This is a genomic window from Mucilaginibacter frigoritolerans (assembly GCF_007830615.1).
Lineage (GTDB): Bacteria > Bacteroidota > Bacteroidia > Sphingobacteriales > Sphingobacteriaceae > Mucilaginibacter > Mucilaginibacter frigoritolerans.
Map to the genome: position 1 here is coordinate 288,358 of NZ_VLLI01000006.1, position 57,671 is coordinate 346,028.

At 38.1% G+C, this 57,671-nt stretch carries 47 protein-coding genes and 1 pseudogene (2 of these 48 only partly in view); 18 read left to right on the top strand and 30 right to left on the bottom strand.

Annotated features, from left to right (window positions below):
- Window positions 1-7 carry the start of a glycoside hydrolase family 2 protein gene (locus JN11_RS12075; RefSeq protein ID WP_144912872.1) on the bottom strand. It extends 3,350 nt beyond the left edge of the window, so the window shows 7 of its 3,357 coding nt (coding positions 1-7); its start codon is at window positions 5-7; its stop codon lies beyond the left edge, outside the window.
- Between the two features lie 65 nt (window positions 8-72).
- Window positions 73-3,696, bottom strand: coding sequence for a glycoside hydrolase family 2 protein (locus tag JN11_RS12080; RefSeq protein WP_144912873.1), 3,624 nt, complete (start codon window positions 3,694-3,696; stop codon window positions 73-75).
- A gap of 334 nt (window positions 3,697-4,030) precedes the next feature.
- On the opposite strand from JN11_RS12080, the gene hemW reads away from it, so the two are divergent.
- The 5 genes and pseudogenes from hemW to JN11_RS12105 all read left to right on the top strand — a co-directional run bounded on the left by hemW (window position 4,031) and on the right by JN11_RS12105 (window position 8,541).
- Window positions 4,031-5,152 (top strand): radical SAM family heme chaperone HemW, encoded by a 1,122-nt coding sequence (gene hemW / locus JN11_RS12085; protein ID WP_144912875.1) that lies wholly within the window; start codon window positions 4,031-4,033, stop codon window positions 5,150-5,152.
- Window positions 5,153-5,275: 123 nt separating this feature from the next.
- A complete protein-coding gene (locus tag JN11_RS12090; protein ID WP_144912876.1) occupies window positions 5,276-5,824 on the top strand; it encodes a fasciclin domain-containing protein in 549 nt (182 codons plus the stop codon).
- A gap of 222 nt (window positions 5,825-6,046) precedes the next feature.
- Window positions 6,047-6,931 (top strand): annotated as a pseudogene (locus tag JN11_RS12095) (cupin-like domain-containing protein).
- Between the two features lie 62 nt (window positions 6,932-6,993).
- Window positions 6,994-7,536, top strand: coding sequence for a hypothetical protein (locus tag JN11_RS12100; protein WP_144912878.1), 543 nt, complete (start codon window positions 6,994-6,996; stop codon window positions 7,534-7,536).
- Window positions 7,537-7,659: 123 nt separating this feature from the next.
- Complete coding sequence (locus tag JN11_RS12105; RefSeq protein WP_144912879.1) at window positions 7,660-8,541, top strand: cupin-like domain-containing protein; 882 nt, start codon at window positions 7,660-7,662, stop codon at window positions 8,539-8,541.
- Between the two features lie 85 nt (window positions 8,542-8,626).
- On the opposite strand, the gene JN11_RS12110 is transcribed toward JN11_RS12105, so the two are convergent.
- Window positions 8,627-9,049 (bottom strand): YybH family protein, encoded by a 423-nt coding sequence (locus tag JN11_RS12110; protein ID WP_144912881.1) that lies wholly within the window; start codon window positions 9,047-9,049, stop codon window positions 8,627-8,629.
- A gap of 59 nt (window positions 9,050-9,108) precedes the next feature.
- On the opposite strand from JN11_RS12110, the gene JN11_RS12115 reads away from it, so the two are divergent.
- The 5 genes from JN11_RS12115 (at window position 9,109) to JN11_RS12135 (ending at window position 15,127) form a co-directional block, all read left to right on the top strand.
- Complete coding sequence (locus JN11_RS12115) at window positions 9,109-9,984, top strand: carbohydrate kinase family protein (RefSeq protein WP_144912883.1); 876 nt, start codon at window positions 9,109-9,111, stop codon at window positions 9,982-9,984.
- A gap of 199 nt (window positions 9,985-10,183) precedes the next feature.
- The gene (locus tag JN11_RS12120; RefSeq protein WP_144912884.1) at window positions 10,184-11,281 is read left to right on the top strand and encodes a vWA domain-containing protein; all 1,098 of its coding nucleotides are present in this window, start codon (window positions 10,184-10,186) and stop codon (window positions 11,279-11,281) included.
- Between the two features lie 111 nt (window positions 11,282-11,392).
- The gene (locus JN11_RS12125; protein WP_144912886.1) at window positions 11,393-12,901 is read left to right on the top strand and encodes a sigma 54-interacting transcriptional regulator; all 1,509 of its coding nucleotides are present in this window, start codon (window positions 11,393-11,395) and stop codon (window positions 12,899-12,901) included.
- Window positions 12,902-12,922: 21 nt separating this feature from the next.
- The gene (locus JN11_RS12130; protein ID WP_144912888.1) at window positions 12,923-14,206 is read left to right on the top strand and encodes a metallophosphoesterase; all 1,284 of its coding nucleotides are present in this window, start codon (window positions 12,923-12,925) and stop codon (window positions 14,204-14,206) included.
- Window positions 14,207-14,239: 33 nt separating this feature from the next.
- Window positions 14,240-15,127: a UbiA family prenyltransferase gene (locus JN11_RS12135; protein WP_246138999.1), complete on the top strand. Its 888-nt coding sequence runs from the start codon at window positions 14,240-14,242 to the stop codon at window positions 15,125-15,127.
- Window positions 15,128-15,169: 42 nt separating this feature from the next.
- On the opposite strand, the gene JN11_RS12140 is transcribed toward JN11_RS12135, so the two are convergent.
- A complete protein-coding gene (locus JN11_RS12140) occupies window positions 15,170-17,014 on the bottom strand; it encodes a CocE/NonD family hydrolase (protein WP_211360740.1) in 1,845 nt (614 codons plus the stop codon).
- Between the two features lie 112 nt (window positions 17,015-17,126).
- Here JN11_RS12140 and JN11_RS12145 point away from each other — a divergent pair, with 112 nt between their 5' ends.
- Window positions 17,127-17,774, top strand: a complete 648-nt coding sequence (locus tag JN11_RS12145) for a class I SAM-dependent methyltransferase (protein ID WP_144912889.1) — start codon at window positions 17,127-17,129, stop codon at window positions 17,772-17,774.
- A gap of 7 nt (window positions 17,775-17,781) precedes the next feature.
- On the opposite strand, the gene JN11_RS12150 is transcribed toward JN11_RS12145, so the two are convergent.
- From JN11_RS12150 to JN11_RS12160, 3 genes are read right to left on the bottom strand one after another with little or no spacing between them, the layout of a single operon-like run.
- Window positions 17,782-18,474 (bottom strand): response regulator transcription factor, encoded by a 693-nt coding sequence (locus tag JN11_RS12150; protein WP_144912891.1) that lies wholly within the window; start codon window positions 18,472-18,474, stop codon window positions 17,782-17,784.
- Between the two features lie 4 nt (window positions 18,475-18,478).
- The gene (locus JN11_RS12155) at window positions 18,479-20,119 is read right to left on the bottom strand and encodes a sensor histidine kinase (protein WP_144912893.1); all 1,641 of its coding nucleotides are present in this window, start codon (window positions 20,117-20,119) and stop codon (window positions 18,479-18,481) included.
- A 6-nt stretch (window positions 20,120-20,125) separates the two neighbouring features.
- On the bottom strand, window positions 20,126-22,027 hold the full coding sequence (locus JN11_RS12160; protein WP_144912895.1) for an alpha/beta hydrolase family protein: 1,902 nt from the start codon (window positions 22,025-22,027) through the stop codon (window positions 20,126-20,128).
- Window positions 22,028-22,174: 147 nt separating this feature from the next.
- Between JN11_RS12160 and JN11_RS12165 the strand changes: the two genes are divergently transcribed.
- The 3 genes from JN11_RS12165 to rfbC all read left to right on the top strand — a co-directional run bounded on the left by JN11_RS12165 (window position 22,175) and on the right by rfbC (window position 24,991).
- The gene (locus tag JN11_RS12165; protein WP_144912896.1) at window positions 22,175-23,986 is read left to right on the top strand and encodes a tetratricopeptide repeat protein; all 1,812 of its coding nucleotides are present in this window, start codon (window positions 22,175-22,177) and stop codon (window positions 23,984-23,986) included.
- Window positions 23,987-24,137: 151 nt separating this feature from the next.
- A complete protein-coding gene (locus JN11_RS12170; protein ID WP_144912898.1) occupies window positions 24,138-24,440 on the top strand; it encodes a DUF4286 family protein in 303 nt (100 codons plus the stop codon).
- Between the two features lie 2 nt (window positions 24,441-24,442).
- Window positions 24,443-24,991, top strand: coding sequence for a dTDP-4-dehydrorhamnose 3,5-epimerase (gene rfbC, locus JN11_RS12175; protein ID WP_144912900.1), 549 nt, complete (start codon window positions 24,443-24,445; stop codon window positions 24,989-24,991).
- A 59-nt stretch (window positions 24,992-25,050) separates the two neighbouring features.
- Here rfbC and JN11_RS12180 read toward each other — a convergent pair whose 3' ends face one another.
- The 19 genes from JN11_RS12180 to JN11_RS12270 form a co-directional block, all read right to left on the bottom strand.
- Complete coding sequence (locus tag JN11_RS12180) at window positions 25,051-25,899, bottom strand: OmpA family protein (RefSeq protein ID WP_144912901.1); 849 nt, start codon at window positions 25,897-25,899, stop codon at window positions 25,051-25,053.
- Between the two features lie 22 nt (window positions 25,900-25,921).
- Entirely contained in the window at window positions 25,922-26,584 is a 663-nt protein-coding gene (locus JN11_RS12185) for a DUF2461 domain-containing protein (protein WP_144912903.1), read from the bottom strand.
- The gene (locus JN11_RS12190) at window positions 26,562-26,969 is read right to left on the bottom strand and encodes a DUF983 domain-containing protein (protein ID WP_144912904.1); all 408 of its coding nucleotides are present in this window, start codon (window positions 26,967-26,969) and stop codon (window positions 26,562-26,564) included. Before JN11_RS12190 ends, JN11_RS12185 begins: the two co-directional genes overlap by 23 nt.
- 36 nt (window positions 26,970-27,005) lie before the next feature.
- Window positions 27,006-27,284, bottom strand: a complete 279-nt coding sequence (locus JN11_RS12195) for a hypothetical protein (protein WP_144912906.1) — start codon at window positions 27,282-27,284, stop codon at window positions 27,006-27,008.
- Window positions 27,285-27,360: 76 nt separating this feature from the next.
- Window positions 27,361-27,936, bottom strand: a complete 576-nt coding sequence (locus JN11_RS12200) for a DUF420 domain-containing protein (protein ID WP_144912908.1) — start codon at window positions 27,934-27,936, stop codon at window positions 27,361-27,363.
- A gap of 34 nt (window positions 27,937-27,970) precedes the next feature.
- Window positions 27,971-28,672, bottom strand: a complete 702-nt coding sequence (locus tag JN11_RS12205) for an SCO family protein (protein WP_144912909.1) — start codon at window positions 28,670-28,672, stop codon at window positions 27,971-27,973.
- Complete coding sequence (locus JN11_RS12210; RefSeq protein ID WP_144912911.1) at window positions 28,672-29,025, bottom strand: cytochrome C oxidase subunit IV family protein; 354 nt, start codon at window positions 29,023-29,025, stop codon at window positions 28,672-28,674. The genes JN11_RS12205 and JN11_RS12210 overlap by 1 nt, the downstream gene beginning before the upstream one ends.
- Window positions 29,026-29,045: 20 nt before the next feature.
- Window positions 29,046-29,771, bottom strand: a complete 726-nt coding sequence (locus tag JN11_RS12215) for a cytochrome c oxidase subunit 3 (protein ID WP_144912912.1) — start codon at window positions 29,769-29,771, stop codon at window positions 29,046-29,048.
- A 19-nt stretch (window positions 29,772-29,790) separates the two neighbouring features.
- The gene (locus JN11_RS12220; protein ID WP_317131271.1) at window positions 29,791-30,372 is read right to left on the bottom strand and encodes a cytochrome c oxidase subunit 3; all 582 of its coding nucleotides are present in this window, start codon (window positions 30,370-30,372) and stop codon (window positions 29,791-29,793) included.
- Window positions 30,369-31,232 carry a heme o synthase gene (cyoE, locus tag JN11_RS12225; RefSeq protein WP_144912914.1) on the bottom strand — a complete coding sequence of 288 codons (864 nt, stop codon included), beginning with the start codon at window positions 31,230-31,232 and terminating at the stop codon, window positions 30,369-30,371. The genes JN11_RS12220 and cyoE overlap by 4 nt, the downstream gene beginning before the upstream one ends.
- Window positions 31,229-32,290 carry a COX15/CtaA family protein gene (locus JN11_RS12230; RefSeq protein WP_144912916.1) on the bottom strand — a complete coding sequence of 354 codons (1,062 nt, stop codon included), beginning with the start codon at window positions 32,288-32,290 and terminating at the stop codon, window positions 31,229-31,231. Before JN11_RS12230 ends, cyoE begins: the two co-directional genes overlap by 4 nt.
- Before the next feature lie 170 nt (window positions 32,291-32,460).
- Complete coding sequence (locus JN11_RS12235) at window positions 32,461-34,236, bottom strand: cytochrome c oxidase subunit I (RefSeq protein WP_394348826.1); 1,776 nt, start codon at window positions 34,234-34,236, stop codon at window positions 32,461-32,463.
- Window positions 34,237-34,363: 127 nt separating this feature from the next.
- On the bottom strand, window positions 34,364-35,572 hold the full coding sequence (locus JN11_RS12240) for a cytochrome c oxidase subunit II (protein ID WP_144912919.1): 1,209 nt from the start codon (window positions 35,570-35,572) through the stop codon (window positions 34,364-34,366).
- Between the two features lie 47 nt (window positions 35,573-35,619).
- Entirely contained in the window at window positions 35,620-36,888 is a 1,269-nt protein-coding gene (locus JN11_RS12245) for a quinol:cytochrome C oxidoreductase (RefSeq protein ID WP_144912921.1), read from the bottom strand.
- A 12-nt stretch (window positions 36,889-36,900) separates the two neighbouring features.
- The gene (locus tag JN11_RS12250) at window positions 36,901-37,485 is read right to left on the bottom strand and encodes a c-type cytochrome (RefSeq protein WP_144912923.1); all 585 of its coding nucleotides are present in this window, start codon (window positions 37,483-37,485) and stop codon (window positions 36,901-36,903) included.
- Window positions 37,469-38,005, bottom strand: coding sequence for a DUF3341 domain-containing protein (locus tag JN11_RS12255; protein ID WP_144912924.1), 537 nt, complete (start codon window positions 38,003-38,005; stop codon window positions 37,469-37,471). Before JN11_RS12255 ends, JN11_RS12250 begins: the two co-directional genes overlap by 17 nt.
- 2 nt (window positions 38,006-38,007) lie before the next feature.
- Entirely contained in the window at window positions 38,008-39,480 is a 1,473-nt protein-coding gene (gene nrfD, locus JN11_RS12260; protein ID WP_144912926.1) for an NrfD/PsrC family molybdoenzyme membrane anchor subunit, read from the bottom strand.
- Window positions 39,481-39,505: 25 nt separating this feature from the next.
- Complete coding sequence (locus JN11_RS12265; protein ID WP_144912927.1) at window positions 39,506-42,565, bottom strand: TAT-variant-translocated molybdopterin oxidoreductase; 3,060 nt, start codon at window positions 42,563-42,565, stop codon at window positions 39,506-39,508.
- Between the two features lie 40 nt (window positions 42,566-42,605).
- Window positions 42,606-43,868 carry a cytochrome c3 family protein gene (locus tag JN11_RS12270; RefSeq protein WP_144912929.1) on the bottom strand — a complete coding sequence of 421 codons (1,263 nt, stop codon included), beginning with the start codon at window positions 43,866-43,868 and terminating at the stop codon, window positions 42,606-42,608.
- 481 nt (window positions 43,869-44,349) lie between these two features.
- Between JN11_RS12270 and JN11_RS12275 the strand changes: the two genes are divergently transcribed.
- Window positions 44,350-45,243, top strand: coding sequence for a DUF4349 domain-containing protein (locus JN11_RS12275; protein WP_144912931.1), 894 nt, complete (start codon window positions 44,350-44,352; stop codon window positions 45,241-45,243).
- 153 nt (window positions 45,244-45,396) lie between these two features.
- On the top strand, window positions 45,397-45,582 hold the full coding sequence (locus JN11_RS12280; RefSeq protein WP_144912932.1) for a hypothetical protein: 186 nt from the start codon (window positions 45,397-45,399) through the stop codon (window positions 45,580-45,582).
- 80 nt (window positions 45,583-45,662) lie between these two features.
- Here JN11_RS12280 and gldB read toward each other — a convergent pair whose 3' ends face one another.
- The gene (gene gldB, locus JN11_RS12285; protein ID WP_144912934.1) at window positions 45,663-46,703 is read right to left on the bottom strand and encodes a gliding motility lipoprotein GldB; all 1,041 of its coding nucleotides are present in this window, start codon (window positions 46,701-46,703) and stop codon (window positions 45,663-45,665) included.
- Window positions 46,704-46,808: 105 nt separating this feature from the next.
- On the opposite strand from gldB, the gene JN11_RS12290 reads away from it, so the two are divergent.
- Together JN11_RS12290 and JN11_RS12295 are read left to right on the top strand one after the other, a co-directional pair.
- Entirely contained in the window at window positions 46,809-48,458 is a 1,650-nt protein-coding gene (locus JN11_RS12290; RefSeq protein ID WP_144912935.1) for an NAD+ synthase, read from the top strand.
- A gap of 113 nt (window positions 48,459-48,571) precedes the next feature.
- Window positions 48,572-49,237: a DUF4136 domain-containing protein gene (locus tag JN11_RS12295; protein ID WP_144912937.1), complete on the top strand. Its 666-nt coding sequence runs from the start codon at window positions 48,572-48,574 to the stop codon at window positions 49,235-49,237.
- Window positions 49,238-49,844: 607 nt separating this feature from the next.
- On the opposite strand, the gene JN11_RS12300 is transcribed toward JN11_RS12295, so the two are convergent.
- The 3 genes from JN11_RS12300 to lpdA form a co-directional block, all read right to left on the bottom strand.
- Entirely contained in the window at window positions 49,845-53,285 is a 3,441-nt protein-coding gene (locus JN11_RS12300) for a T9SS type A sorting domain-containing protein (RefSeq protein ID WP_144912938.1), read from the bottom strand.
- A 258-nt stretch (window positions 53,286-53,543) separates the two neighbouring features.
- A complete protein-coding gene (locus JN11_RS12305) occupies window positions 53,544-56,993 on the bottom strand; it encodes a T9SS type A sorting domain-containing protein (RefSeq protein WP_144912940.1) in 3,450 nt (1,149 codons plus the stop codon).
- A gap of 476 nt (window positions 56,994-57,469) precedes the next feature.
- Window positions 57,470-57,671, bottom strand: the 3' end of a protein-coding gene (gene lpdA / locus JN11_RS12310) for a dihydrolipoyl dehydrogenase (protein WP_144912942.1). It continues 1,202 nt past the right edge of the window; 202 of the gene's 1,404 nt are visible here — the last part of the coding sequence; its start codon lies beyond the right edge, outside the window; its stop codon occupies window positions 57,470-57,472.

Here is a 57,671-nt window from a genome sequence, read left to right on the forward strand (position 1 = left end):
TATTCATATCTCTTAATAATATTTGGAAGGATATTATGTTTAAGTTGACCTTTTTAGCTTATAAGAAGAACCTTATTGAGCAAGGTCGGTTAGCATGTTAATTAGTAACTTTCCGGCAACAGGGTCCGTGAGGGTTTTATCTAATCTCATCTGCGACAGGATAACCTTTCCCCCATTCGTGATCTTTACAATTGGGAAACCTTTGATTTTATCCAGACGGTTCATCCTCTCGTTAACATCGCCGGGCAGGTAACCGTGCACTTTAGTAAAAGATGCCAGCTGTACCAAATTGCTATTACGATTAATACGGAAAGCTCCTTCCATTACCGAAGGCATTTCGCGCTGGTTGTTATTAAAGTTGCGGATATCCAGCGGTTCGAGACCATTAAAAAGTGGAGATTCCGGGACTTCCATATTGGCCACCTCCCCATCTTCCTTTACAATGCCACGTATATATTCGGGGTAAAGCGTATGCACAAAGTTACCGCAGTCAGAGATCAACACATTATAACCAGCGGCAAGTAGGGTTTTAATCTGCTGCGTTTCGGCAGCATTGGTATTCACAGAATCTAAGCCGGACAGGATGTAAACATCAGCCTTTTGATGGATGAGATCAGCTACCGACGCAGCCGAAGTATAATGTACACTCAAAAAACTGAGCGCAGCGTTTAGGCCCTTGTTTCGATCCAATACGACAATTTTTTTGTTGCTTAATACATCAGAAGTTATGCCTTCTTTTTTCATCATTAGTAAATCGTAACTGTTTTCCGAAACTGTTTTGCCGTTCTCTGTCAGTTTAAGCAACAACTTGCCATCAACACGACTTGTAGGTAAATTAAGCGGAACTGTAATCTGAGGATCAATCCATTTGCGGCCGTAATGTTCAACCGCAGGTATTTCCAATTCGCCTTCGGAAATCTTGTGGTTATCATTGCCCACCAATTGCCATTCCAGAATGGATGGCGCCAGTGCAGAACCGTCTTCCTTGTCATTCACAATACAGATCTGTGTCGGAAGTTTAGCGCCTGCATAAAAATGCCTTCCCCACAGTTCGGCGGTAACCAGTACCGGTTGCAGGGCCTTCTTCATTTCGTAATAAACTGGCCATGGCTTAATTTCATTAACCATATCTACATTGGCAAACCAGGTTAAGGTAGAGAAATGCAGTATCCCTGCCGAACGGTCGTCGCTTCGGCGAAGCGCTTCACCCAACTCTTTTGTAATAAAGGCCTGTGTAGTTAAAAAGTAATAGGGATCGTTGTATTCATAGGCAAATTTCCCCACCAACGAAGCCGGGTTCTGATGCACATAAGTATAGTAACGTGTAGGATGACCTGTTTCGTCAGTGTACCCTGTCGACATCTCTTGGGATATTAGCGGACGTCCGTCATTCTTATTATTTTTTTGCCATTCACCCCTAAAGAAATTGAAGATCGAGTAATCGTACCAATTATAATAGGCATGTGGGTCATCAATATCACCATCATCAATATCCTTATAAAAATCAGCTCCAAAACGTTTAGTGTTCCGGCGGTAATTAGAATCGAACACTATGGGCCGGGTTGGGTCAATTATCCTCATGGCTTTAACTACATCAGATATAGTTTTCATTTTGATCATCGCCCGTTCTGTATCGGGGTCATTATCATAAAATTTCATCTCGTTGTTCATGGTCCAAAGCAAAAGCGATGGGTGGTTGCGGTATTTTTTCAGCAGATCATAAAACTCATTCTTCCACAGATTCACCAATTCGGAAGAAGGCATGCTACTTTCCAGGAATAGCCATGGCCAGGTCCCTTCATAGCTTACACCTATCCCATTCTCGTCAGATGCATTCATCCATGTTTCATCATACGGTACCGTATGTGTACGCGTAACCATTATGTTGCCCTCCTTCATCAACTGGCAGAATTTATTGGCCATAGCTGTATCATTGGGTGCCAGGGGCATAGCGGTTTGATTCCCGCCGCGCAGCCAGTAACGTTTACCGTTCAGGTAGAAGTAATCGCCAATGGCCTTAAATGTGCGGAAACCCGATCTAATCACTTTTTCATCGATCTGTTTACCGTCAGCAGATAAATCGAACTTAAAGTTGTACAGGTTCGGATGATCTGGCGACCATAGTTGTGGCTTTAATCCATCAATGCTGTAAGTAAACATTTTGGTTTCGCCCGGTTTTAGTACCAGTTGTTTTAACGATACTACGTTATAGAGTGCATCTTTAAACTTTACGCCATCAATAGCAGTTGAAATTGAGAACAAGGTTGAGGTTTGATCATTGTTTTTAACAGTAACATTAAATTCGGCACCGGTAAGGCTGGGTTTAATAAATACATCTTCTATTCTTACAGGATTGCTAATGGTTAGAGTGACCGGTTGCCATATCCCGGCCGGGTCATCGTCAAAAAAGCCATGCGCAAGGTCTTTCATCATCTTTTGGGTAACTTCAACAGTTACAGCTACACCGGCTATTTTATCAGCATCCTTAATATCTTTCACATAATCGCGTATTACCTTTACTGCTATCAGGTTTTTACCAGGCTTTAGCAGGCTGCTCACATCCAACTTAAAATCGCCGAACATACCTACATGGTTGCCGGCCTTTTTACCATTAACCCATACTTCCGCCACTTTAGATACTGCATCGAAAGTGAGTTGCATATTTTTGCCCTCGATATCGGCAGGTAAAACAAGCCATTGCCGGTACCAGCCCACACTTGTTTTCTTATAATCGAAAGTATAACTCTCGCACCTATCAATTTCTTTCTGGTAAAAGTTGTCGGCTACACCCTTGCTGGCCGTATTGTAACGTTCACCATGCTGCCATACCCGCAGCGGGTTCCAGAAATTGGGCACCGTCATTACGTGCCAATCGTTGTCGCTATGTGAGGGCGATACGGCATCATTCTCGTTACCGATTTCATAACTAGGCGAAAACAGCCAGCGTCCGTTAAGTGAAATATCTGTACGACCTTCGCCGCTTTGCTTAATTTCAATAGGCTTATACCCTGCGCGCTGTTTTTTACGCAAGGCAACTTTATCAACGGGTGGCAAAGCATATTCTTTTATCGGCAGGCCCTGTAATTCATTTTTATTGATCGATGTAATTGTAAGCTCCTTAAACTCATTGGCTATCCAGCTACCGCCTAAAGTAACTTTACCAGCCGGGGCCAGCGCAGTTAGCTTATCTATTACATCTATACGGGGCAGAGATTCGTTGTTCAAATAAACACGGATGCGGTTTCCCGCAATCTGGAGCTTAAAATCATACCATTTACCGGGTTCGGGTTGAAAATCGAGTTCGCGCAGCGCCAGAAAATCATCAGACCCCATATAGCCCAATCGCGCCAGGTATAAAAACTTTTCATTACCCCCTTTGAGCATCAGGATATAGCGGTCGTCGCGGTTAGCTGCCCTGAAGCCTGCACAAAGCTGAACCTGCTTCGCAGTATCGGGCACACGGCCTTTAAATTTAATTTCATAGTCGGCCCAATTATTTTCGCCAAAACATAAGTAAGCATCATGGGTGGTTAATACCGAGTCTTTAATTTCGCAGATCCCCCGACCAATTTTTTCATATTTTACAACTTGCGAATTGAAATTTTCGTCCAGGCGAATATCACCCTGGGCAAAAAGATTGGATGTTATTGGTATAAAAAACAGGATGATTAGTAACGTATAGAAGTCTTTTCTCATTTGTAACTGTAGGTAGTTAAACTGCTGCAATTACTTTTAATGCATTAATAAAAGATTAACAAAGCCTTAACCCCAATTAGTATATCAGGTTTATTACAATTACTCTTGCGTAAATTATGCCGAAGGTTATAATTTATTTTGACACGTTGCTTATAACTATGTTCCGAAAGGTTTAATTCTTCCTCTCTTTTATTGCGAAGCGCCTTTATTATTGAGGCTTATCCTTGTCGGCCTCACTAATCTGGCTCTCAAAATCAGAATAGTCCTTATCAACAAAAATCTTAAAGAACCATAATTGCGTTTACCTTTGCCATTATCAGAATTAATAAAATTGATGGCCGGAATTTATATCCATATCCCTTTTTGCAAACAGGCATGTTATTATTGCGATTTTCATTTCAGCACCTCCTTAAAATACAAGGACGAACTTTTGCAAGCCCTTGTAAAGGAAATACAGCTACAAAAAGGTTATCTGGATGGTGAAACCATTGAAACTATTTACTTTGGTGGCGGCACCCCATCTGTACTAAGCAGTGATGAAATTAATCTGTTGCTGGGTACTATAACCAATCTGCATACGGTATCATCAAATGCGGAAATTACTTTAGAAGCCAACCCCGATGATTTGGACAGGGAGAAATTAAGCTTGCTTAGTAAAACGGATATTAACCGTTTAAGCATAGGCATTCAATCGTTTTTTGATGACGACTTAAAATGGATGAACCGGGTACATAAAGCGAACGAAGCAGAATCATCGGTAAAAAGGGCGCAGGATACCGGCATTGAAAATATTACAGTCGACCTGATTTATGGTTACCCGCTGTTAAATGATCAGAAGTGGAAGCAAAACCTCGAAAAAGTTTTTGAGCTGAACGTTCCGCATGTATCCTCTTATTCCATGACGGTTGAACCTCGTACGGCCCTGGCCACATTCATCAAAAATAAAAAACAGCCTGCAATGGACGACCAGCAAAGTGCGGCCCAGTTTTTAATATTGATGGATGCCATGCAGCAACAAGGCTTTGAACATTACGAAATATCAAACTTTTGCAAACCGGGGCATTATTCCAAACATAATTCCAATTACTGGAAAGGCGTAAAATACCTGGGCATAGGTCCATCGGCACACTCCTTTAATGGCGAAACCCGGCAGTGGAACATTCCCAATAATACCAAATACATACAGGCGCTTCAACAAGCGTCCATTCCATCAGAAACCGAGATATTAACCGAAACCGACCGTCTAAACGAATATATCATGACCTCACTGCGTACCATTTGGGGACTTGACTTAAATAAGCTAAATACCATTGCTGAAGCTGCCTCGTCGCAATTAAACATTGCCGCACAACGCTATTTTGAAAACGGTTGGATTGAACAGAAGGACCAGATCATCAACCTAACCCAAACTGGTAAGCTATACGCCGACCATATTGCCTCAGAACTATTTTTTTGATGAATACAGGTTCAAATACCTGTACCTACAACCGTTGGGAGTGCGATAGTACCTGTTAAAAAAATCCGTACCAATTATCTGCCCGTATCTCCCCTTAAATAACAAAACATCAAAATATTACTTATGAGAAAATTAATTATCGCGGCGTTTGCATTAGCAGCTATTGCAATTGCGCCTCAAGCAAATGCTCAAACAAAAATGGTGGGTGGTGCAGCGATGTATCCAACCAAAAACATTGTTGAAAATGCTGTAAATTCAAAAGATCACACCACCCTGGTTGCAGCAGTAAAAGCAGCCGGTTTAGTTGAAACATTAGAGTCCGCAGGGCCATTCACTGTATTTGCTCCAACTAACGAAGCATTTGACAAACTACCGGCAGGTACTGTTGATAATCTGGTAAAACCCGAAAACAAAGCCACTTTAACTAAAATATTAACCTACCACGTTGTAGCAGGTCGTATAAGCGCTGCTGATTTAAAAGCACAGGTTGCTGCAGGTGGTGGCAAAGCCGAATTAAAAACAGTTGAAGGTGGTACTTTAACCGTTATGGCAAAGGGAAGCAAATTATACCTTGTTGATGAAAAGGGCGGAAAAGCATGGATAACCATTGCAGATGTATTTCAAAGTAATGGCGTAATACATGTAATAAATGCAGTATTAATACCGAACTAATAGTTGGCAGCGTTCAATTAGCAGTTAATACCGTCTCGCAGTTAATGCGGGGCGGTTTCTTTTTTTAGGGGATAAGTAATAACAATCAAAAAAACTGCAAACCGATAACAGCAAACCGCCTACTGAGAGCCTGAATAATTTGTCAGTAAAATATCAAAAACAATAGGAAAGTTTTTGCGTTTTTATCATTTATTTAATTTTGCCTGTTAAATAATTGTGAACATGAGCATGAAATTATCTCCTATCGACCACGTTGATGATATAAGTAAAGAAGATTTTATTAACAATTATTTAATCCCCCGCAAGCCACTAATTATCCGTAAGGCTACTCAAAGCTGGCCTGCATTACAAAAATGGACCTTTGATTACCTGAAAGAAACCGTTGGCGATAAAATTGTTCCTTTGTACGATAGTTCAAAGGCTGATCCATCAAAACCCATCAACGCATCAGCCGCCGAGATGAAGTTTGGTGACTATATTGACCTGATACAAAAAGAACCTACTGATTTAAGGATTTTTTTATTTGATCCCATTAAGTATGCACCAGCATTATTGGATGATTACCGCTCCCCTACTAACCTGATGGGCGGTTTTTTAGATAAATACCCCAATATGTTTTTTGGCGGAGCCGGGTCGGTTACATTTCTGCATTATGATATTGATTTGGCTCACATATTCCACACTCACTTTAATGGTCGTAAACACGTAATACTATTTGATCAGAAATGGAGCGATCGCCTGTATTGCATTCCTTTTGCTACTTACGCGTTGGAAGATTACGATATTGAAAATCCCGATTTTAAAAAATTCCCCGCGCTGGATGGTATCGAAGGGCGGGAAGCTATCTTAGAGCATGGCGATACCCTCTTTATGCCTACAGGTTACTGACACTGGATGAAATACCTCGACGGATCTTTCTCCATTTCCTTACGCGCCTGGGATAAATCATGGGCTATAAAAGCCAAAAGCCTATACAATTTAACCATACAACGCAAGTTTGACGACTTAATGAAGAAAAACTTCAGATTAAAATATATGGACTGGAAGGAAAATCTTGCTATTAAACGCGCAAACAAGGCCTTAGCCAATAACGCCGACTCCCAATAAATTATCGATAAAACAGGCAGTTTTTTGAATTTTATTATACCTTTAGGCTGCCTTGCATCACTATGTCTAAAAAAATAAAGTACCATTATGATAATAAGCTCCACGCCAAATTCATAAGGGATAATGGTCAGCAAAAAACAAACCATGGTTATGTAGTCGGATATTCTACCGATTTTGTTTTACTACAGGAAACAAGATGGTTTAAACTTACAGGGTTCCATATTTTTCCGGTAAGTATGCTAAAGAAAATTCATTTTAGTAATTGGAATCGGCGCTACCATAAAATAATGATATGGCGTGGCTTGGTTGAAACGGTTGGCATTAACTATCCGATTGATTTAACCAACTGGGAAAGCATTTTTGAAAGCCTCAAAAAATATAGCCTGAATGTAACTGTTGAATTCAATAAAGGTGTAAGTCTTTATTCATCTATCGTTAAAATTTTGCCCCAATCAGTTTATATTCAACCAATCGAGTCCGAAAAATCTATTACTAAAGAAGTAACCGAAATTGACTTCGAAAATATCAGCAACATACATTTCAGCACAAAAATTATCCATAAAAAAAGCCGGCAGCCTGCAAAGCGAAAGGTAAAAATGAGGTAATCTTTAGCTTAATTTAATCTATTTAACATTTTATTAATACACTTCGTCGTTTTATTTCGTTCTTTTGTTATTCCCCTGCGATAAGTTCTTTTTTACTTATATTGATTAGGGTATTACATAAATATGAGTTTTATACTGGGTCCTATTGACACCGTTGATCATATCAACCCTGTTGATTTTAAAAAAAACTATTTAGATCCCCGGCGTCCCTTAGTAATAAAGGGGCTTACGAACAATTGGGCTGCCCGCGAAAAATGGACACCCGAATACTTAAAGCAAGTTGTTGGTAGCAAAGTTGTCCCGCTGTATGATAACTCCAAAGCCGATCCCTCTAAACCGATCAACTCGTCAGCTGCCGAAATGCCTTTTGATGATTATATCGATTTGATTATGTCGCAGCCTACAGAGCTAAGGATCTTTTTCTTCAATATATTTAAGCAGGCACCACAACTACTGGATGATATTGCATTCCCTAAAGAACTGATGGGTGGCTTTTTAGAAAGCATGCCATCTATGTTTTTTGGCGGATCGAACTCGGTTACTTTTTTACATTACGATATCGATTTGCCACATATTTTCCATACTCATTTTGGTGGCAAAAAACAGGTCATCCTGTTCGAAAATAAGTGGAAACGCCGTTTATACTGCATACCAAATGCAACTTATGCACTGGAGGATTATGATGTATTGAATCCCGACATCAAAAAATTCCCCGCACTGGATGGTGTAGAAGGTATTGAAGTATTTTTGGAACATGGCGATACCCTGTTTATGCCTACTGGTTACTGGCATTGGATGAAATATGTGGAAGGCGGATATTCGCTTAGCTTACGCGCCTGGGATGCATCCATTAGCCGTAAAGCTGCCAGCGTATACAACCTGGCCGTAAAAGGCGGGTTAGACAGCGTACTAAAAATGGCTTTCAAAGCTAACTACGCACAGTTCCGCGAGAAACTTGCCGTTAAATGGGCAAACCGTGAACTAGCTGCAGGGAAGCCTTATTAATGATATTGTAGGGAGATACAACTCATTGTGTCTCCCTACATTTTAAAATCATTTGGCTGGTGCCATATATCCCTCCTCAAAAATTCTAACTCGTGTGATCACAAACAATCACCCACTCGCCATTTATCTTTTTAAACCATAAAGTAAAATATCCACCGGGGGCATCTTTTTCGCGTTTAAGGTTCCAGCCACCCAGCACAAAAGCGTTGGTACTGTCAAGCACATCAACCTTTAAAATAGTGAAGGTAAGCTGGCCCATAGCCGCCTTATCCGGGTAGTGTTTTTTATAACGATCAAGCGTACTTTGCCAGCCATGTACCGGCGCACTGCTACCAACAAATACCAGCGAGTCAGACTTCCAGTAGCCTTGCATATAACCTTCAACATCGCCATTATTCCAGGCGATTCGTTGTTTTTCAATTACATTGAGGATGGCCTGACGATCTTGTGCGTAAAGCCCCCCGCACCAGGCAAATACCAATATAAAAAACAGAATAGTTTTCTTCATACCGCAATTTAAATAAATTTACCAAAAAAGCTTTTAGCTTTGGTAGATAAGCCTCAATTATGAAAAACATACTCTGTTTTGGTGAAATTTTATGGGATGCCTTTGGCGCTGAAAAGGTTGCCGGAGGTGCCCCAATGAATGTTGCACGACATTTGGCACAGCAAGGTGCTGATGTGCTTTTTGCCAGTCGTGTTGGCAACGATACTTCAGGACAGGGATTAGTTCAATTTTTAAAGGATGGCGGGCTTTACAGCAACCTGATACAAACAGACAATAAGTTACTCACCTGTGAGGTTACCGTTCAGTTGGATGCACAGGGACAGGCTACCTATATTATCCCTCAACCCGTATCATGGGATAATATTCAAACTACAGAAGCACTGAATGAAGCAGCCATAAATGCTTCGGCTATTATTTATGGTAGTTTGGCTTGCCGCGAAGTTACCACACGCGATACTTTGCTTAACCTGCTCAACGAAACCACAGCGTTAAAGGTGTTTGATGTAAACCTGCGTCCTCCGCATTACACATTATCCACCATTGAAACGTTGGTTGCCGGTGCGGATGTGGTAAAGATGAATGAAGATGAAGCGGCACTGCTGATAGGCGGCAACACCCATAATTTAAAAGAAAACATCGTAGAATTTCAAAAGAAATATCACCCTAAAACCATTTGCGTAACCCGTGGCGAACATGGCGCTATGGCTTGGCACGATTACGCCTTTTACCAACACCCCGGCTACACCGTAAATGTGATTGACACCGTTGGCGCAGGCGATGCCTTTTTAGCCACTTTTGTAAATGGCCTGCTGGCTAACAAACCCATGCCCGTCACACTGGAACAAGCCTGCCGCATAGGTGCTTTTGTAGCCGGTAAACGCGGTGCTAACCCGATTTATGGAGAAGATGAGGTCAATTACTTGAAAATAAAGTAAAGTGGGCAGTTTGCAATAGATGATTGATGTTCTATTTGCAAATTATAAAATGCCAGCAAACTGTAAATCAAATACTGCAAACTGCCCACTGCAAACCGCCTCGCACTTTGTCATCTTTTCATAACAATTGTGTTTAATGGCGCTTAGCCGAAACTTTTAACAAAAATTATACGTTATTTTATAACAGAAAGGGTAAAATATGCGCGGTTTTGAGTTTTCGAAGTTTAAACCCAATGAAATCCCAAAAGGTGGATTTGAGGAACTATTAAAATTGTTTTTAGAATTGCTTAACTACACAGCGGGTGATGCGGGCGAAGCTTTGGCCTGGATGAACGAGCTGGATAAGCAATATAACATTACCAATGACGAGTATGGCATGGGTAATTTCATCGATGATCTGAAGCAAAAAGGCTATCTAAGCGACGATAATGAAAATGGCGAAATTAAAATAACCGCCAAAACAGAGCAAAGTATCCGAGAATCGGCACTGGAAGAAATATTTGGCAAGCTTAAAAAATCAGGCAAGGGAAATCACCGTTCACCGCAATCAGGTCAGGGCGATGAGAAGAATGCCGAGCGCCGTGAGTTTGAGTTTGGTGATAGTCTGGATCAGATCAACATGACGCAGTCTATCCACAACGCACAGGTAAACCACGGCATTGGCGATTTTATGATGACCGAGCGTGACCTGGAAGTGGAGGAAATGGATTATAAAACTCTTACCTCTACCGTGTTGATGATTGACATTTCGCACTCCATGATTCTCTATGGTGAAGACAGGATAACCCCTGCCAAAAAGGTTGCAATGGCACTGGCCGAACTCATTAAAACCAAGTATCCTAAAGATACTCTGGATATTGTGGTGTTTGGTAACGATGCATGGCCCATCACCCTAAAAGATTTACCATACCTGCAGGTTGGCCCATATCATACCAATACGTATGCAGGATTAGAATTAGCTACAGATTTGCTGCGTAGGCGCAAAACCCACAACAAGCAAATATTTATGATTACCGATGGTAAGCCCACCTGCTTAAAGGAAGGCAACAAATATTATAAAAACAGCATCGGGTTGGATAGAAAAGTGGTAAACAAAACACTTAACATGGCTGCACAATGCAAAAGGCTTAAAATACCTATCACCACATTTATGATAGCGAAGGACCCTTACCTGCAGCAATTTGTTCGTAAATTTACCGAAACCAATGGCGGCAAAGCTTTTTACAGCTCACTGAATGGTTTGGGCGAATACATTTTTGAGGATTACATCCGCAACAGAAGAAAAACCGTAAGGTAATGTGCGAATGTGAGGATTTTAAATGTGCGGATTAATGATCTGTAGCTAACAGGAAACTTGGTTGCAGATTAAAAATGACTAATGACAGAATGATTAATGACTATTGACTAAATGACAAATAAGCTATTAAATATAAAAACACTTGGCGAGTTAAAGAAAACGGCTTATAAAAGCCGCTCGGTTAAGGATGAGTTGCGTGAAAACCTGATTACCCAATTACAAAAAGGCGAGGGTGGTTTTGAAGGGATTGTAGGTTTTGAAGATACGGTAATCCCTGATCTGCAAACTGCCATCCTATCGCGCCACAACATATTATTACTGGGTTTACGCGGACAAGCTAAAACGCGTATTGCACGTTTACTGGTTAACCTGCTGGATGAATACATGCCTTACATAGAAGGTTCTGAATTGTATGATGATCCGCTGGCACCAATTTCCTGGTATGGCCACAATGCTATTTTGGAGCATGGCGACAATACCCCTGTTGCATGGGTTCACCGCTCCGAACGCTATACCGAAAAACTGGCTACTCCTGATGTTACCGTTGCCGATTTAATTGGCGATGTTGACCCTATTAAAGCTGCCACCATGAAACTTACCTATTCGGATGAGCGCGTTATCCATTTCGGTTTAATTCCACGTGCACATCGCGGTATTTTTGTAATCAACGAATTACCTGATTTACAGGCACGTATCCAAGTATCTTTATTCAACATTTTACAGGAAAAGGATATCCAGATCCGTGGCTTTAAACTTCGCTTACCGCTCGATCTGCAATTTGTATTTACGGCCAACCCTGAAGATTATACCAACCGTGGTTCTATAGTAACACCTTTAAAGGATCGTATCGAGAGCCAGATCTTAACCCACTATCCTCGCTCTGTTGAAATCTCCCGCAAAATTACTCAGCAGGAAGCTACGCTGGCGCCCGAGCAGCGTGAAGCAATTGAAGTTGATGGTTTGGTGAAAGATTTAGTTGAACAGATTGCTTTTGAGGCCCGTAATTCAGAATATATTGATAAAAAATCAGGCGTATCGGCCCGTTTAACCATATCAGCTTTTGAAAACTTGGTAAGCAATGCAGAACGCCGTATGCTCATCAATAAAGAGAAAAGCACTTTTGTACGCATCTCCGACTTTTTAGGGGTAATACCTGCTATAACCGGTAAAATTGAGCTGGTTTATGAAGGCGAGTTGGAAGGTCCGGGTAAGGTGGCTAATATCCTGATCGGCAAAGCCATAAAAACTTTACTACTGCAGTTTTTCCCTGATCCGGAGAAAGCTAAAAAAACAAAAGGAGCAAACCCATATGCCGAAATCATTAACTGGTTTGGCGATGGCAACAACCTTTCAGTAATTGACGAACTTCCACAACAGGAATACAAAAAAGCACTTAATTCAGTAACCGGATTAAGAGCATTGGTTAAAAAGTTTCACCCCCGTTTAACTGAAAACCAGGAGCTATTGCTGATGGAATTTGTGTTGCATGGCCTATCAGAATTCAGTCAGCTAAACAAAGGATTTTTAGATAACGGTTTTGCTTTTTCAGACATGTTTAACAGCCTGTTTAACCTGCAGCCTGACGAGGATGATTTGGATTTAGACGATGATCGTTACTAAATTTGTCCTTCAATCATATTAATGGTACAGTCTTTTAATACCCTTTTGATCATAGCAGTTTTATTACTGCTTGATCTTTATATTTATAACGGCATCCGCAGCGGCTTGCTAAAATGGGCCATCATCAAAAAGAAATGGTTTGTAAGGTCATACTGGATTGTTTCGGGATGCCTTATCATTATGGTATTAATGGGTGTTTATGTAAAGCTGGGAATAGGCATCCGCGCTACATTTTTACTTCTATATTTTCTGCTTTTTGTTGGCAAAATTTCCCTGCTGCCATTTTTATTAATTGATGATGTACGCAGGCTGACTATAAAGCTGATAAGGCGTTTCAAAAAGGACAAAGTATCCAATACCCCAGCAACCTCAACATCATCCTTACCAGAAATACCCCGTTCAGAGTTTTTGGTAAAAGCAGGTTTACTAGCAGGCTCCGTTCCACTAGCTGCCATGAAAATAACCATGAAAAGCGGCCTGTACGACTATCGGGTAAAGCACCGTAATCTTTACCTATCTAACCTGCCAAAATCGTTTGACGGGCTTAAAATAGGGCAAATATCTGACATACATTCCGGCAGTTTCTTCAATAAAAAGGCAGTGCTAGGCGGCATTGAAATGCTGCTGAACCAAAAGCCCGATGTTATTTTTTTTACCGGCGACCTGGTAAACACGTTGAGTAATGAGATGCGAGACTACCAGGATATTTTCAGCAAGGTTAAAGCTCCTTTAGGCGTATTTTCTACCTTAGGCAATCATGATTATGGTGATTATGCAAAATGGACAGACCCCGCCGCTAAAAAGAAAAATCTGGATAACCTGATAGCCACCCATAAAAATATGGGTTGGGACCTGCTGATGAACGAGAACCGTCGTTTAAAAATAGATGGAGAAGAAATTGGTATCCTGGGCATCGAAAACTGGGGTGAACTGAGCCGTTTCCCCAAGTATGGCCGTATGGATCTTGCTGTAAAAAATACGGATGATTTACCGGTAAAACTTTTATTATCACATGATCCTTCACATTGGCGGGCACAGGTATTGCCGCAATACCCACAAATAGATATGATGTTTTCGGGCCATACGCATGGCATGCAAATGGGCATTCAAACAGAGCATTTTCAATGGAGCCCGGTGGAGTATGTTTACAAAGAATGGGCAGGTTTTTACCATGAGGGACAACAGCAGCTATATGTAAACGTAGGTTATGGATTTTTAGGTTTTAGAGGAAGAGTTGGAATATTGCCGGAGATTACGATATTTACATTAAAAGCCGGACCTACACCAAGCCCCATTAATGCATAATCAGACTGGTAAGGTTGGTTCATTATATTAAGAATGAAAAAAACATTACAGCAAATTTTAGATTTCCTGCTTTTTAGTAATATTTTCATGGCCCTGTGTGCCGTTTCGCAAGGCCTGGTAACGTTTTATCTTATCGGCTCAAAATCTTCATACCATGTAAACTGGCTGTTGTTCACTTCTACATTGGGTATTTATAACTTTAGCATATTATTAACCAAGCCCAAACATCCGGAGCAATCTCCCTACCGTCGCGTACGATGGTTTTTTGAGCATTACCGCCTAATGGTAACTTTTACCATTGTATCGTTATTATCTTTAATTCCTTTATTCTTTTTAGTATCGATGGAATCGAGGATATTGCTCATCTTTTTGGCGATTATATCCTTTTTTTACAGCATTCCCCTATTTACAATAGGCGACCAAAAGTTCGGTCTGCGTAACATACCCGGCTTAAAACAATTCCTGATAACAATGGTGTGGACAATGAGTACCGTACTGCTGCCCATATTGGAAGCTCACGCGCATCATTTAACTGATATTTCTATGCGTGATACCACCATTCTAATAGGCAAACGCTTTTTATTTATTGCAGCATTAACCATACCATTTGATATCCGGGATTTGTTTGAGGACCGCCAATCCGGACTTAAAACCGTACCTGTAATTTGGGGCGAAAAGAATGCCTATCTGTTTTGTCAGCTCTTATTAGCTGGTTATCTGGTGCTATTACTACTTTTCAGAAATAATGGTTTTAATGCCATTTTTTGGGCTTTGTTTATTACTACATTACTTACCGGCTGGCTCATCTTTAAATCAAAATGGGAAAAGAATGAGTATTATTACTTCTTTTTTATGGACGGTGTACTGATACTACAATACCTCGTTTTGGTATTGGTAGGATGGCTCAGCGTGTATATTTAAAAAAAACTTGCGCTCATCCTCAGACAAACGCAAGATCAAAATTTACTGCACTACCGGCAACACTATACTGCTTGCAAAATTCACTGAGTGATATACTTTTTGCGTTGCGCTTTGATAATCGCTTTCTTTTGCTTCAAAAATATTGGGTACGTACTTCTGCGGGTTACGGTCAATTACCGGAAACCAGGTACTCTGTACCTGCACCATGATGCGGTGACCTTTCTTAAATACGTGGTCGGCGGCATGCAGGTCAATGGTATATTCCTCAACCTTATTGGGTATTATAGGCGATGGATTAGTAAAACTTGTCCTGAATCTGCCTCTGAAAACGTCATCGGCTATCATTAACTCATAGCCTGCCATTTTAGGTTCCTTTTTGTATTCTTTAGGGTAAACATCTATCAGTTTAACCACCCAATCGGCATCCGTGCCTGTGGTTGCAGCATACAGCTTAGCCAGCACGTTACCTGTAATAGTAACATCTTCAGTAAGGGTGTCTGTTTGCCAGGTTAATACATCGGGGCGGTTATCAACAAAGCGCTGATCTTCGGTTAACCAAAAATACCAGCGTGAACCAGGGCCATAAGTTTCCTCAACCGGCCTTGCCCGATACGGTACTGGTTTAGATGGATCAGACACATAACTATCAAACGTTTTTGTTTCTGTAGTCGTTGGTTTATCGAACGATAGTTTCCCATCAGCATGGAAGTAAATATTCTTCTCTACCGCCTCCTTAGGTGGCCAGGCGCTATAGCTTTTCCATTGGTTTGATCCGGTTTGGAACGATATTGCCTCAGCAAACTTGCCATCGCCTTTGCCTTTTAAATACCAGGCAAACCATTTAGCCTGTATTTCCTTACGGAAATAGGTAGCCGTAGCCTGATCATCAAACTTAATATTTCCCAGGCTTTTGCCTTCGCCGCCTGCCCAGCCACCATGTCGCCATGGCCCCAGCACAATAAAGTTCTGGCTATCCTTATCCTGCTTTTCCAATACTTTATAAGCCGTTTGCGGCCCAACCATATCCTCCTGATCCCAGTAACCGGAAACATGCTGAATGGCGGTGCGTGGATGATCTAACCTGTAAGCCAGTGCCTGCTTTTGCCAAAAGCTATCATAGTTAGGATGCGCTATAAAGTTGTTCCACGTAGGCAAAGTATTATGGGCATATTTTTGATTGATATTTGATAGTGCACCTAAATTCAAATACCAATTGTAAACATCATACTCATGGAAGTTATATAACGAATCAGTTTTGGCTGCCTCTGTCAGTACGGAATATTCAAAGCCATAGCTTAAACGGAAAGCACCATTATGATGAAAATCATCGTTCATAAACATGTCAGCCGGGGTAGCTTGCTCAGATACTGCCTTCAGTGCCGGATGAGGGTCGGTAGCAGCGATAATTGCCGTCCACCCATCGTACGATATACCGTAGATGCCGGCCTTACCATTATTATCAGCAATGTTTTTTAACAGCCACTCAATTGTATCGTAGGTATCGCTGGCTTCATCAATAGCTTTAGGATTGCTTTTATCACGATTAAAACGTTGCATCTCAAAAGTACCTTCAGAAAGGTAGCGGCCACGGATATCCTGAAAAACAAAAATATAACCATCATCAGCCATATCTTTAATGTAAGTTTGTTTTTCCGGGCTGGGGCGTTCGTTTACCCCATAAGGCGTTCTCTCCAATAAAAAAGGTAATTTTTCGGTTTGATTTTTGGGAGTGTAAATAACCGTATGAAGCTTAATACCATCACGCATGGGTATCATCACTTCCTGCCGGTTGTATTTATCATCGGGCTTTACAGGTTGGGCAAACAGTGTGTTTACCGCTAGCGATAGCATAATAAAAAAGAGTTTTTTTGTAAAAAATACTTTCATAATTTATTAGTTAATGATCTTTTACTAAATATAGGAATTAGTTATTAAGTTGGTGAAAGTTAGCAACCAGCTAAATTCAATTTTATAATAAACACCAATCCATTCAAATAAAATGGCCGCCAATTATAATAACTCTGCCTGGTTTTATGACAGGTTATCTTGCCTGATATATGGCAGAGCCTTGATCAATGCGCAGGTTTATTTGCTGCAATATATCCCGGCAAGTAGTAAAATTTTAATAATTGGTGGCGGTACTGGCTGGATACTCGAAGAGATCACTAAAATACATCCGGCAGGTTTAAACATTACTTACATTGAAGTTGCCCCGGCAATGATGTCTATTTCCCAAAAAAGACAAACTGGCACCAATAAAGTTACTTTTTTTAATAATGCAGTTGAAAATATTAATCTACAAACCAATTTCGATATAGTAATTACGCCCTTTTTATTTGACAACTTTAAAGAACAGACACTGCAAAAAGTATTTGAACATATCCACCAATCATTAAAATCAAAAGGACTTTGGTTAAATGCCGATTTTCAGCTCACCGGTAAATGGTGGCAGCGATTGCTTTTAAGATCGATGTTTTTATTTTTTAGGATATTGTGTGGTATAGAAGCAAGCAGCTTACCTGATATTGAGCAACAATTTGAGAAATATAGCTATGAAAATATTGCCGGGAGGACTTTTTATGGCGATTTCATAATCTCAAAAATATATACAAAAATGCGTAACGACTCATTAAATCGTTACGCATAAAATTTCATTATTGATTATAAACAAATTTATATCCTATTCCTCTAACTGTTTGCAAATACTGAGGAGAATCAGGATTTGATTCAATTTTTTTGCGGAGCCTTACAATGTGCATATCAAGAGTACGGGTATTTACATCGGCATTGTAACCCCAAACTTCCATCATCAATTCTTCGCGATTGATGACCTTGTTTTTATTTTTCAGAAAATAAAGCAAAATGCGGTTCTCCAGTATGGTTAATTCGATTTTGCGGCTGTCTTTTATGAGCAAATGGGTATTTGGCTGATGCTCCATATTGGCAAAGCGATATGATTCGGTTTTCTCACTGTTCAGCGCAAACTTTATCTTATTATCAATCATTGCCACCAAAACATCCATATTAAATGGTTTGATGATATAGTCAGATACGCCAAAGTTATAAGCTTCTATCTTATCAACATCCTGGCCCTTTGCGGTCATCATAATAACCAGGTTATCAAATCCTTTTTCGCGAATGTTGGTACAAACTTCTGATCCCTGTTTACCGGGCAGCATCCAGTCTAACAAAACAATTTCAGGCAGTTCTTTTAAAATAATATCTTCAGCATCGTCGCCATTGCTTGCTTCCAAAACCTTATAGCCTTCTGATTCCAAACGTTCGGCAACCAGGAAACGCAGGTTTTCATCATCTTCAACCAGCGCAATCTTAATTTCTTTATTCATTCCTTTAATTTTCGTAGGGCAATGTAACGACGAACTCCGATCCTTCGTTCTCCCTACTGTTAACAATAATTTCTCCGTTCATAAAATTAACCAGTTCTTTACAAAATGCCAAACCTAATCCCACACTTCCGTTCTGATTATATTTATTTTCTATTCTATAAAACTTCTTAAAAATATTATTTAGCTCACCTTTTTGTATCCCAATCCCCTTGTCGGCAAATGAGAATATAATATTACGCTTTTCGTGACTAATATTTATCAATAGTTCTTTTTTATTGGGATGCGAATATTTGTAAGCGTTTTCTATCAAGTTTTGGAAAACACTCCCTAATAATACCGGATCGGTATAAAAGGTTTTAACATCATTGACCTTTAAAACGATTTTAAAGTCGGTATATTTCAATTTAAAGGTTTCAATATACTTACTGGCGAAATCCTTAACATCAATCTCTTCTCGTTTAATATGGATTGATCTGTTTTCGAGCTGCGTAAACGACAGCAACTTATTCATCAGCTCATTAAGCTTATCGGCTTCTTCATTTAAAATCCGGCCATACTGTTTACGTTGTCTTTCGCTCAATTCATTATCGCCGCTTAAATTGGAGCCTGCAATTTTTATTACGCTTACCGGCGTTTTAAACTCGTGCGTAAAGTTGTTTATAAAATCGTATTGCAATTTAAACATCTTCAGGTTGACACTTAAATTACGATAAATTAGCCAGCCAATAAGAACTAAGAAGCAATAAATTAGCAACACCATGGCCCCAATAGGAGCAAAACGACGGTTAATTTCAGCAGTGAGATATCCCCTTGCCGACCGGAAAAATAATTTATAATCAGAAAAAGCACCGGGAAAAGCTACCTCGGTTATTAAATCATCATTTTGATTATCAATCGGATCATAAACAACGGGTTGTATGCTGATAGATTGGTATAATTCCTTATGAGAATTTTTCACTTTCAACAAATAGGGATCCAGCAAAAATGTCATCATGTTCTGTTTATAAAATGATGATGGGTTACCCTGCTTCTCCAATTCGCGAAAAGTTTTTACATCCTCGCGCCTCAGTATGTTTGAATAGCTTATTTTGCCCGGCTTAACATCGTAAAATGTTTTGTAAATCTCATCCTGTGTTGAGCTTCTGGTAGTATCAGAATAGGAAATGTACCGGCTTAACTTTAAAGCCATCTGCTTAAAATCCATCTCATCTGAATTTAAGATTCTCAAGCCCGATACCTCACCATCTTTTGGAATAAAACGATAAAGGGCATTTACTGAAATACCTAAATGATTAACGTTAATAGCACTTTTACGCTGATTTCCAATCCTCGCGTCATAAAAAAGAACCACCTTGACAAAAGAATAATCATGAAAAACAACATCAGCATACCTGGCCGCCGATGCCGAATCAAGGAAACCCTGGTAAGAAGTTATCTCGGGTATTTTGTTTTGAAAAAGGTCGTTATAGGGCTTAATAGTTTGTTCAAGAACATCAATTTTCTTTGATGCAAACTCATTTTCAACATACCTGGCATTTAAATTATACGATACAAATAGTGCAATAACAAAAGTTACCGAAATAAGCACCAAAAAAACAATTATCAACGAAAAGTTTTTACGGTAAATATGTTTATTGCTCTTCATAACGGGTTATTGGTTATCCCGCATATTATGTTCCAAAAACTTTTCTATTTCTGTGTACATCTGCATTTTATTGTTCTCACTTCTGAAAAAAGTGCGTTCATTGGGTTTCAGAAAATACTTTACGTTTTCGCTGCCATTTTGGCGTTGCAGTTCGCGAACAAACTGATTTAGCTCACTAATATTTGCACGATCATCTTTTGCCCCCTGAAAGATGAGCAAAGGCACCCTTATTTTATCGGTATGAAAAACAGGCGATATAGCCCGCAGGTGTGCTGCATCCGTTTCCGGGTCACCAACCATTTCATACATCATTTTTACTTTTGGTTTGTAAAATGGCGGTGCATCCTTTATGTAGGTAAAAAAGTTAATTAAGCCGTGCTGAACTATTGCACAATTATATAATTGCGGCTGAAACGACACTCCGTATAATGCTGAGAAACCACCAAAGCCCGCTCCAAAAATGGCTATCTTTTTAGGATTGGCTGTTTTGTTAGCTATAAGCCAATGTACCCCATCAGTAATATCCTGTTGAACTTTACCACCAACTTCTTTAAATCCGGCACTAAAAAAGTCCTTCCCATAACCCGTTGATCCACGATAGTTGATTTGAAAAACAGCATATCCCCTATTGGCTAAAAACTGTACTTCCTGATTATATCCCCACCAAAAGCTTTGACCAAATATGCCATCGTGAGGCATCACTATCAATGGTAAATTAGTTTTTTTACTTCCTAGCGGTAAGGTGAGGTAACCGTTAATTATCATCCCATCGCTGGCTTTAAAAGATACGGGCTTCATTTCACATAATTCATCAGGCTTAAGGCTTGAATTAATATCACCAAGCTTGGTGAGCTTATCTTCTTTAGTTTCATAAAGATAATAGGAGCCTGGATCACGGTCAGTATAAGTATAAACAATAAACTTATTCTCGGCGCTGTCCCTGTCTGTAATGTTTATTTCATTACCTTTTAAGTCGGCGGCTAGTTTATCATAGATATTTTTTACTTCGGCACTCAAGAAGTGTTTTTGAGGCTTGGCGGCTTGCCACGCTAACAGTTCAATTTGCCGTTTATTTTTTGAATAATCGTAATCTTTAATATCAGCGTTTTTACAGGCAAAAATCACTTTACTTTCTTTGCCATCCTCTGCATTAATTTCAACTAAAGCAGTTTTATCCCTGTTCACATTTGACAAGGCATAGAAATAACTTTTTTTACCAGTAAAAGCAATTGGCACAACTGAGGTTTTAAAATTATTTTGAATAATGGGCTTAAAGGGTGCATTGTCATTTGGGCGATATAAAATAGTTTTATTAACCCCATCAGATGAAGCCACAAGCCTTATTTTACCATCAATATCCGGATACCAGTCTGTTATATTACCAGGATTAATCAGATAAGGGACTAGCTCGGCGGTTTTAATATTTAAACGGTAAACATCAAAATTTGCCGGATCACGCTTGTTCATTCTGATCGTTATTATATCCGGGTTTACCCTATCACGGTTAAGCAGGGTTATCCTCACTTTTTCGAGGGATAAAATATCATGAACTTTTAAATCGTTAATATCCAACGTAAAAAGTCTTTGTTCATCCAGAGCTATATTATCCTGACTGAAAACTATCTTATTATTAAAGGTCCAGAAATAATCGCCACGGATAGAATAATCTGTAAAAGATGTTGCCATGCGCTCTGATCCATCAGTGAGCGAGCGTATAAAAATGTTCTGTTTATCTTTATATGGCTTTAAATAAGAAATATATTTCCCGTCGGGAGAGATTTTAAATGTGCTTTTTTCAGCAGTTTTAAAAAAATCAACAATAGGAATCTGCCTCGTCCTGTTATAGTTACAAGCGCACAAAGTAATTATTACCTGTATAAATAATAATGTTCTAAAATGCTTTAACATTGGTTTATTCCGGTTCTTTTAATTAGGTTAAGTTATACAATAAACTTAACCAATTCAAAGTGTCACTACAATTTTACCCTTAAACAGCGTTAATAATCATTTAACATTGATGATTGATTCATATTAATTTAATTATTTTTGAGGAGGATGAAGCGGTTTAAAATATTTTTTTTTATTGCATTTATTTGCTGCTCAAAGCTTTTCGCTCAGAGCACAGATTTGCAGCTGGCCAAACAATTTGCCGCTAACGGCGAGCAACAAAAAGCACTGGATATTTATCAAAAGCTTTATAAACAGGATAATGAAAATTATTTCAACGTCTACTTTACGAGCCTTTTAGCCGCCAAAAAGTTTGACGACGCCATAAGCATCGCGAAAAAGATGATTCATAAACACCCTGAAGATCATCAATACATTATTTTATTAGGCACAGCATATACCCAGCAAGGAAATATAGATAAAGCAAATGCTTTATATGATGAATTGCTTAATAACCTTCCCACCGACCAAGGACAAATATCTATGCTTGCTGCTCAGTTTTATCAGAACACCAATATTGATTATGCTATAAAAATATTTCAGCAGGGGCGTAAAATACTGCATAGCGATAATATATTCTCATATGAACTCATTAATTTATACCGGTACAAAAGGGATAAGGTGGCTTTAACAGAAGAATATCTTAACTTTTTGCCTACAAATCCGTCATTTATAAGCCAGGCAGAAAACTCCTTTTCTACCATTTATGAAGGCGAAGCTGATTATAACATTCTTAAAATTGAATTATTAAAAAGAATCCAAAAAGACCCACAACAAACACTTTATGCAGAATTGCTTACCTGGCAATTTTTACAACAAAAAGAATTTGACCTTGCAATGAACCAGGCCCTTGCCTTAAGCAGAAGGTTAAATGACGATGGTAACAGTATTTTTGAACTATGCCGTACACTTGTTACAAATGAAGCTTATGATGCAGCTATTAACGGTTACGAATATCTGATTGATAAAGGAAAAAATCACGATCTGTACATTCCTGCTAAAATTGAACTGATAAATACTAAAAATTTAAGGGTAACATCTGGAAAGTACACCAATGAAGATTTGCTGAGCCTTGAAAAAGACTATAAAGATTTACTGGATGAGTTTGGCCAAAACGGCAATACTGCTTTTGCTATGCAAAAGCTAGCCAATCTGGAATGCTTTAAATTACATAAGCTGGATGAAGCACAGAAACTTTTGGAATCTGCAATAAAATTACCCGATATAAAGGGGCAGCAACTTGCAAGCTGTAAACTTGATTTAGGTGATGTTTTACTACTAAATAATGAGCCATGGGATGCAACTTTGCTCTACAGCCAGGTTGAAAAAGATTATCCAAACACTTCCATTGGCCAGGATGCCAAATACCGTAATGCAAAACTGGCCTACTATACGGGCGATTTTACCTGGGCAAAAGGACAATTGGATGTTTTAAAAGCGGCCACCTCCCAACTGATTGCAAATGATGCTTTAAATTTATCACTATTGATATCAGACAATATTAAAGAAGATACGTCAGGTGCCGCCCTAAAAATGTACGCCAGGGCCGACTTACAGATATTTGCCGAAATACCTGAAAAAGCAGTGAAAATTTTAGACAGCATCGATACCAAATTCCCTGGTAATTCTTTGTCTGATGATATTTTAATGGCTAAGGCCAGATTGCGGATACAAGAAAAAGATTATACAGGAGCTGTTTTATTGCTTAAAAAAATTGCTGATGAACACAGCTTTAGCCTCTGGGCTGATGATGCTGTTTTTATGCTGGGTGATATTTATGAAAACCATCTGGCTGATAAAGAACAAGCAAAGACTTATTATCAGAAAATTATAACAGATTATGCCGGCAGCTTATGGATAAATGAGGCCCGCAAACGATTCCGTATTTTACGTGGCGATAAGAATGACGTTTCTTCGTGAGGAGCAGTGAGTGGTTTATTAGGTTGATTGATTGGGTGAGTAGTTTAGTTAATGCCTCATTTAATTAGCCGTCAAATTCAAATAACTCAATCAACCACTCACCCAATCAACTCAATCAACCAATTTCAACTAATTTACTATTTTTGTTCCGATGATTATATTTAACGATACCGTAATTGTGGATGAAGCTGTCCATGCAAAATGGCTTAACTGGGTAAAAGAAGTACATATTCCTGCTGTAATGGCCACGGGATATTTCCAATCATATAAAATTCTTAACGTAATTGATTCCCCCAACGAGGGGATAACCTACTGTGTTCAATATTATGCTGATGATATTGAAAACTTCAATCACTTTTACAATAAGCATTTTCACCAATTGCAGGCTATACATAACCAGCAGTTCGAAAATCAATTTGTAATTTTTAACACACTAATGAAAACAGTAGATTAATAATGAAAATAACTAAAACAGCAATTGAAGGCTTATTGATTGTAGAGCCGCGAATTTTTAATGATGACAGAGGTTATTTTTACGAAAGCTATAATAAAAACAAGTTTGTTGAAGCCGGTATTAATGTAGATTTTGTACAGGATAATCAATCTTTTTCGCATAAAGGTGCGGTACGTGGCCTCCATGGTCAGGCTGATCCATTTGCCCAGGGGAAACTTGTAAGGGTTATAAGCGGCAGAGTGTTGGATGTTGCTGTTGATATCCGTAAAAACTCGGCCACCTACGGCAAACACATTTCTGTTGAGCTAAGTGGTGAAAACAAGTTACTTTTCTGGATTCCAAGGGGTTTCCTGCATGGCTTTGCCACACTTGAAGACAATACTATATTCACCTACAAAGTGAATAACCTATATGATAAGGAATCGGAAATCGGAGTAATCTGGAACGATGCTGATTTGGGGATTGATTGGGGAATATCTAAAAACGAAATATTACTTTCACCAAAAGACGAAGTCCTGCCTGCTTTTAAAGATTTTGTGAGTCCTTTCTAAAAAAACAAAAGGTCCGGAATTTTAAATCCCGGACCTTTTATCAATTTCACCAACCTTACTTATTGCTTAATCAAATTATATAACTCATCCAATTTTGGAGTAAGCACAATTTCAATACGCCTGTTTCTTGTTCTGGCTTCAGTGGTATTAGCAGGGTCAATAGGCTGAAACTCGCTTTTACCTGTAGCAGTAAGTCTGTGTGGATCAACTTTCTCTACTTCTGTCAAATACCTGCAAACAGAAGTTGCACGTAACACGCTCAAATCCCAATTATCTTTAATCTGGCCCAGATTTATAACTTTTTTGTCATCTGTATGGCCTTCCACTGCTATGTTAATATCAGTTTCTTTATTAAGCACTATGGCTAACTGCTCAAGAGCTTTTTTTCCGTTTGCATCAATAACAATACTTCCTGACGGGAACAGTAATTTATCAGCTAAAGAAACATACACTTTACCGTTTCTGATGTCAACAGTTAAGCCACTCTGCTGAAAACCCAGCAAGGCTTGCTGCAATTTGTCTTTCAAAGCACTGGTAGCTTCATCACGCTTGTGCAGGGCATCCTCCACTTCTTTTAAACGGGCTTCACGCTTTTTAAGGTCGCTTGATAAGGTATTTACTTTTGATGAGCTTGCATTAAAATTACTGTTCAGTGAACTATATTTATCATTCAGTGCATTATAATTGGCATTTAAAGCATTATAAGCATCCTGCAGATCCTTCAATTCACGATGAAGACGCATGGTGTCGGCCCGCAACTTAGCGACGGTGTCTTCCAGCGCATTGGTACGTTTTGAAAGTGAATCGCGGTCGGCTACTAATGCCTTATACTTCTTGGGTGACATTACCACACAAGAGTGTAATGCCAAGCATAAAAAAACGGCAAATAAACAATATTTAATTTTCATAATAAATGTGGGTTATAATAATTTAAACCAGGGCGTTATTTATAAAAACGTTAAGCGGGTATATTTTGCTGCATATAGTTGCAATTTTAGCGGCAACATCTTTTTCATACAGTTCTTCGTCTTTAATCTGGTGAAAAGCAACAAAGCTTTTTAGCTTCAGCAATTCAATATTTTCATTATCGACACTATATTCACGCGGTACACTTTTTAACTGCTCCTGCTTCCTGAATTCGCCAAACAACTTAACAAATTCATCAGCGTCAATAATCTTCTTAAGGTCATCAGCATTATAATCAATCTCCTGACGGATAGCCTTTAAATGCGCGGCTTCAGGCATCCAGTAACCACCTGCAATAAATGAGTTTCCTGGAGCAATATGCAAAAAATATTCAGCTCCACCTGCGCGGCTTCCTTTTGCCGGTATGCTTACACCAAAATTATTTTTATAAGGAGTTTTGTTTTTACTAAACCTGATATCACGATAAATACGCATCACGCATTTTTTAGGATCCAGATTCTCATTAATTCCCGGATCAATCTTTTTCATCAGGCCTAACCATTCACCTGTAAAATCAATTACATTTTCGCGCGCTGATTCATAGCGATCTTTATTTTCCTGAAACCATTCGCGATTATTGTTTTCAACCAGGTCTTTTAAAAAATCAAAGGTATGGCGTTGAATCATCTGTATCTAAATGAGGCTGATAATGAATTTTGGGAGATAACCAGTATAAAAGTAAAACACGGGAATATCTGAAATTTATTGGTGAAAGCAAAACACATCCTATTAAAATGACACCGGTATAAAGCCAGGGCGAATCGGCATTGTGCGTTAACAAAAAAGTGAGCAATGTTAAACCAATAGCTTCACCCACATTTAAAGCATAACTTACATACATTGCTGCATAAAAATATCCTGGTTCTATCTCAAAATGTAAATTACAATGCGGGCAACGATCCAAAATTTTATTTGAACCGAAGTTATAAATGCCTCCACTAAACATATCACCTCGGCGGCAACGCGGACATTTGGTATGCAGCATGGCCCATGCTTTGGGTGTTTGAGACATAAACTTTAAGATGAAGCCATTGATTGGCTGGTACGATTAATTTAAATGCAGTTTTTTGGCGGGCATATCTATATTCACATTTTTACGGCGATATTTTCTATACCAAACAAGCCCTGCTACACCTACTGCCAGATATGGCGCTGCCAATAAAAATAAGATACCACTATTTAAGCCGTTAGCAGCAGAACTACCATTTTTTGAACTGGTTTCAACCTGAGCAGCGCATTGTGCACATTGTGCATGTACAGGTTTTACGCTGATCAACATTATGCTGAATACAAATAAGATTAGTACTGTTTTTAAACCTGCTTTCATAATTCAAAATTAGCTATTAAAAATTTAGCATACAATGTGGCAGCGTTGCGTTGCACCCACTAACTGTAAGCATTACTTAAAAATGATAATATGGAGAAATCATTAAATAAACTATGACACCGGTAACTGTAACATATAACCATATTGGAAACGTCCATCTTACTAATTTCTTATGCTTTTCTACCTGCATTTGTAATCCGCGGTAAAAGCTTAACAAAATAAGTGGCAGTACGCCGGCAGCAAGAATAATGTGGGTAATTAAAATTACATAATAAACATATCTGGTATTGCCTGCAGCTATTTTTTCAGAATCAGATAACATGCCATCGCCGTTAATATCACCATACATTATTTCTTTCTTCATCAGGTAATGAAATAAGATGTAGGACACCAGGAAAAGAGAAGAAAGACAAAAAGCAGCAATGTTGATACGTTTATGAACCGTAATATTTCCTTTTTTTATAAAATACAACGATAAAAGAAGAAGGATACTACAAGTTCCATTTAATATAGCATTTAGTTTTGGCAAAAATGGCGTAAAAGATGGGGTAACATCCGGAACTGGTAATATTTTACGGTTAAGAATCAATACTACAACAAATACAAAAATAGATATGGCAGCAACAAAACGGAATATAAATTTATCTGTCATGATTAGTTTATTGAATATGCTTTTATCTCAGCCACTAATAAAGGGGCTTATCGTTTTTTCTTAGCTCTTCCGATATGAGTACTTTAATTTCATCATTAAGCTTACTCATTTCATCGGTTGATGCTCCGGTATAATAACCTCTTATGCGTTTGTCCTGATCTATCAATATCAGTTTATCGCTATAAATAAAATCATCATTACTCGTTTTTAAGGCATTTACTAAAAAGCCTTTACGTGCCAGGTTGTAAATGGTAGTAGTATCTCCTGTTAAAAACATCCACTTTGCAGGAACAGGTTTAAAGCTGTTAAAATACCTTTTTAATACTGCGGTCGAATCATGCTCTGGGTCAACAGTGATGGAAACAAAACGAATCATTTTGTTTTTAGCATAATTAGAATCCAGCAAGCTGATATAACCATTTGCCACAGAACAAGCACCCTGGCAACGCGTATAAAAAAAGTCGACAACAAATATCTGATTGTCAAAGGTTTTTAACGATACTGGTTTACCATCCTGATTGGTAAGATTAAAATCAGTAAGTGTGTGGTATACCGTATCAGGAACATTCTTGCCTTTAACTTTGTGGGTGGTTTTGGCAAGCGATTTCGGGCCGAAAACAGGTAGTGGTTTGTACCGGTTTTTACCTTCAGTAGTTAGTAAATAATATAAAAATCCTGGTACTACTAAAACAAGTACCAGGATCACAATTTTTTTTGATAAACTAGCTTTCTTCATTACATCCTTAAACCAATCCAGTAATGGCTCTCGTTTGTAAGTACAAGTATTAAACCAATTATAAACAGGATAGGAACAATTATAGCTAGTGCCAAACCAACTTTCTCAAATTTCAGGTGCATAAAAAATGCAACTATAAAATAAGCCTTTAATAAGGTAAGGACTATATATATTGGATTTACAATGGTTGATGAAATACCCAATTTAGGCGCTACAACCAGTGCAATAAAGAACTCTACGCAAGTGATTAATAATAATATGAAAAACACTTTCCATATTCTTCCCTTGGTCATTGTTTCGTGTTCACCGTGACCAGAGGCATCTGTGTGAACAGTTGAAGTTTCTGCTGACATATATAAATATGATTAAATTATCAAACTAAGTAAAAGAAAGTAAATACAAACACCCAAACCAAATCTACAAAGTGCCAGTAAAGGCCTACTTTTTCAACCATCAGGTAGCTGCCGCGTCTTTCGTAAGTTCCAAGTAAAACATTAATCGTTATAATAATGTTAATTATAACACCTGAGAATACGTGGAAACCATGGAAGCCTGTAATAGTAAAGAACAAGTTAGCAAACTGATGAGAAGTCATTGTTTGTTGCGTGAGCGGTACGCCTTTTGCAAAAAATTCCTGCATAGTTTCTTTATTCGGAATATGTCCCCACCAAAATCCTTCGCTATGTAAGTGATTCCATTCCAAAGCCTGACAACCTAAAAACATTAAACCACCAATAACGGTAGCTATCATCCAGCCAATAACCTCCTTTTTTGAATTACGGTGGCCAGCTTCAACAGCCAGAACCATAGTTACCGAACTCATGATCAGAATAAAAGTCATTAAACCAACAAACACTAATGGTGCTCCGTGTTCAATAAGACCAGGGAATGATTGGAATACTAAAGATGGTGCCGGCCAAACCGGTGCGCTGAAACGTAAAGCGCCATAAGAAATCAATAATGAAGAAAAGGTAAACGCATCCGAAAGGAGGAAAAACCACATCATCATTTTACCGTACTCAACTTCAAAAGGCGATCTGCCTCCAGACCATGGTGTTGATTTTACCTCATCAACTGGTTGTGCTACTGTTGTACTCATTTGTACTTGGATAATTGTTTTAATATTGGTTCAAAAGTAAAAAAACATACAGACATATCCATACAATATCAAGAAAATGCCAAAAAATAGATGTCATATCCATTTTAAACAAATTCCTAACTTGTGGTATGTTGCTGTATGAACCCTTTATGGTGCTTAACAACACCAACAACGCTGCAAGCACGTGTAACAAATGCATTCCACTGAATACATAAATAAACGAACGGGAAGCATTAGGATTCGTAAAGTAAACCTGCATTTTGTAGGTTAGTACATACCATGCATATATCTGTATTGCAAAAAAAGCTATTCCTAAAAAAAACGTAAGCCATAAATACAAACGCTGTTTACCAAATTGCAATCCCTTTGCAGCTTTTGAAGCCATCAATAGGGTTATGCTACTTAAAATAATTACAGCGGTACTGTATTTAAATGCTTGTGGTAAAATAACATTAAGGCCATGTCCTCTGCCACCACTGTAAACTATAAAACCACTGGTAAACGCCGCAAAAAGCATAAATGATGTGAGTATAAATATCCACATACTAAATTTTTTGGCTCCCAGGTTAAGTTTATCTTCTTGTTGTATCTGCGCCATCATTTCACTTTTCCTATAAAATCAAATAAAAACATTAACTGTACTACGGGCAAATAAATAAATGAGCCGTACATCAGTTTTTTTGCGTCACTAATTTCCAACGTACGCAAAAGTATAAAAGCCTGGTACAAAAATAACAAGCTACATATTAATGATACTCCTCCTACATAATAACCGCCAAAGCCATACCATGTAGGTAATATGCTTACTGGTACTAATATTATAGCAAATGCAAAAGTAACTATTGCACTGGTTAAATTTCTTTTTCCCGATGGTAACAACCTAAAACCTGCAAGTTTGTAATCATCATCCAACACCCAGGCAATTGCCCAAAAATGTACAAACTGCCATATAAATTGAATGCCAAATAATATTAGCGCTATACCATCAATTTTTTCGTGAGCAGCCACATAACCGATTAATGGTGGCAATGCGCCAGGTATAGCACCCACAAATACTGCAATTGGCGATTTTCTTTTTAAAGGTGTATACGCAAATGCATATAAAAGGATGGAAAATACGGATAAATATCCGGTTGTAAGATTTAATTGGCCCAATAAATAAGTGCCCATTATTCCCATAAACAATCCTATTACCAAAGCTTGTCCTGTAGTCATCCTACCTGCCGGAATAGGACGATCCATGGTACGCTTCATTAACTTGTCCAGGTCTTTTTCAATAATTTCATTGAAGCAATTGGCTGCTGCTGTAACTAGAAAACCACCAATTATTAGCTTTACCCAATTAATCCAGTTAATCTCTCCATTAACTTTACTACCAATTAAAAATGATATAGAGGCAGAAAATACCACCAAAAAGGTTAGCCTGAGTTTTATCAGTTTTGAAAAATCGCTCCACTTCATCTTGCTGTCTCCTGCTGGTTAACTGATGTATATAAATTAAGCATCAAATAAAATTGAGCGCCAAATATAAGGCTTGCCAACAAAATGTGTGATACTTGTGCAAAAGGTGGCAGTGCCCAGTACGATAACAATATACCCGTAACAATTTGCAACATAATTATTAAAAAAGTAAAACTCATTAATTGCTGCTGTACAGCGTGTCTGCTAAAATTATTACGTATCAAAGCATACAAAACAACATTGGCAATAAGCACAATTATTGCTATATCACGATGCTGCATAAATATGGTACCTGCATAATTAATCCAATCTTCCCGGTAACCTCCTTGCAAATGACCAGCCACAGCATCAATTTTTTCCCTTACTTCTGTACCAAAAACTATTTGTAAACAAGATATAATTAAAGTAAGCAAAGTAACTACGTGAGTTATCGGACTTACTTTTAAAACATGTTTGCCTCCAGCTTTTGCCATATGATAAGTCGCTATGGCCAAAGCTAAAATTGCCAGTGCCAAAATCATATGTACCGTAACAATCCATGCAACCAAATTGGTTGATACCACTATAGATCCAAGCCACCCCTGAAATCCGACAAGTATTAAATTAAGTACACTAAAAAAAGGAATGAGCTTATTTTCGGAACGATAAGTAAAAGAGAATACCGCAAGCAATATCATAAAAATACCCGCAATCACCCCTATCACTCTATTTATATACTCGGTCCATGTTTTTTCAGCATTAAATTCTTCAGGAACTAATATAGATCTGTCTTCACGAATCCTGCGTGCTAACGCGCTATAGCCAAATATATCAAGTGTTTTAGCAAACCTTTGATTTTTAGCCATACGCCCGGCTACATACTTCTGTTTGTAGTCGGCGGGCAGCTCGGAGCTGTTTACTGGAGGAACATATCTTCCAAAACATTTAGGCCAATCAGGACACCCCATTCCAGAACCTGTACTACGTACTATTCCACCAGCAAGTATTACCCCAAAAAGCAGAATTATTGTAATCAGATTGAATTTAAGGAACCTATTTTTTGCCGCAGATATGCTCATTTATTTAAGCCTAAATGAATTCTTTAATCCTGAGTCCGGAGTATCAATTGAAAGCATTTAACCAGCTTTTCACTAAACAACCAGGATAAATATTTAAGAGAAAATCCTGAGTCTTAAATCAAAGAAAAATAAAACTTCGACTTAAGACTCAGGACTATATACAAAACAAATTATTTTACTTGTTCGTTAATTTTATTTGCGCTTGCCCATTTGTTATATTCTTCCAAACCTGCAGGGTTATCTTCAAAATCATGTGGAAGATTAGAGGTCATAGTTTGTGAATATGGAACAGTTTGCGGGATAAAATCACCATCATGTCCTGGCTTACTGTAATCATATGGCCAACGGTAAACAGTTGGTATTTCACCAGGCCAGTTACCATGGATATGTTCAACAGGTGTAGTCCATTCCAATGTATTAGCTTCCCAAGGATTTTGAGTTGCTTTTTTACCAAAGAATATTGAATAAACAAAGTTGAAAATAAATACTACCTGTGCAAAACCAGACATAATAGCTGCCCAGGTAATAAAGGTATTTACGGTTAACCAACGTTTCATTGACTCAAATTCAGTGAAGGCATAATAACGACGTGGTACACCGTCAAGCCCCATAAAGTGCATTGGGAAGAACACCAGGTAAGCACCGATAAAAGTTATCCAGAAATGCAGATAACCTAAACGCTCGTCCATCATACGACGGAACATTTTAGGAAACCAGTGATAAACACCAGCTAACATACCAAATATAGCAGCTGAACCCATTACAAGGTGGAAGTGAGCAACCACAAAGTAAGTATCGTGTAAGTTGATATCTAAAGCAGCATTACCAAGAAAAATACCTGTTAAACCACCAGAGATAAAGAAAGAAACCAGACCTATTGCGAAAAGCATAGCTGGCGTAAATCGGATATTTCCGCGCCATAATGTGGCCAGCCAGTTAAATGTTTTTACAGCTGATGGAACCGCAATAATCAATGTAGTGATCATAAACACACCACCAAGAAACGGATTCATACCCGTTACAAACATGTGGTGTCCCCATACGATAAATGATAACACAGATATACCAATCAACGAGTAAACCATCGCGTGGTAACCAAAAATAGGTTTACGTGAGTTTACAGCTAAGATTTCAGATGAAATTCCCATTGCTGGCATAATAATAATGTATACCTCCGGGTGACCAAGGAACCAGAATAAATGCTGAAACAATATTGGGCTACCACCTTCAAAAGGTTGAACCTGTCCGTTTAATACGATATCAGATAAATAAAAGCTTGTACCAAAACTACGGTCAAATATCAGCAACACTACACCTGCAACTAATACAGGGAATGCTAATACACCTAGTACTGCAGTAAGAAATAAAGCCCATATGGTTAAAGGCATTTTCCAAAGGTCCATACCTTTAGTACGCATATTTAATACTGTACTGATATAGTTGATACCACCCATTAATGATGAGGCAATAAAAAACACCATACTGATTAACCACAATGTCATCCCTTCACCTGAACCCGGCATTGCTTTTGGCAAGGCGGATAATGGAGGATAAATTGTCCAACCACCACTTGCAGGGCCTTTTTGAACGAAGAACGAGCTTACCATGACGACACTAGCAAGTAAAAAAAACCAGTATGAAAGCATGTTAACAAATGGTGACGCCATATCACGTGCACCTATTTGAAGAGGAATCAATAAGTTTGCAAAAGTACCACTTAAGCCAGCAGTTAATACAAAGAATACCATTATGGTACCATGTATAGTAACTAATGACATATAAAAATCAGGGCTCAATCTTCCACCCGGAGCAAAACGACCCAATAAAGTCTCCAACAGAGGGAATGATTTATCAGGATAAGCCAATTGAATCCTGAATAAAAGAGATAAAGTCATCCCAATGAATGCCATAGTAATCCCTGTTATCAGGAACTGCTTAGCTATCATTTTGTGATCCTGGCTAAATACGTAGGTATTCAGAAAAGTTTGTTTATGATGGTGTTCGTGACCTTCTTCGTGATGTACAATGCCGTGATCGTGAACTGCTAATGTTGACATAATCGCTAATCTTATATTAATTGTTTAACGCTAACCTGTTTGCTGCTGCCTGAGGAGCAGAGGTTGACTTATTTGCTGCTAATTTTAATTCTGTTCTTAACTTGTCAGTTAAATATGGTCTTTGTTTAGCAATCCAATCCTGATACTCTTCAGCTGTTACTACACGAACAACTTTCTGCATGTTATAATGAATTCCACCACATATTTTGTTGCAATAAAGCAGATATTCGAATTTAGGATTATCAGTTCTAACCCGCATTTCTGCAGTGGTTATGGTTGGAATAAATTTAAAGAAGGTAGGTAATCCCGGTACAGCATTTTGTTGTAAACGGAAATGAGGCATATAAACGCTGTGGATTACATCCTGAGCATGTATATTTAACCTGATTGATTTATTAACAGGTATTACTAGCGTATCAGCTTGTAAATCATCCAAACTTTTAGGATCTTTAAAATTAATACCTAGCTTATTATTAGCATTGGTAAGTTTATAATCTAGTGAACCTAGTACACCATCTTTACCTGGATAACGTAGTTCCCATGCAAACTGGTGACCGGTTACATCAATATTTAAATCACCTTTAACCTCAGTGCTGTTTTCTATTTTTTGCCATGTAAAAAATCCGAATACAACCAGCACAGTTAGTACCGCTGCAGGTATAATAGTCCATATTTTTTCGATGGTATTGTTATGCGGTAAATAATATGCTTTACGCTTATCAGATCCACGATAAACGAATGCAAAACCAAACAACAGTATTTGGGTAATAAAAAATACTATTAATGTTAAAATGGCTGTTACGGTGAACATATTATCAGTATCAACACCATGCACAGAAGCTGCTTCAGGCAATGTCATGCTTCCTTGTTCAGTTAATGACCATACGGCACCATATAAACCTGCAATTAAAAAGATAATGCAGACAAAGCCCATAATGTTATTCCAATTGATGCCTTTTTTACCCTGCATTTTCTGGGTAAGGTCATAAACCTTTAAAATTTTACCAAGAATAACGATACAAACTCCAGCAACCAGGAAAAGCAGGAAATAATATCCAACACTTGTCCACATACCACTTTTATCCGCAGAGTCAGGAGATGTAGCTGTTGAAGTACCTTGTGCAGTTGCAACATCCTGTGCCATTAACATGTTAGTGCCCAAAAGCAAAAACATTGATAAAAGCGTAACTATTTTTTTAGAATTTATTAATTTTTTGAATCCCATTTTAATGTTTGTTTGGTATTCCTTATTTAGTGCAAAAATAACAATTATTATATGTGATGATGAAGACTCTCTTCAAGTAACGGATGTTTCTTAGGAACAAGCGATTTAAATTTACTTAAAGAAGTAAGCATTGCAAATGTAAACAAACCTACAAACCCAATAAATGCACATATTTCAATAGGGCCTATTTCATGGTACCAAACTGATAATGGTCCTACTGTTCCCGGCATAATCATTTGGAAATAATCTAACCAGTGACCGCAGATCAAAATGATACAAGCTACCTTTAATACCTTTACCATACGTTTTGAGTCGCGAGACATCAACACTAACAATGGTGTTAAAAAGTTAACAATAATATTTAACCAGAACCATGGTTTAAATTGAGGCTCCCATCTTTTGTAGAAATAGGCAGCTTCCTCAGGTAAGTTAGCGTACCAGGTTAGCAAGAATTGTGCAAACCATAAATATGTCCAGAAAACAGAGAAACCAAACATTAGCTGACCTAAGTTATGAAGGTGATCTTCAGTAACCCATTCTAAATAACCGTTCTCTCTTAAAATAATAATGGTTAAAGTAATTACAGATAAACCGCTAACCCAAAGAGCTGCAAAGTTATACCAGCCAAACATGGTTGAGAACCAATGTGCTTCTAATGACATGATGGTATCAAAAGCAAATAAAGGAACAGTAAAACCAAATATTAATAGGAACAATACTGATGCATTAAAGCTTTTATTGTAATTAAACATACCGCCCAGTTCATCTTCATTATTGGAATATTTAACCAGCATACGGCCTATAAGGCTATAGCTACCTAAATAAATTAATAATCTTATTAAAAAGAAAGGGACATTTAAATATCCTGACTTACCAGCTATAACTGAATTGTAATTAGCGTTGCCCGGGGTGGTAACTCCTTTAAGTGCCCAAACTTTATATAAATAAGGTAAAACGGTTTGCTTACCTTCATCATTGGGACCTGAATGTGTAAAGAATAATCCACAGCCAATAATTACCAATAATACAACGGCTGCGAATGGCAATGTTTTTGCAAAGGCTTGTGGAATACGGAGGATCGACGCTGACCAACCGGCCTGTGCCACATATTGTACTGCGCAAAAGAATATACCGCAAATACAAACGCAGGCAAAATAATATCCATTTAATAACAGATTTGCAAAAGTGCGTTCAACATTACCTGTAAAAAAACCACCTAATATCCCAATTACGCCAATTGCGATCATTACCAGGCTCCAGGTTTTGGCCTTGCCCTGAAATTCAAATTGCCCGTCGAAACTATGAGAAGTCTTCATCAAAAAATTAGCTTATAAAGTTTGTAAATGGTGAACGTACATTATTACTTTCCAGCGCTCGGTTGGTTCTAGCTGTGAAGCATATGAACCCATTGCGTTAACACCATAAGTAATAGTATGATAAATTTTACCGTCCGTAAGATCTTTCATCGCACCGCCGCGTGATGACTGCCCTTTTGAATATGATGGAGGAGCAGGATACCCGTGCTGTACAACTAAACCATCACCCTGGCCGCTAAGACCGTGGCATGGTGAGCAAAAGTGTGCAAATAACAACTTTCCGTCGGCGAAATTTGCTTGTGTTTGTGGAAGTGGACTTTTTACTTCAGTACCCGCCAACTCATATCCTTCTTTTGTTTTAGGATAATCAAACTTCACAAAACCTACCGGAATGGTACCCGCTGGTGGAACCTGTGCAGTTTTACCATCCTTAAAGTTATCATTTTTCTGATCCGGATCGTACGCAATATGCTCATACATATTGGGAGCGTATTCCCAACCGGTACTTCTTTTATCCTTGCAAGATGATATAACTATCGTTGCAGCGATAACGATAACCGTTGTGCCCAATATTTTTATTTTATTCATAGCTAACATATTTTCTATCGTTATGCTTTACTTCTACAGCTCCCGCTTGTTTTAATAAATTAGTGATATCGTCATGTGGAATATTTCCCTTAGCATCAATAGCTATAACAAACCTGTCGTCAGTAGCTCTGTAATCCATTACTCTTGGCGTACGGCCTGGGAAAAGATGCGTTGCATAAAAGAAGGTAGCAACCATACCAAATGCGGTGAATAACACTGTCCATTCAAAAGTGATTGGAACAAAATCCGGAATTGCAAAGGCAGGTTTACCACCAATGTTCATAGGCCAATCTTGCACTAACATATAATATGCCATGCTAAATATGGTTGTTCCACCTAAACAGCCAAACATAAAGGCTGCATAACCAAGGCGTGAATCCTTTATTCCCAGTTTTTTCTCAATACCATGTATAGGCATTGGGGTGTACACATCGTAAATAGGAACACTGTTTTTTTGCAGTGTATCAATCCCGTGCATCAATTCATCGGGATCTTCAAAAAGACCTAAAATATATTTGGTGCTGCTCATTTTTATGCTTTTTGGTAATCAGTAATCTCTACGCTGTCAAACTTGGTTAATGATTCTTTATAAAACTCTACCTGTTCGCCATCAAGATGACCGTGTTCAATTAATTTTTTCTTAGCCTGTTCACTTGAACTCTTCAATATTAATTTTACTTCGGCCATTGCTATTGAAGGTAATACACGGATGAACAATAGGAACATGGTAAAGAATAAACCTATCGATCCGATGAATATACTTACGTCAACCCAGGTTGGATAAAACATAGCCCAGCTTGATGTCAAATAATCGCGATGTAATGATACTACAATGATCACAAAACGTTCAAACCACATACCGATGTTTACTACAATTGATAGTACCCATGAAGCAGGGATGTTTGTTCTGATTTTTTTGAACCACATTAACTGGGTCATTAGTACGTTACAGCCATACATCATACAACCTGCCCACCAGTAAGGACCGATAAACCTGTTTAAGAATGTATATTGCTCGTATTCTCCGCCAGAATAGTAAGCGATAAAGAACTCTGTTAAGTAAGCAACACCCACAATTGATCCGGTTAGAAGGATGATTTTGTTCATCGCTTCAATGTGGAACATAGTAATGTAGTTTTCTAATCCTAATACTTTACGGGTTACCAGTAACAATGTTTGCACCATGGCAAACCCTGAGAAGATAGCTCCCGCAACGAAATATGGAGGAAATATAGTAGTGTGCCATCCCGGTTCAAGAGATGTAGCAAAGTCCATTGATACAATAGTGTGTACTGATAATACAAGTGGTGTTGAAATACCTGCCAAAATCAAACATACTGTTTCAAAACGCTGCCATGTTTTAACCGAACCAGTCCAGCCGAATGATAAAACAGAGTAAATTTTACGACGGATACCAGTTGCACGGTCACGAATAGTAGCTAAATCAGGTAACAAACCAGTGTACCAGAAAACTAATGATACAGAGAAGTAAGTTGATATCGCAAATACGTCCCATACCAGTGGTGAGTTAAAGTTAACCCATAATGATCCGAATTGGTTTGGAAGTGGTAACGGCCAATAAGCCATCCATGGGCGGCCCATGTGTGATACTACGTAAGTAGCGGCACAAATTACCGCGAAGATTGTCATCGCCTCAGCAGACCTGTTAATGGAGTTACGCCAGTTTTGACGGAACAACAACAAGATAGCCGATATAAGTGTACCAGCGTGACCAATACCTACCCACCACACGAAACCGGTGATATCCCAGGCCCAGCCTACTGTTTTATTTAAACCCCATGATCCGATACCGTACCAGAAAGTATAGCTTACTGCAAATACCCATAAACAAGCGCCTAAAGAAGCTACAGTAAAACCTATCCACCACGCTTTACCGGGCATATTTTCTACGGGACGTAATACATCGTTCGTAATTTTTGCATACGTGATGTCTTTACCCGTAATTAACGGTTCCCTTATTATTGATTCACTATGAGATGCCATATTTTATAATCTCTCTTGTAATTAATTAAGCCTCTAATTCAGATATATTTCTAATTTTTGTCTGGTAACCAACACCTGGCTGCACGTTTAACTCTTCCAAAACATAATAAGTTCTTTCGCTTCTTAGTGCTTTTGATACTTCAGAGTCAGGATCATTGCTGTTACCAAACACAATAGCATTTGCAGAACATGTTTGTTGACAAGCCATTTTTATATCACCATCTTTTAAAGAGCGTTTCTCGATTTTAGCTTTTAATTTACCAGCCTGGATACGTTGAATACACATTGAGCATTTTTCCATTACCCCACGGAAACGAGTGGTAACATCAGGATTCAATACTAATTGGGTATGTTCGTTATTCAGGTAGTTATCAAAGCGAGAATCGTTCCAGTAATTGAACCAGTTAAAACGACGTACTTTATAAGGACAGTTGTTAGCGCAATAACGTGTACCTACGCAACGGTTGTAAGCCATATGGTTTAAACCCTCGCTTGAGTGAACAGTTGCCAATACCGGGCAAACAGTTTCGCAAGGTGCGTGTTCACAATGCTGACAAAGCATTGGCTGGTAAACAACCTTAACGTGGTCAAGGTCTTCCAGTTTTGCTATTTCAGTTTCTTTGGTAACACTAGTTTCGCCATTGTCATTAAAGCTATAGTAACGGTCAATACGGATCCAGTGCATTTCACGACGACGTCTAACTTCGTCTTTACCTACCACAGGAACGTTATTTTCTGCATTACAAGCAACAACGCAAGCGCCGCAACCTGTACAAGCATTTAAGTCAATTGCCATCACCCAGTTGTACTGAGGGTGATCATATTTTTGCCAGAAAAGGCTGTTCTCGTTATAATCTTTGTGATCACCACCTTCTTTTCCGCTGCCAGCAGCTGGATTTTTCAGGTATTCAGTAAAGGTAGCTTCTTTAATAATGCTGTTACGACCTTCAATTGAATGGTGTGTTTGCGTTTGAGCCAATGGCGAATTTTCGCCAGTTGAAGTTAATACTGCAACAGCACTGGTTTGGAATGTTCCGTTACGCAGGCTAAAGAAAGGGAATGCGTTTTTACCAACATTGATACCCACAGGACCAACTTTAGTACGTCCGTAACCTACAGCCACAGAAATAGTACCCTGAGTTTGACCTGGCTGTGATAACACAGGTAAGGTTACTGAATAACCATTAGCATCAACCTTAATAACATCACCTCCCTGATAACCTAATTTCTTCATGTCGCTTGGCGACATTGCAGCATAGTTATCCCAGGTTACTTTTGAAACCGGGTCTGGCAATTCCTGTAACCAGGGGTTGTTTGCACGTTTACCATCACGCATTGCTACTGATTGATAAAGTTGAACTTCAAATTTACCACCATCGGTAGTAAGTGCAGTGCTATGATCTAATATAGTTTGGGCTACTGCATTTAAATCGCGGCTAAAAGTATAAGAGCCTGCTGGTTTATCAGCAACTTTTACAAAGCCTGTTTGCAATAATGATTCCCATCCGCTTTGGCCACTTAATCCGCCTTTAGCTAACAGGTTTTTATCCCAATTATTTTTTACGTATGAGTAATAATCTTTTGTAGCGTTATCAGACCATACAAGGAAGCTATGTTCTGCTTCGCGCGTATCATAAACCGGGTTAATTGCCGGTTGTTGTATAGTATAGTATCCCTCTAAAGCATTGTTATCACCCCATGATTCAAGGTAGTAACTAGCAGGAGCAATAACGTTACATAATGAAGCAGTTTCATCACTGAAGTTAGAGAAAGAAACTTTTAAGCGGGTTTTCTTTAAACCGTTAACTACATCCTGGCTCTTGAAGTAATCATAAACAGGGTTAGCGTTTAAGAAAAATACGGCTCCTACTTCACCCCTGTTCAGCTCGTTTACAAACTCAACAAACTCAGCGTCGTTACCAGCATATTGATATGATGGGTTTTCAAGGTCAATAGTAGTACCATAACTTCCTAGCAGGGAATTGATAGCGTTTACCAATACCTGGGTAGCCACATCATTTGAACCTGCAACCACCAAGGCTTTGCCTTTAGCTGCAATTAATTCTTTTGATACAATTGCAATTGCTTTTTCAGCATTTGAATTGCTTAATTTTTTAGTACCTGGTAAAGTTGAACCTGAAACGGCATTGTATAATGCAATTAGTGCAGGTCCTTCTTCAGAAGGTTTAATAGGTATGCGTACATCTGCATTACTACCTGTCAGACTCATTCCGGTTTCAAACTGGATGTGGCGTGACATTTTTTTGTTTTGCAGTGATTTGCTGTTACGATTTTGTACGTACTGACGGGTAAATTCCTCTGGAGAAATCCATGTACCCAGAAAATCAGCACCAAAGCTTACAATTACATCTGCTTTATCAAAATTGTAGTGCGGCAATACTGCTTTACCAAAACTATTTTGATTAGCCTGAATGATACCGGTATAAGATACCGCATCATAATTGATATGTTTTGTAGTAGGGAATTGAGTAACAAAATCAGCTATAACTGCTAATGATGACGGGCTGCTAATGGTTGAAGTAATAATGCGAATAGCTTTTCCTGATGCTTTGATTGCAGCAAGTTCCGCTTTAACAAATTCATCAACACCGTTCCAGCTTAAATCAGCTCCATCCTTTAACGGATTTTTTAAACGGTTTACATCATACAAGTCAAGCACTGATGCTTGTGCTTGAGCACTAACACCACCTTTTGATAAAAGGTCATTAGGATTACCTTCTATTTTGATTGGACGACCTTCGCGGGTTTTAACCAAAATAGCATTTCCTTCATAAGTTGAAGTGTAGTAGTTTGGCACACCCGGAACAACATCTTCCGGTTTAATTAAATAAGGTATTGATTTATGTACAGGCACTTTCTGACAAGCGGCCAGTGTCACAGCACCAACGCCAAAGCCAAGTGCTTTCAAAAAGTCGCGGCGAGGTGTTCTACCACCAAGACCACCACCGGTTAAAACATCTTCAATAGGAATAGGCTCCGCAAATTCGTTTTTGTTTAATTCAACAAATTCAGGGGTTTTGTTCAGCTCTTCTAAACCTTTCCAGTATTTTTTATTGCTATCCATTTAAGCTAAATAAACTGTAATGCTACGTTTTAATCAATTATTAATAATGGCACTTACCGCACTCAATACCACCCATTGCTGCTTCAGAAACCTTTTTGCCTTGTTTAATAAGGTCATGCACAGCTATCATGTTTTCATAGTAAGCGTTACCTTTTGTATTAACATCGGTACGCTTGTGGCATTGAATACACCATTTCATGGTTAGCGGGCTATACTGATAAACCTCTTTCATGGTTTGAACAGGACCGTGGCAAGTTTGGCATTTTAAACCAGCAACTTTTACGTGTTGTGAGTGATTGAAATATGCAAAGTCAGGCAGGTTATGGATACGCACCCATTGAATAGGCCTTGCTTTTGTGCTGTCATATTTTTGTGTTTGCGGATCATATCCCAAAGCATCATAAATCTTATGTATCTCTGGCGACTCAGTTTTAACAACTTTGTGGCAGTTCATACATACGTTTAATGAAGGGATTGATGCATTTTTTGACTTGTATGCACCTGAGTGGCAATACTGGCAATCAATTTTCATTGCGCCGGCATGCAAATCATGCGGGAATTTAATAGGCTGTACCGGTTGGTAACCCTGGTGAACGTTAGTGTTCCACATGGTAACCCATGTCCAGCTGCCTAATGCTAAAGTACCACATAGTAATGCAAAGAAAACAAACTTCTTATTCTTGGCTAATTTCTTGATGCCGGCTAAGCGGTCAACTGCAACCACCTCAACAGCCTCATCTTCAAAAACAAAATCTTTATTTTTAGATAATAAGCGTTCAAGTGTGGCAATTACCTTGTTCAACACCAATATAATAATAATGGCCAGAACAATTACACCAATTAATGCATAGATAACCAAATCGCTCGGGCCGGTTTCTGCTGCAACTTGTGTACCAGCGCCAGGCTTAGGAGCAGCCTGCATGGTTTTCCATGTAGTACGGACATAAGCTAAAATATTAGCCACATCGCCATCGGTCAGCTCGCCGAACACAGTCATACCAGATTGGTTGTATTCGTTGTAAATTTTAAGTGCCTTTGGATCTTTGGCTGCAATTAATGCCTGGTTGTTCTCAATCCAATGAGTTAACCATTTGTCGTCGGTTTCGTCGGTAACTGTTGGGCCTAATGCCGGTCCGATAAGCTTAGAGTCTATCTTGTGACACGTTGTACATTTGGCTTTAAAAATGGCCTCACCCTTAGCGGCATCTCCCTGCGCATAAGCTGAGAATCCCAGAAAAGCAAAACCGGCAATCAGTAAAACCGACCTTGAGAATTGTTTAAAAATCAATGAGAAACTCCTCATAAAGTGTATTTATACTAAATAATTTTATTGTTAAAGATTGATATTCACGAAGAAATGCTTGTTTTATCCGAAATTTTCAGTCACAAAAGTATAATTTATTACAGTATCACTGACAAATAAATGACAGCAATATCTAATTTATAATTGTTCTAAATAATACATTATAGGCCTTTAAATTTGATTTTATGATCACTATTTACAGGTAAAACACATTCAAAATCATAAAACCAACAATGTCAAAAAGTTAATAGGTTGTATTAAGCCGAATGTTCAATCAGGTTCTATGAAAAACAAGATCGAACTATTAATTGTTACACCAGACTGATTTTTTTGTAATAGTTATTTTACTCAATAACTTATTAAATCAAATTTATAAAATAGTATTCAATTCCTCTTCATAACATTTTGACATTCAAAGCCCACAAGGGTTACCTTTTTGTATTTGCAGGTATCAATATAAAAACCACCAAACAAACACATCATGAAAACAAAATTTTTAATTCCGCTAATAGCGGGCCTGGGATTGCTATGTGCATGCAAAGGGAAAAGTAAAAGTTCAAGTGAAACTGCTGATTCAGTTTCTACCGAATCTGCCTCTTTTACAAAAGAAAAAAGTTTAACACCGAAAAGTGATAGCCTACCGAATAATACTAAACTAGTAAAAACGGCCGATATACGTTTTAAGGTAAAAAACGTACAACAAACCAGCGAACGTATTGCCACTTTAACAACAAGCCTTAACGGAACGGTTATACATAACTATATACATTCCACAACAAGCGATAGCGTAAATATTCAAAAAAGCAATGATTCTTTATTGCGGGTTACCGTTTTAAGTATTAGTGATGATATGACGGTAAAGATTCCACCGGGAAATATGGAAAATTTTGTGGAGCAGGTAACCCATATGGGCATTTACATTAACAAAAGCAAGATGGATATTACAGATAAATCATTGGAATATCTTTCAACCAAACTTAAACTCAAAAACCAATATGAGCTAATAGGCCAGCAAAAGAATGGGGAGAGCAATGCAAAAGATCCCGATAATTTACTGGCATTAAAAAACAGTATGGTTGACCAGCAAATTGGTAACCGTAAAATTGACGACTCTGTTAAAAATAGTACCATAACTTTAAGTTTTTATGAAAACAACATCATTAACAAAGAACTTATTGCGAATGATAATCTTTCAGCCTATAATCTACCATTTAGCAAACGACTAAGCATGTCCATTGAAAATGGTTGGGATGTGTTTGTTGATGTATTTGTGCTTATTGCAAACCTTTGGATTCTGATCCCAATTGGAGCCGGTGCTTGGCTAGTTGTTAGATATTACAAGAAAAAGAAAACTATTGCACTTGCAAAAAACTAACCGGCACTTGTTGTCTTAAAGTGATTTTAAACAGTCACATTAATTTGTATTAATAGACTAATTAATGTGTTATCGTAAAAAACATATAAATCAATATTCATTTTTCCCTAAACATTTATATTTTTGCTGCACATTAAAATAAAATTGCAAACAATGGAATCAACAGAAAATGCCAACGCAGAAAGTCATTACAAATTAATAGTTGTAGCTATTGTTATAGGGTTAGCAGGCGTTTACCTACGTTTTGCTGATTTTCACTACAGCACCATAATAGCTAACATTTTACTAATTATTGGTGTAGGTATAGCACTTAAAGCTGTATTCGCTATTCTGAAATAAACTCAAACTAAAAAATACAAAAAAGAGCATCTCTGATAACCAGAGATGCTCTTTTTATTTGCTCTTAATTTTTCATGGCCTTATTTAGGCTTATAATTAGCTTCATTCAATATTTTCTGGGCATCAGTCATTGCCATTAATTGAGGCAATGTAGTATCAGGATGCTTTTCCATGTACTTACGTATAATTTGCCATCCTGTCCATATAGCAAGTTTTGGTGCCGATTCACTTTTTTCGCCCAAGCCAGGAGTAAACGGCGCTTCGGTTAAATACTTCTGAATTTTAAGATAATCAGTTTCATACAAAAGGTTCTCATTTAAAAAGTAAGCCCATATGTTCGATTCAAACTGCTGGCACCATTTTAACTGGGCACCGGTATAACCAATTTTGGTAGTATCATTCATGTCAGGAAAAATCTGATCCATATAATACATAATCTTCCCGTTATAAATCATTTTTGAAAGCAGCGATTTAGCGCTATCACTTTCCGGAAACATATCCTCGCGCGCCATGCCTTCAACAACGCGTGGCGCTATATTGATTGAATTAAAATTACGCGATAAATAATGAGGATAGGCTTTTGTTAATGCCGGATAGAATCTGGAGTTTGCTCCTAAAAATAAATCGAGCCCGATGCCTATGTAACCATCGCCAACAGTGGTTTGTGCCTCAAAGCCTGAATAGAATGCATATATTTTGGGCAGCTTCTGTTGTGGGAAATAATAACGAATGTGCCTGAAAGCATCAGTCAAATCTGCCTGTGGCTTGTCAATATTCGAATAAACTGAATCTACATCGTGTTTTAAATCGTTATAAGCAGATGTGGCAAAAACCTGACGCAATAGCTTAAAGTAAGCTGTATCTTTAACATTAATATCCTGATCCTGTATAAGCAGGGCTATAAAATCATGGTAAAACGGGCCATACTTTTTTTGAAGATAAGCAGTCTGAGGCCCCATTGGCTTTGTTTTTAAGGAATCGAACTCTTTATCAAAGCGCTCAATTTTTACATCAACAGGAATATTACTAACATCAATCTTTTTATTGTGCCCACAGGCAGTAAGTAAGAGGCTGATTGAAAAAAATAAATAAATTTGCTTGGTTTTGTTTAAAATGGTCATTTTTTATCCCTTTGGGCAAAATTAATTTTTTATTTGAGTTTAACACCCTAAACGTAACATTTGAATCGTTAGTTTAGGTATTCTGAACAAAAATCTATTAGTATAATGAAGATCGCGTTAGCCCAGCTTAACTATCATATTGGAAATTTTGAATCAAACACTGCTAAAATAATTGACCATATTAAAATTGCACGTAAAAACGGTGCAGATCTGGTTGTTTTTGCTGAATTATGTGTATGTGGCTATCCTTCTCGTGATTTTTTGGAGTTTGATGAGTTTATAGAACTTTGCGAAACATCGGCACAAAAAATAGCAGCCGAATGTACAGACATAGCCTGCATTATAGGCCTGCCTACACCTAATGATAAAAATGAAGGTAAAGAACTTTTTAATTCTGCCTATTTTATTGAAAACGGAAAAGTAAAAGCCATTGCCCATAAAGCATTGCTTCCTAACTATGATATTTTTGATGAATACCGATACTTTGAACCATCAACAGAATTTAGCTGCATTGATTTTAAGGGACATCGCATAGCTTTAACTATATGTGAAGATTTATGGAATACCATTGAAAATCCTTTATATGTAACCCGGCCTATGGATATTTTGATTGAAGAAAAGCCGGATGTAATGATCAATATTGCCGCATCGCCTTTTGCCTATAACCATGATGAGGAGCGTATTGAAATTTTGAGCGATAACGCAAAGAGGTATAATCTGCCATTATTATACGTAAATAATATTGGTGCACAAACCGAATTAATATTTGACGGAGGATCATTAGTATTTGATAATACCGGGAAGCTTATTGATGAGATGCCTTATTTTGAAGAAAGTATCGCTTACTACAACCTTAACGAAAAAGCAACTATCACTTTTGAGCATCCATCAACCTTAAGAAAAGAAAAACAAAGCGATATTGAACAGATACACCGCGGAATTATATTAGGCATAAGAGATTATTTCTATAAATCCGGTTTTAAACAGGCCATATTAGGCCTATCAGGCGGGATTGATTCTGCTGTAGTTTGTGCCTTGGCGGCCGAGGCCCTTGGACCAGAAAATGTAATGGCTGTATTATTACCTTCCCGCTTTTCAAGCGACCACTCTATAAAAGACGCTGAAGATTTGGTAAAAAACCTGGGTTGCATGCATGAAACTATTGCCATTAAGGATATAACTAATGCGTTTGAAGCAACATTAAGTCCGCAGTTTAAAGGCCTGCCATTTAACATTGCCGAAGAAAATATACAATCTCGAAGCAGAGCCGTATTGCTTATGGCAATGTGTAATAAATTCGGATATATATTATTAAATACTTCAAATAAAAGCGAAGCTGCGGTTGGCTACGGAACTTTATACGGCGATATGTGCGGTGGCATTTCAGTTATAGGCGATGTTTATAAGACTCAGGTTTTTGAGCTGGCAAGGCATATTAACAAGGACAGGGAAATTATTCCGGAAAACTCTATCATTAAACCACCATCAGCGGAGTTAAGACCTAATCAAAAAGATACCGACTCATTACCAGAGTATGATGTGCTGGATAAAATTATTGCTGAATACGTTGAAGGGCGTTCATCATCAGCTACTATTATTAAAATGGGCTATGACGAAAAAACAGTTAGGCGGGTAATAAGGTTGGTTAATTTAGCCGAGCATAAAAGATACCAAACCCCTCCTATTTTACGCGTTTCACCTAAAGCATTCGGAATGGGTAGGCGCATGCCAATTGTAGGTAAATATTTATCATAATAGCATGAATTTTGCTGAATAAAAAAATTAAAATAATTACATTTAGTAATTAAACCTTTCAGCTTTTATTTGTCTAAGTAATATTGAAGGATTAATACAAACGAAACTAACATATGAAAAGGTCAATTTATTTAGCAATTACGTTCCTGATAATTTCGGGACTTTCAGCATGTACAAGCTATGATTATTATACTGCTGCCATCAACAAAACTAACATGAGCGGTTATCATACCTTTGCCTGGATGCCCCAGGGTAATAAGGATGATAAAAAAATTGACGGGAGTGTAGTCGCTGATGCGAAGATAAAAGATGCAGCAACAACCCAACTGGTTTCAAAAGGATTGAGACTAAGTCAGAAAAATCCTGACCTGGTTGTGAATTACACCACTATTGTTGGCAGAGGTACCCGCACTAATTATTATTCACCATATTATGGAGGCTATCCTGGTTGGGGATGGGGATTCGGTGGAGGTTTTGGCTGGGGCGGCTGGGGCTGGGGTGGTTATTACAGACCCTATTATAACTATTACGGTGCACCATTTGCTTACTACGGCGGTTTGACTTATGCTGAAAAAGAGCACTACAAAGAAGGCACTTTAATAATAGACCTGATAGATACACATACCCGCAAAATAGTTTGGAGAGGATTTGGGGTTGGCGAAGTACATAAAGACCCGCAAAAGAATATTGATGATTTACCGAAAGTGGTAACAGGCGTACTTAATCAATTACAACTTATGCCATCCAGAGAATATTACAAAACAAGTGCTTCTATATAAAAGCACTTGTTCAAATAAATATCAGATATAAAAGTTTACTGAATCCCTTCTGAATTGTTCAGAGGGGATTTTTGTTTACGTGCTAAATGCAAAGCTGCGAACAACACTGCTACAAATGCTAACACGATAACCCATGTATCTAACGGGCAACTATTATCAGGATCCGTAAATGCGCACGGCCCACCCGGTGATGTTTGGGCATACGTCAACACTGAACTAAGCATCAATAAAAACAGCGCGCTAAAAAATATTTTTATTCGCATATAACAACCTGGGTTTTAGACATACAATGACACAAATATACAATTTATCTTTTACATTATTATCTGAAAATCAACACATATTTTAAAAAATACTGTTAAATATGTGTTATATTATTTTAATATAATATGTATTAAGTAATATTTTAACATAAAAAACACAACTTCGGAAACAACACAATAATCTGAAAAACAGCTATTAGAAAACAAATCATTCAATTATTGTATTCCAATAAGAAGAGTCGCTATCTACTTCACTTTTATAATTTTAATATTATTTAATATTGCATGCTGATGTTTAGATTCCTAAAAAGCAGCTGGCTAAAAAAATGGTGCTAAAATCTGAACTAAAGCTTTATAAACGTCCCCTTACCTATTACACTTTCATTGCTATTATTAACCACCTGCACTACATAAGTTCCCGGAAGCAGATTACTAATATCAGCTTGCCAGCTTAGTTGTGTAGTTGTAACACTTTTAACCAGTGCGCCAGATGTACTCATTATCTTTATTCCGTAAACAGCATTTGTTGTTGTAACAGTAGATGAATTCGAACTGTTTATCGGTGTTATTTGCAAATTAAGTGTACCCTTTGCCGGATTAGGATAAATGCTTATTGGATTGTTGGCTACACTGTTTGCATTGTCGTACAGTATAGTAACAACACTTGAATAGCTTATATTTCCATTTAAATCTTCCATCATTAAGCGATACTGATTAACCCCTTTAACGGGTGCTCTATCTAAATAGTTATACGTGCTTAAACTATTTGAGGTAAAACTTCCAATAGCATCAAACGTTTTACCATTATTTACACTTCTTTGAACAGTAAAATTAGTGTAATTGGCTTCATTTTCTGTTGTCCATAAAATAAGATCGCCGGTAACTGCTTTTGTCGCACCAAAACTTAAAAGGTGAACCATTAATGCAGGATTTTGGCGAATTACTAAACTAAAGCGATTACCCCCAAAAGAATTAGTATCTGCCCGATTTATATTAAATTTATAAGTTGAATTATGCTTAATATCCAAAGAATCCTTCATATAAGCATCCATCAACCAAACATCAAACAGTGCGGGCAAATTATTAAGCTCTGTTTTGCTTATGGTATATTGACCATTTGCAGTTGCAGTTACCTTCAGTTTAATTGTTTGACTTGATTTTGGCAGAGGAATATCATTTATGGCTAATCGCACGTTATCAGCCGACATACTGGATAAACTTACCTCGCCATTACCTATCATATACTCTGAATCTTCATCTACTACAAATCCATTTTGAGCATTATTATCAAAGCGGACTATTGTTTCTTCTTTATTGATAGAATCTGCAGCAAGTTCTAATCGTAAATATTGTAATTTATTAGCGCTTTTATTAGTAGTGGCATTTGCATTATTTCTGCTATTAGGATTAATAACACTCATAAGCAAAGTATTTCCTGTTGATTGCGTTGGGCCAGTGACCTGTGCATTAGTTTTAGCCGCTTCATTAAACGTTAATGAAGCAAGTGCAGCACTTGCTTTTACAAAAAAGCCCTGGCCGCTTGGTATCACATTTGATCCCCCATTAGTCCCCAACCCGGCGTTATATGTTGCATAAACTTTTGCAACCTCGTTATAAATATAAATTGTACTGTTAACACCTGGTGCATAAATACCCGCCAGCGAATTAATTTTGCTGTAGGTAGTCCAATCTATTGAACTTGCATATGGGTTACCAACCAGGTTGTATCCTAAATAAGTTGCAGCATTCCCTGTAATGGAATCATACTGCAGAGTGGCTAATCCGGTATACCAGTTGATAACGGTTATCGCCTGCTGGTTTAAAGTACCAGTTGATACAAACAGATTAGGTTCTGCTACCGTTGTTGTTATATATTTTGTAGCGATATTGGATAAATTGCCCCTGTAAAAAAACAGGAAACCAGTACCCGAATGTAAGTTAAAAGCACCATCATAATCAATACCTATTGAATAGGATGGTGTGTTATTTATAGCGTTTATACCTCTGAAATTACCTGTATTAAAAGTAGCATTAGTAAATACAACATTATCACGATATAAATACATGGAAGGATTACCAGCCTTTGTTAGGCCACCTGCAGTTCCCGATGTACCTGTAATTGGAGCAAAATTTGCGAGATATGCTAAACTGTAATAAAAATTTGTGCCTGAGCTTGCTGTATAAATAGGAGATGAAAGAAACCTGTAACCCCTGTAAGAATTACTGCCGCCACTGATGTAACGCTGAACATTTACCGTACCAGTAATACTTGAAGTAGCTGGAATTGCTGCAACCGATGCCGAACCTGTACTCGCAGAATTTAAAGTAAGAATTCCACCAGTCTGTAAGGTATTAGCTGCACTCATGGTAAGTACACCGCTACTGGAAACCGCAAAACTCCCGGTTCCGGACATTGTTTTTGTTCCACCACCACTAAAATTTACATTATTAAAGGTAGTACCTGTTGAACTGTTATCTGCAAGCGATTGTGCAGATGTACCACTGAAGTTAACCGCACCAGATCCTGCCGTAAAGGTTCCGGAATTGGTATAGCTTCCTTGTACAGTAAAATTACCGCTGGAAAGAGTTAAAGCAGACGTATTGGATACACTGCCATCAACCTGTAAATTACCCGACCCTGTAGTAAATGTTGACGTGTTACTTAAACTGCCCCCTACATCTGTACTGCCAGACGACAATGTCATCGTGCCAGAATTGGTTATATTACCTGAAACAGCAGTAGTGCCTGTGCTTCCCGTTACTGTAGAGGTATTTATCCAGTTACCCCCAATAGAAGTATTGGTCGCTGCTGACGAATTAAATACGGTGGGGCTGGCTGTTGTTAAATCACCGGTTATCTTTAAAGCACCCACGGTAGTACCTGCTCCAATAGTAGCAGTACCTGTACCTTGTATAGTTAAATAATCGTAGCTTGATTTAGTTGTATCAATGGTACCGCCGCCAGTTCCAAATCCTGGAGTTGAAGTAGTATAAATTACGGGGTTCGCAGCCGTATAGGTCACGGTACCTGTTCCGCCCCGGTCACCATAAAAATTGACTGATGCCTTTGGTGTAGGAATAGAAGGCAAAGGGTTAACATTTGATAAATATAAATGTGGCGTTGTATTTCCACCAGCCTGTGCAACGGTATTTATAGTGAAATAGGAAGCATTTGATGCGGTAATACCACTCAATGTGGTAAAGATAACCTGCCCTGAAAGGTACATATTACCATTTTCGAGCCTAAATCCGGACCCATTTTGCTTATTCACATTTGAGATAATAGTAACATTACCTGATACATTTAAAGTAGCAATATCCGATAAGAGAAAATTAAATGTTCCGGATGTAGTGGCGCCGCTACCAACTGTTATGGAGGCAGCGCTTATAGTTCCTGTACCTTGTAAATAATCAAATATGGTATTGCTGGCGCTGGTAGTATTAATATCCTGTGTAATGGTACCAACCGTTAAGGTTGCCCCATTTACCGTTATATGAGTTCCGTTCGTCTGGATCCCTCCGCCAAACTCAATAGAACCAATTGTTAACGAAGCTGTTAATGTAGGTTGATTGGTATATGACAAACCGGTTACTCCAAAACGGACAATATCAGTAGTCCTTCCACCAGAACCCGGATAATCACCCAATCCTCCGGTTTCATTCCATGAAATGGACGATGCCCAATTTGTTCCAACTCCATTCCAATCAAATGTTAGCGGTACAGCGAACGTCAGGTTTGAAAAACCTAAGACGACAATTAGAGTTAATAGTACGCGGTTAGCCATAGCTTTTTTTAATAAAATGCTTAAGCCGCCTACCCTCTAATAATTTATCAATTAAAAGCACTTATAAGCACTTTATTAGCAACAGATTAGATAAATAATGATGTTGTTTTATCTAATACCCTTTATACGAAAGAGACTTCATAAGGGTTTTTAAAATTATAAATAAAAGTTAAATAAAATTCAAACAAAAGTTAAATATTGCTTAATCATTATAAAAAATCAACATTTGACTCCTCAAGGGAATAAAAACGATTAGTTTTAGTTCCCAAGTTTAATAAAAGTTGATTTTCCTACAAGGCTTTTATCATTGTTATTAACCACCCGAATAACGTAAGTACCCGGCGAAAGCGCGCTTACATTATCTTGCCATGTGGGTTGTGAAGATGTTTCGGTTTTCACCACATAACCTGCCAGGCTTATTATTTTAATGTCATAAGTTGTTGGATTTGTTGTTTTATTAATATTTGAATTTAAATCAGCTAATTGTAATGAAGAAATATTGGAAGATCCGTTATTCTGATTAATCGCCAAATGCATAACACTACTTACCGGGTTTGGGTATATCATAATATTATTACTTGCTTGAGCATTATTAGAGACATCATAATTAAGCGTCATAACTGGTGAATAAGTAATGCCTCCATTTAAATCGGTTACTTGTACCCTATACTTATCGCTTGTAAGCAATGGGGTTTTATCAAGAAAACTATAGTTACCCGTACCATTTGAAAGAAGGCTACCTAATGCATTAAAAGTACTTCCACCATCAGTGCTTCTTTCAACCGTAAAATTGGTGTAGCTGTCCTCATTTTCGGTTGTCCAGGCAACCAGTGCACCATCCTTTGCTTTTGTTGCCGTAAAGCTTAATAAATGCACCATCATGGCTGGATCCTGGCGAATAACCACACTAAAACGATTTGCACCATAACTATTGCCATCAGCCTTGTACAAATTAAAAGTGTAAGTGGCATTATTTCTTATATCAAGTGAATCTTTCATATAAGCATCCATCAACCACACTCTGTAAAGTTTGGGTATATTATTAATCTCTGTTCTGTTAAGTGTATAAACACCATCTGTAGTAGCTCCTATCTCCAATCTGACTATGGTTTGATTAGGTTTTGGTAAAGGGATATTATTAATAGCCAATGGAACACTATCCGCAGACATGCTGCATAAACCCACCTTGCCACTTCCTGTTAAATATTGTGAATCTTCATTTACAACAAATCCATTTTGAGCATCAGACTTGAAACATATAACCGTTTCTTCTTTGTTAATGGAATCTGCTGCCATTTCAAGGCGGATATCTTGTAAAGAATTAGTGTTTAAATCATCATTAGTCATCCTCTTGCTCAGCAACAAAGTAGGTCCGGTAGGTTGTGTTGGCCCGGCAACCTGTGTATTAACCTTTGCAGCCTCATTAAAAGTCATTGTTGCCCCTGCTGCAGTAGTCTTAACAAAAAAACCCTGGCCACTTGGAATGGTGCGTGACCCCCCATTTGTACCAGTAGTACCATTGTATACAGCATAAACCTTTGATACCTCATTATAAATATAAATGCTGTTACCTACATTAGGAGCATAAATACCCGCAGCGTTATTAGTGGTACTATAGGTGTTCCAGTCAATTGAACTGGCATAAGGATTACCCACAAGGTTAAATCCAGTATAATTGGAAGGATTACCACTCACTACATCATGTTGCAATGTGGTTGTCTGCGTATACCAGTTAACCACATTTACAGCTTGCTGGTTCAATGTTCCGGTTGACACAAATACATTAGATTCGGCACTGGTTGTGGTTATCCATTTGGTGGATAAGTTAGAATTGTCCCCCCTGTAAAAAAGCATAATACCTGTACCCACATGTAAATTAAAACCACCATCAAAATCAACCCCGATAAAATAAGATGGGGTATAATTTATAGCATTAATACTCCTGAAATTGCCGGTATTAAAGCTACTATTAGTAAACACTACATTATCCCTGTATAAATATACAGAAGGGTTACCTGCCTTTGTGAAACCGCCCAACGTACCCGATGTACTGGTTAAAGGCACATAAGTAGGTAAATAACCCAAACTATAGTAATAATTAGCACTTGAACCTGATCCGGTAGTTGCTGTATAAACAGGTGATGACAAGAAACGATATCCCCGGTAAGCATTACTCCCGCCACTGATATAACGCTGGGCATTAACGGTACCCGTAATACTTGCAGAAGATGGAATAGCTGCTACCGTTGCTGTACTTGTACTTGCTGAATTTAAGGTAAGGATATTCCCTGTTTGAAGTACAGTGCTTGCGGCCATAGTTAATATTCCTGTACTTGATACCGCAAAACTGCCAGTGCCTGACATGGTTTTGGTTCCTCCGCTGGTGAAATTCACTAAATTGAATGTTGTACCTGTTGTACTGTTATCAGTAAGTGATTGTGCCGATGAACCATTAAATATAGTTGTACCTGTGCTTTGCGTATAAACCCCACCTAAATTATTAGTATAATTTGTAGCTATAGATAAATTAGCTGAACCCAAACTAAGCGTCCCGCTCGAATTATTGGTTACTGAACCAGTTACGGTAATATTGCCTGACCCCTGGTTTGCGGTACTGGAGTTTATCCAGTTTCCTCCTACCGTAACAGTAGGATTATTGGTATTAAAGGCTACTATAGTTGGTGTTAAAGAAGTTAAATCGGCCCCAACGGTTAACAAGCTCCCATCCGGTGTTTTGGCACCTGTGCCTGTAAGGGAAAGATACTGATAAACTTGTGGACTGGTATTAAGAATAGTACTTAAAGATGTAGTATACACTTCCTGACTTGCACCATTATAATTCACAGTACAAGTACCTGTTCCCCCCGTATTATTATAAAAATCAATTGAATTGGCAACACTGGTGGCATCTATAGCATGTGCACCTGCAAGCTGCAAAACCGGGGTAAGGCTTGAACCTGTAGGCATATCAATACTAATGTTTGGAACGGAGTTTCCTGTTAATATAAGCCCTTGGGTGGTGTTGACAGTTTTTATTGTAGTACCAACTGATGTAGTGCCTCCCTGTAAAGAAAAAGTTGCATTATTAAAACCAATGGCCACTACAAGTGGTATAACAGTAGTGCCTTGCGTAGTTGAATTAACCACCAAACCACCTGAAATACTTAAATTAGCAATAGTTGAAACTACTTTAACCAGATTTGTACTCAACAAACTGACAACAAGAAAAGCAGTAGAATTACCCACCGTTAACGAACTACAGGTAATGGTGCCTGCACCGGCAATAGTTGTTGTAAAAGTATTGCTGGACAGCGCAGAAATAACTACAGTACTTGAGTTTTGTGTAATACTACCGCTAACGGCAAGCGTAAAGCCGCTGTTTACAGTAAGAGTTGTAACAGTAGTAGTTGTACCAAGTACAATTAGTCCATTTACACCAAATATAAGGCTTGAAATTGTTGTTCCTGTTGATGAATTTATAACAGGCTGGTTATTAAAACCTACGGTTACCCCAATTTGCACTATAGAACTGGTTCCTGGTACGCCACCACTATCCCAATTACCTGAATTAGACCAATCGCTGCTCAGTGCTCCTGTCCAGTTTGAGGTGGCCGCAGTAGAAACATTTACAACGCTGATCAATAGAATTATGCCGCAGAGTGCAAATTTTATTAGTTTAGGTTGATAGCTAAGTAAAAAAGTTTTCATAGCAAATACTTAAAGGTTAAATACTGTAGACGCAGATAGATCAATTTTACTCTTTGCAAAACCCGGGGAATGGTAATTACAAAACTGTAAAAAGTTTAGTTATGCAATATCAACATATTAAATAACAAGAAAATATTAACTTCAAATTATTAAATAATAAAAAGGCAGCTAAATACAAATAGGTATAAAAATAGCGACAAAATAGACTCATAAACAGCGCTTAAACACCTATTAAACACCAGTTAAAATACCCATTGTTTTAAACTGATTTATAAAAATACCCTCACATTGTTTTTCTAAAGGAAATACTTGGTTTACTAAAAGTAAATATTTTAATCTAAAAATAATAATTATTGATAAAAAAAAATAAAGCTATGAAGAGTAAAAAGGAAGAAATAATAAAGAAAAAGGGTTAATAAACACAGCAATGTTTATTAACCCTTAATTTAAAGAGAAGAAAAAATAGAATGCGAAGCTTAAATATGTATAGCCCGGTTTGCTGTAGCAGCCAAACAAGCTTCACGCATAGCTTCTGTATAGGTTGGGTGAGCGTGGCTCATCCGTGAAATGTCTTCAGCTGACGCACGGTATTCCATAGCAACAACAGCTTCGGCAATCATATCAGCAGCCCTTGGACCGATCATGTGTACACCTAATATTTCATCTGTGTTGGCATCG

Excerpts from the sequence above, each read along its gene's own strand:
- JN11_RS12080 (WP_144912873.1), bottom strand. The coding sequence starts at position 3,696 with ATGAGAAAAGACTTCTATACGTTACTAATCATCCTGTTTTTTATACCA.
- hemW (WP_144912875.1), top strand. The coding sequence starts at position 4,031 with ATGGCCGGAATTTATATCCATATCCCTTTTTGCAAACAGGCATGTTAT.
- JN11_RS12090 (WP_144912876.1), top strand. The coding sequence starts at position 5,276 with ATGAGAAAATTAATTATCGCGGCGTTTGCATTAGCAGCTATTGCAATT.
- JN11_RS12100 (WP_144912878.1), top strand. The coding sequence starts at position 6,994 with ATGTCTAAAAAAATAAAGTACCATTATGATAATAAGCTCCACGCCAAA.
- JN11_RS12105 (WP_144912879.1), top strand. The coding sequence starts at position 7,660 with ATGAGTTTTATACTGGGTCCTATTGACACCGTTGATCATATCAACCCT.
- JN11_RS12110 (WP_144912881.1), bottom strand. The coding sequence starts at position 9,049 with ATGAAGAAAACTATTCTGTTTTTTATATTGGTATTTGCCTGGTGCGGG.
- JN11_RS12115 (WP_144912883.1), top strand. The coding sequence starts at position 9,109 with ATGAAAAACATACTCTGTTTTGGTGAAATTTTATGGGATGCCTTTGGC.
- JN11_RS12120 (WP_144912884.1), top strand. The coding sequence starts at position 10,184 with ATGCGCGGTTTTGAGTTTTCGAAGTTTAAACCCAATGAAATCCCAAAA.
- JN11_RS12125 (WP_144912886.1), top strand. The coding sequence starts at position 11,393 with ATGACAAATAAGCTATTAAATATAAAAACACTTGGCGAGTTAAAGAAA.
- JN11_RS12130 (WP_144912888.1), top strand. The coding sequence starts at position 12,923 with ATGGTACAGTCTTTTAATACCCTTTTGATCATAGCAGTTTTATTACTG.
- JN11_RS12135 (WP_246138999.1), top strand. The coding sequence starts at position 14,240 with ATGAAAAAAACATTACAGCAAATTTTAGATTTCCTGCTTTTTAGTAAT.
- JN11_RS12140 (WP_211360740.1), bottom strand. The coding sequence starts at position 17,014 with ATGAAAGTATTTTTTACAAAAAAACTCTTTTTTATTATGCTATCGCTA.
- JN11_RS12145 (WP_144912889.1), top strand. The coding sequence starts at position 17,127 with ATGGCCGCCAATTATAATAACTCTGCCTGGTTTTATGACAGGTTATCT.
- JN11_RS12150 (WP_144912891.1), bottom strand. The coding sequence starts at position 18,474 with ATGAATAAAGAAATTAAGATTGCGCTGGTTGAAGATGATGAAAACCTG.
- JN11_RS12155 (WP_144912893.1), bottom strand. The coding sequence starts at position 20,119 with ATGAAGAGCAATAAACATATTTACCGTAAAAACTTTTCGTTGATAATT.
- JN11_RS12160 (WP_144912895.1), bottom strand. The coding sequence starts at position 22,027 with ATGTTAAAGCATTTTAGAACATTATTATTTATACAGGTAATAATTACT.
- JN11_RS12165 (WP_144912896.1), top strand. The coding sequence starts at position 22,175 with ATGAAGCGGTTTAAAATATTTTTTTTTATTGCATTTATTTGCTGCTCA.
- JN11_RS12170 (WP_144912898.1), top strand. The coding sequence starts at position 24,138 with ATGATTATATTTAACGATACCGTAATTGTGGATGAAGCTGTCCATGCA.
- rfbC (WP_144912900.1), top strand. The coding sequence starts at position 24,443 with ATGAAAATAACTAAAACAGCAATTGAAGGCTTATTGATTGTAGAGCCG.
- JN11_RS12180 (WP_144912901.1), bottom strand. The coding sequence starts at position 25,899 with ATGAAAATTAAATATTGTTTATTTGCCGTTTTTTTATGCTTGGCATTA.
- JN11_RS12185 (WP_144912903.1), bottom strand. The coding sequence starts at position 26,584 with ATGATTCAACGCCATACCTTTGATTTTTTAAAAGACCTGGTTGAAAAC.
- JN11_RS12190 (WP_144912904.1), bottom strand. The coding sequence starts at position 26,969 with ATGTCTCAAACACCCAAAGCATGGGCCATGCTGCATACCAAATGTCCG.
- JN11_RS12195 (WP_144912906.1), bottom strand. The coding sequence starts at position 27,284 with ATGAAAGCAGGTTTAAAAACAGTACTAATCTTATTTGTATTCAGCATA.
- JN11_RS12200 (WP_144912908.1), bottom strand. The coding sequence starts at position 27,936 with ATGACAGATAAATTTATATTCCGTTTTGTTGCTGCCATATCTATTTTT.
- JN11_RS12205 (WP_144912909.1), bottom strand. The coding sequence starts at position 28,672 with ATGAAGAAAGCTAGTTTATCAAAAAAAATTGTGATCCTGGTACTTGTT.
- JN11_RS12210 (WP_144912911.1), bottom strand. The coding sequence starts at position 29,025 with ATGTCAGCAGAAACTTCAACTGTTCACACAGATGCCTCTGGTCACGGT.
- JN11_RS12215 (WP_144912912.1), bottom strand. The coding sequence starts at position 29,771 with ATGAGTACAACAGTAGCACAACCAGTTGATGAGGTAAAATCAACACCA.
- JN11_RS12220 (WP_317131271.1), bottom strand. The coding sequence starts at position 30,372 with ATGATGGCGCAGATACAACAAGAAGATAAACTTAACCTGGGAGCCAAA.
- cyoE (WP_144912914.1), bottom strand. The coding sequence starts at position 31,232 with ATGAAGTGGAGCGATTTTTCAAAACTGATAAAACTCAGGCTAACCTTT.
- JN11_RS12230 (WP_144912916.1), bottom strand. The coding sequence starts at position 32,290 with ATGAGCATATCTGCGGCAAAAAATAGGTTCCTTAAATTCAATCTGATT.
- JN11_RS12235 (WP_394348826.1), bottom strand. The coding sequence starts at position 34,236 with ATGATAGCTAAGCAGTTCCTGATAACAGGGATTACTATGGCATTCATT.
- JN11_RS12240 (WP_144912919.1), bottom strand. The coding sequence starts at position 35,572 with ATGGGATTCAAAAAATTAATAAATTCTAAAAAAATAGTTACGCTTTTA.
- JN11_RS12245 (WP_144912921.1), bottom strand. The coding sequence starts at position 36,888 with ATGAAGACTTCTCATAGTTTCGACGGGCAATTTGAATTTCAGGGCAAG.
- JN11_RS12250 (WP_144912923.1), bottom strand. The coding sequence starts at position 37,485 with ATGTTAGCTATGAATAAAATAAAAATATTGGGCACAACGGTTATCGTT.
- JN11_RS12255 (WP_144912924.1), bottom strand. The coding sequence starts at position 38,005 with ATGAGCAGCACCAAATATATTTTAGGTCTTTTTGAAGATCCCGATGAA.
- nrfD (WP_144912926.1), bottom strand. The coding sequence starts at position 39,480 with ATGGCATCTCATAGTGAATCAATAATAAGGGAACCGTTAATTACGGGT.
- JN11_RS12265 (WP_144912927.1), bottom strand. The coding sequence starts at position 42,565 with ATGGATAGCAATAAAAAATACTGGAAAGGTTTAGAAGAGCTGAACAAA.
- JN11_RS12270 (WP_144912929.1), bottom strand. The coding sequence starts at position 43,868 with ATGAGGAGTTTCTCATTGATTTTTAAACAATTCTCAAGGTCGGTTTTA.
- JN11_RS12275 (WP_144912931.1), top strand. The coding sequence starts at position 44,350 with ATGAAAACAAAATTTTTAATTCCGCTAATAGCGGGCCTGGGATTGCTA.
- JN11_RS12280 (WP_144912932.1), top strand. The coding sequence starts at position 45,397 with ATGGAATCAACAGAAAATGCCAACGCAGAAAGTCATTACAAATTAATA.
- gldB (WP_144912934.1), bottom strand. The coding sequence starts at position 46,703 with ATGACCATTTTAAACAAAACCAAGCAAATTTATTTATTTTTTTCAATC.
- JN11_RS12290 (WP_144912935.1), top strand. The coding sequence starts at position 46,809 with ATGAAGATCGCGTTAGCCCAGCTTAACTATCATATTGGAAATTTTGAA.
- JN11_RS12295 (WP_144912937.1), top strand. The coding sequence starts at position 48,572 with ATGAAAAGGTCAATTTATTTAGCAATTACGTTCCTGATAATTTCGGGA.
- JN11_RS12300 (WP_144912938.1), bottom strand. The coding sequence starts at position 53,285 with ATGGCTAACCGCGTACTATTAACTCTAATTGTCGTCTTAGGTTTTTCA.
- JN11_RS12305 (WP_144912940.1), bottom strand. The coding sequence starts at position 56,993 with ATGAAAACTTTTTTACTTAGCTATCAACCTAAACTAATAAAATTTGCA.